60 protein-coding genes, 1 other RNA gene, 1 pseudogene and 1 riboswitch (2 of these 63 only partly in view) are annotated in these 55,573 nt (G+C 56.9%); of the genes and pseudogenes, 52 read left to right on the top strand and 10 right to left on the bottom strand.

The window, feature by feature from the left end; translation table 11 throughout:
• The 4 genes in view from dolP to ACTG2B_RS20675 are tightly spaced (at most 9 nt apart) and all read right to left on the bottom strand, a layout consistent with a single transcriptional unit that may run on beyond the window.
• A protein-coding gene (gene dolP / locus ACTG2B_RS20690) for a division/outer membrane stress-associated lipid-binding lipoprotein (RefSeq protein ID WP_005336277.1) crosses the window boundary here: on the bottom strand, positions 1-228 show its 5' portion. Its footprint begins 351 nt before the window's first position; the window shows 228 of its 579 coding nt (coding positions 1-228); the start codon lies at positions 226-228; the stop codon falls past the left edge of the window.
• 4 nt (positions 229-232) lie between these two features.
• Positions 233-823, bottom strand: coding sequence for a D-sedoheptulose-7-phosphate isomerase (locus ACTG2B_RS20685; RefSeq protein WP_005336275.1), 591 nt, complete (start codon positions 821-823; stop codon positions 233-235).
• Positions 824-832: 9 nt separating this feature from the next.
• Positions 833-1,225: a YraN family protein gene (locus tag ACTG2B_RS20680; RefSeq protein ID WP_058057529.1), complete on the bottom strand. Its 393-nt coding sequence runs from the start codon at positions 1,223-1,225 to the stop codon at positions 833-835.
• A complete protein-coding gene (locus ACTG2B_RS20675) occupies positions 1,146-2,972 on the bottom strand; it encodes a penicillin-binding protein activator (protein WP_439996761.1) in 1,827 nt (608 codons plus the stop codon). The genes ACTG2B_RS20680 and ACTG2B_RS20675 overlap by 80 nt, the downstream gene beginning before the upstream one ends.
• A 161-nt stretch (positions 2,973-3,133) precedes the next feature.
• Here ACTG2B_RS20675 and rsmI point away from each other — a divergent pair, with 161 nt between their 5' ends.
• The 16 genes and pseudogenes from rsmI to lfiJ all read left to right on the top strand — a co-directional run bounded on the left by rsmI (position 3,134) and on the right by lfiJ (position 18,348).
• On the top strand, positions 3,134-3,967 hold the full coding sequence (gene rsmI / locus ACTG2B_RS20670; RefSeq protein ID WP_439996760.1) for a 16S rRNA (cytidine(1402)-2'-O)-methyltransferase: 834 nt from the start codon (positions 3,134-3,136) through the stop codon (positions 3,965-3,967).
• A gap of 157 nt (positions 3,968-4,124) precedes the next feature.
• Positions 4,125-4,511: RNase P RNA component class A (gene rnpB / locus ACTG2B_RS20665), an RNA gene on the top strand.
• Between the two features lie 227 nt (positions 4,512-4,738).
• Positions 4,739-5,611, top strand: a complete 873-nt coding sequence (gene lfiM, locus ACTG2B_RS20660) for a lateral flagellar motor switch protein LfiM (RefSeq protein WP_181294941.1) — start codon at positions 4,739-4,741, stop codon at positions 5,609-5,611.
• A gap of 8 nt (positions 5,612-5,619) precedes the next feature.
• On the top strand, positions 5,620-5,997 hold the full coding sequence (gene lfiN / locus ACTG2B_RS20655; protein ID WP_019444828.1) for a lateral flagellar motor switch protein LfiN: 378 nt from the start codon (positions 5,620-5,622) through the stop codon (positions 5,995-5,997).
• Positions 5,997-6,731, top strand: coding sequence for a flagellar type III secretion system pore protein FliP (gene fliP, locus ACTG2B_RS20650; protein ID WP_005336248.1), 735 nt, complete (start codon positions 5,997-5,999; stop codon positions 6,729-6,731). Before lfiN ends, fliP begins: the two co-directional genes overlap by 1 nt.
• Before the next feature lies 1 nt (position 6,732).
• Positions 6,733-7,002, top strand: a complete 270-nt coding sequence (gene fliQ / locus ACTG2B_RS20645; RefSeq protein WP_005336246.1) for a flagellar biosynthesis protein FliQ — start codon at positions 6,733-6,735, stop codon at positions 7,000-7,002.
• Entirely contained in the window at positions 6,999-7,781 is a 783-nt protein-coding gene (lfiR, locus tag ACTG2B_RS20640) for a lateral flagellar biosynthetic protein LfiR (protein ID WP_005336245.1), read from the top strand. Before fliQ ends, lfiR begins: the two co-directional genes overlap by 4 nt.
• Positions 7,778-8,914: a flagellar biosynthesis protein FlhB gene (flhB, locus tag ACTG2B_RS20635; RefSeq protein WP_069527055.1), complete on the top strand. Its 1,137-nt coding sequence runs from the start codon at positions 7,778-7,780 to the stop codon at positions 8,912-8,914. Before lfiR ends, flhB begins: the two co-directional genes overlap by 4 nt.
• Positions 8,915-8,917: 3 nt before the next feature.
• Positions 8,918-10,993: a lateral flagellar biosynthesis protein LfhA gene (lfhA, locus tag ACTG2B_RS20630; RefSeq protein WP_021231850.1), complete on the top strand. Its 2,076-nt coding sequence runs from the start codon at positions 8,918-8,920 to the stop codon at positions 10,991-10,993.
• A gap of 191 nt (positions 10,994-11,184) precedes the next feature.
• Positions 11,185-11,272: riboswitch (cyclic di-GMP riboswitch) on the top strand.
• A 137-nt stretch (positions 11,273-11,409) separates the two neighbouring features.
• A complete protein-coding gene (gene lafK, locus ACTG2B_RS20625; protein WP_439996759.1) occupies positions 11,410-12,792 on the top strand; it encodes a lateral flagellar response regulator transcription factor LafK in 1,383 nt (460 codons plus the stop codon).
• 3 nt (positions 12,793-12,795) lie between these two features.
• Positions 12,796-13,122: a lateral flagellar hook-basal body complex protein LfiE gene (gene lfiE, locus ACTG2B_RS20620; RefSeq protein ID WP_005336241.1), complete on the top strand. Its 327-nt coding sequence runs from the start codon at positions 12,796-12,798 to the stop codon at positions 13,120-13,122.
• A gap of 17 nt (positions 13,123-13,139) precedes the next feature.
• A pseudogene (gene fliFL, locus ACTG2B_RS20615) lies at positions 13,140-14,881 on the top strand (lateral flagellar M-ring protein FliFL).
• Positions 14,868-15,896, top strand: coding sequence for a lateral flagellar motor switch protein FliGL (gene fliGL / locus ACTG2B_RS20610; RefSeq protein ID WP_439996758.1), 1,029 nt, complete (start codon positions 14,868-14,870; stop codon positions 15,894-15,896). Before fliFL ends, fliGL begins: the two are co-directional and overlap by 14 nt.
• Before the next feature lie 12 nt (positions 15,897-15,908).
• Positions 15,909-16,601 (top strand): lateral flagellar assembly protein FliH, encoded by a 693-nt coding sequence (gene lfiH / locus ACTG2B_RS20605; protein ID WP_274160633.1) that lies wholly within the window; start codon positions 15,909-15,911, stop codon positions 16,599-16,601.
• Positions 16,594-17,925 carry a lateral flagellar FliI-like assembly ATPase LfiI gene (gene lfiI, locus ACTG2B_RS20600; protein ID WP_421300682.1) on the top strand — a complete coding sequence of 444 codons (1,332 nt, stop codon included), beginning with the start codon at positions 16,594-16,596 and terminating at the stop codon, positions 17,923-17,925. Before lfiH ends, lfiI begins: the two co-directional genes overlap by 8 nt.
• 9 nt (positions 17,926-17,934) lie before the next feature.
• A complete protein-coding gene (gene lfiJ, locus ACTG2B_RS20595; protein ID WP_076493221.1) occupies positions 17,935-18,348 on the top strand; it encodes a lateral flagellar protein LfiJ in 414 nt (137 codons plus the stop codon).
• Positions 18,349-18,357: 9 nt separating this feature from the next.
• On the opposite strand, the gene ACTG2B_RS20590 is transcribed toward lfiJ, so the two are convergent.
• The 3 genes from ACTG2B_RS20590 to flgA all read right to left on the bottom strand — a co-directional run bounded on the left by ACTG2B_RS20590 (position 18,358) and on the right by flgA (position 19,863).
• Entirely contained in the window at positions 18,358-18,801 is a 444-nt protein-coding gene (locus ACTG2B_RS20590; protein ID WP_421300681.1) for a flagellar protein FlgN, read from the bottom strand.
• On the bottom strand, positions 18,798-19,073 hold the full coding sequence (flgM, locus tag ACTG2B_RS20585; RefSeq protein WP_005336222.1) for a flagellar biosynthesis anti-sigma factor FlgM: 276 nt from the start codon (positions 19,071-19,073) through the stop codon (positions 18,798-18,800). The genes ACTG2B_RS20590 and flgM overlap by 4 nt, the downstream gene beginning before the upstream one ends.
• 76 nt (positions 19,074-19,149) lie before the next feature.
• Positions 19,150-19,863 (bottom strand): flagellar basal body P-ring formation chaperone FlgA, encoded by a 714-nt coding sequence (gene flgA / locus ACTG2B_RS20580; RefSeq protein ID WP_439996757.1) that lies wholly within the window; start codon positions 19,861-19,863, stop codon positions 19,150-19,152.
• 137 nt (positions 19,864-20,000) lie between these two features.
• On the opposite strand from flgA, the gene lfgB reads away from it, so the two are divergent.
• The 12 genes from lfgB to ACTG2B_RS20520 all read left to right on the top strand — a co-directional run bounded on the left by lfgB (position 20,001) and on the right by ACTG2B_RS20520 (position 29,812).
• Positions 20,001-20,390 (top strand): lateral flagellar basal body rod protein LfgB, encoded by a 390-nt coding sequence (gene lfgB / locus ACTG2B_RS20575; protein WP_101529985.1) that lies wholly within the window; start codon positions 20,001-20,003, stop codon positions 20,388-20,390.
• A 2-nt stretch (positions 20,391-20,392) separates the two neighbouring features.
• Complete coding sequence (gene flgCL / locus ACTG2B_RS20570) at positions 20,393-20,818, top strand: lateral flagellar basal body rod protein FlgCL (RefSeq protein WP_019444815.1); 426 nt, start codon at positions 20,393-20,395, stop codon at positions 20,816-20,818.
• 3 nt (positions 20,819-20,821) lie between these two features.
• Complete coding sequence (locus tag ACTG2B_RS20565) at positions 20,822-21,529, top strand: flagellar hook assembly protein FlgD (RefSeq protein ID WP_158110354.1); 708 nt, start codon at positions 20,822-20,824, stop codon at positions 21,527-21,529.
• Between the two features lie 18 nt (positions 21,530-21,547).
• Positions 21,548-22,741 carry a lateral flagellar hook protein FlgEL gene (gene flgEL, locus ACTG2B_RS20560; protein WP_043821922.1) on the top strand — a complete coding sequence of 398 codons (1,194 nt, stop codon included), beginning with the start codon at positions 21,548-21,550 and terminating at the stop codon, positions 22,739-22,741.
• Positions 22,742-22,750: 9 nt separating this feature from the next.
• The gene (lfgF, locus tag ACTG2B_RS20555; RefSeq protein WP_005336213.1) at positions 22,751-23,485 is read left to right on the top strand and encodes a lateral flagellar basal-body rod protein LfgF; all 735 of its coding nucleotides are present in this window, start codon (positions 22,751-22,753) and stop codon (positions 23,483-23,485) included.
• Positions 23,486-23,563: 78 nt separating this feature from the next.
• Positions 23,564-24,349 carry a lateral flagellar basal-body rod protein LfgG gene (lfgG, locus tag ACTG2B_RS20550; protein ID WP_005336212.1) on the top strand — a complete coding sequence of 262 codons (786 nt, stop codon included), beginning with the start codon at positions 23,564-23,566 and terminating at the stop codon, positions 24,347-24,349.
• Entirely contained in the window at positions 24,349-25,020 is a 672-nt protein-coding gene (flgH, locus tag ACTG2B_RS20545; RefSeq protein ID WP_026034860.1) for a flagellar basal body L-ring protein FlgH, read from the top strand. The genes lfgG and flgH overlap by 1 nt, the downstream gene beginning before the upstream one ends.
• A gap of 8 nt (positions 25,021-25,028) precedes the next feature.
• Positions 25,029-26,135, top strand: a complete 1,107-nt coding sequence (gene fgIL, locus ACTG2B_RS20540) for a lateral flagellar basal body P-ring FlgIL (protein WP_019444810.1) — start codon at positions 25,029-25,031, stop codon at positions 26,133-26,135.
• 8 nt (positions 26,136-26,143) lie between these two features.
• Positions 26,144-26,542 (top strand): rod-binding protein, encoded by a 399-nt coding sequence (locus ACTG2B_RS20535; RefSeq protein WP_439996756.1) that lies wholly within the window; start codon positions 26,144-26,146, stop codon positions 26,540-26,542.
• On the top strand, positions 26,542-27,861 hold the full coding sequence (gene lfgK, locus ACTG2B_RS20530) for a lateral flagellar hook-associated protein LfgK (RefSeq protein ID WP_265773891.1): 1,320 nt from the start codon (positions 26,542-26,544) through the stop codon (positions 27,859-27,861). The genes ACTG2B_RS20535 and lfgK overlap by 1 nt, the downstream gene beginning before the upstream one ends.
• Positions 27,862-27,871: 10 nt before the next feature.
• Positions 27,872-28,789, top strand: coding sequence for a lateral flagellar hook-associated protein LfgL (lfgL, locus tag ACTG2B_RS20525; RefSeq protein WP_021231865.1), 918 nt, complete (start codon positions 27,872-27,874; stop codon positions 28,787-28,789).
• Between the two features lie 222 nt (positions 28,790-29,011).
• Positions 29,012-29,812: a hypothetical protein gene (locus ACTG2B_RS20520; protein ID WP_429121117.1), complete on the top strand. Its 801-nt coding sequence runs from the start codon at positions 29,012-29,014 to the stop codon at positions 29,810-29,812.
• A 69-nt stretch (positions 29,813-29,881) separates the two neighbouring features.
• On the opposite strand, the gene fliB is transcribed toward ACTG2B_RS20520, so the two are convergent.
• The gene (fliB, locus tag ACTG2B_RS20515) at positions 29,882-31,090 is read right to left on the bottom strand and encodes a flagellin lysine-N-methylase (RefSeq protein ID WP_439996755.1); all 1,209 of its coding nucleotides are present in this window, start codon (positions 31,088-31,090) and stop codon (positions 29,882-29,884) included.
• A 161-nt stretch (positions 31,091-31,251) separates the two neighbouring features.
• On the opposite strand from fliB, the gene lafA (ACTG2B_RS20510) reads away from it, so the two are divergent.
• The 11 genes from lafA (ACTG2B_RS20510) to ACTG2B_RS20460 all read left to right on the top strand — a co-directional run bounded on the left by lafA (ACTG2B_RS20510) (position 31,252) and on the right by ACTG2B_RS20460 (position 40,066).
• Entirely contained in the window at positions 31,252-32,115 is an 864-nt protein-coding gene (gene lafA / locus ACTG2B_RS20510; protein WP_019444804.1) for a lateral flagellin LafA, read from the top strand.
• Between the two features lie 197 nt (positions 32,116-32,312).
• Positions 32,313-33,176 carry a lateral flagellin LafA gene (gene lafA / locus ACTG2B_RS20505; protein ID WP_439996754.1) on the top strand — a complete coding sequence of 288 codons (864 nt, stop codon included), beginning with the start codon at positions 32,313-32,315 and terminating at the stop codon, positions 33,174-33,176.
• Between the two features lie 112 nt (positions 33,177-33,288).
• A complete protein-coding gene (lafB, locus tag ACTG2B_RS20500) occupies positions 33,289-34,572 on the top strand; it encodes a lateral flagellar capping protein LafB (protein ID WP_159159190.1) in 1,284 nt (427 codons plus the stop codon).
• Positions 34,573-34,618: 46 nt separating this feature from the next.
• Positions 34,619-35,011, top strand: a complete 393-nt coding sequence (lafC, locus tag ACTG2B_RS20495) for a lateral flagellar export chaperone LafC (RefSeq protein ID WP_019444801.1) — start codon at positions 34,619-34,621, stop codon at positions 35,009-35,011.
• A gap of 123 nt (positions 35,012-35,134) precedes the next feature.
• The gene (locus ACTG2B_RS20490; RefSeq protein WP_139478432.1) at positions 35,135-35,473 is read left to right on the top strand and encodes a LafX; all 339 of its coding nucleotides are present in this window, start codon (positions 35,135-35,137) and stop codon (positions 35,471-35,473) included.
• A gap of 47 nt (positions 35,474-35,520) precedes the next feature.
• Positions 35,521-36,546 carry a flagellar hook-length control protein FliK gene (locus ACTG2B_RS20485; RefSeq protein ID WP_236553463.1) on the top strand — a complete coding sequence of 342 codons (1,026 nt, stop codon included), beginning with the start codon at positions 35,521-35,523 and terminating at the stop codon, positions 36,544-36,546.
• A gap of 71 nt (positions 36,547-36,617) precedes the next feature.
• Complete coding sequence (locus ACTG2B_RS20480; RefSeq protein WP_439996753.1) at positions 36,618-37,016, top strand: flagellar basal body-associated FliL family protein; 399 nt, start codon at positions 36,618-36,620, stop codon at positions 37,014-37,016.
• A gap of 30 nt (positions 37,017-37,046) precedes the next feature.
• Entirely contained in the window at positions 37,047-37,763 is a 717-nt protein-coding gene (lafS, locus tag ACTG2B_RS20475) for a lateral flagellar system RNA polymerase sigma factor LafS (RefSeq protein WP_047438672.1), read from the top strand.
• 50 nt (positions 37,764-37,813) lie between these two features.
• The gene (gene lafT / locus ACTG2B_RS20470) at positions 37,814-38,671 is read left to right on the top strand and encodes a lateral flagellar motor stator protein LafT (protein ID WP_019444796.1); all 858 of its coding nucleotides are present in this window, start codon (positions 37,814-37,816) and stop codon (positions 38,669-38,671) included.
• On the top strand, positions 38,671-39,618 hold the full coding sequence (gene lafU, locus ACTG2B_RS20465; protein WP_100646877.1) for a lateral flagellar motor protein LafU: 948 nt from the start codon (positions 38,671-38,673) through the stop codon (positions 39,616-39,618). The genes lafT and lafU overlap by 1 nt, the downstream gene beginning before the upstream one ends.
• Entirely contained in the window at positions 39,605-40,066 is a 462-nt protein-coding gene (locus ACTG2B_RS20460; protein ID WP_439996752.1) for a hypothetical protein, read from the top strand. The genes lafU and ACTG2B_RS20460 overlap by 14 nt, the downstream gene beginning before the upstream one ends.
• On the opposite strand, the gene ACTG2B_RS20455 is transcribed toward ACTG2B_RS20460, so the two are convergent.
• Together ACTG2B_RS20455 and ACTG2B_RS20450 are read right to left on the bottom strand one after the other, a co-directional pair.
• Positions 39,999-41,006: a lytic transglycosylase domain-containing protein gene (locus tag ACTG2B_RS20455; RefSeq protein WP_439996751.1), complete on the bottom strand. Its 1,008-nt coding sequence runs from the start codon at positions 41,004-41,006 to the stop codon at positions 39,999-40,001. The two genes, ACTG2B_RS20460 and ACTG2B_RS20455, sit on opposite strands and share 68 nt — an antisense overlap.
• A gap of 80 nt (positions 41,007-41,086) precedes the next feature.
• Positions 41,087-41,536 (bottom strand): hypothetical protein, encoded by a 450-nt coding sequence (locus ACTG2B_RS20450; RefSeq protein ID WP_368227001.1) that lies wholly within the window; start codon positions 41,534-41,536, stop codon positions 41,087-41,089.
• Between the two features lie 115 nt (positions 41,537-41,651).
• Between ACTG2B_RS20450 and mraZ the strand changes: the two genes are divergently transcribed.
• The 13 genes from mraZ to ftsA all read left to right on the top strand — a co-directional run.
• The gene (gene mraZ, locus ACTG2B_RS20445) at positions 41,652-42,110 is read left to right on the top strand and encodes a division/cell wall cluster transcriptional repressor MraZ (protein WP_013723406.1); all 459 of its coding nucleotides are present in this window, start codon (positions 41,652-41,654) and stop codon (positions 42,108-42,110) included.
• Positions 42,111-43,049, top strand: a complete 939-nt coding sequence (gene rsmH, locus ACTG2B_RS20440) for a 16S rRNA (cytosine(1402)-N(4))-methyltransferase RsmH (protein WP_005336168.1) — start codon at positions 42,111-42,113, stop codon at positions 43,047-43,049.
• 3 nt (positions 43,050-43,052) lie between these two features.
• Positions 43,053-43,367: a cell division protein FtsL gene (ftsL, locus tag ACTG2B_RS20435; RefSeq protein WP_005336166.1), complete on the top strand. Its 315-nt coding sequence runs from the start codon at positions 43,053-43,055 to the stop codon at positions 43,365-43,367.
• Positions 43,364-45,118: a peptidoglycan glycosyltransferase FtsI gene (locus tag ACTG2B_RS20430; RefSeq protein ID WP_005336163.1), complete on the top strand. Its 1,755-nt coding sequence runs from the start codon at positions 43,364-43,366 to the stop codon at positions 45,116-45,118. The genes ftsL and ACTG2B_RS20430 overlap by 4 nt, the downstream gene beginning before the upstream one ends.
• Positions 45,051-46,583 (top strand): UDP-N-acetylmuramoyl-L-alanyl-D-glutamate--2,6-diaminopimelate ligase, encoded by a 1,533-nt coding sequence (gene murE / locus ACTG2B_RS20425; protein WP_439996750.1) that lies wholly within the window; start codon positions 45,051-45,053, stop codon positions 46,581-46,583. The genes ACTG2B_RS20430 and murE overlap by 68 nt, the downstream gene beginning before the upstream one ends.
• Positions 46,580-47,935 carry a UDP-N-acetylmuramoyl-tripeptide--D-alanyl-D-alanine ligase gene (locus tag ACTG2B_RS20420; protein WP_213387585.1) on the top strand — a complete coding sequence of 452 codons (1,356 nt, stop codon included), beginning with the start codon at positions 46,580-46,582 and terminating at the stop codon, positions 47,933-47,935. The genes murE and ACTG2B_RS20420 overlap by 4 nt, the downstream gene beginning before the upstream one ends.
• The gene (gene mraY, locus ACTG2B_RS20415; RefSeq protein ID WP_040068911.1) at positions 47,929-49,011 is read left to right on the top strand and encodes a phospho-N-acetylmuramoyl-pentapeptide-transferase; all 1,083 of its coding nucleotides are present in this window, start codon (positions 47,929-47,931) and stop codon (positions 49,009-49,011) included. The genes ACTG2B_RS20420 and mraY overlap by 7 nt, the downstream gene beginning before the upstream one ends.
• A 4-nt stretch (positions 49,012-49,015) precedes the next feature.
• Positions 49,016-50,299, top strand: a complete 1,284-nt coding sequence (gene murD, locus ACTG2B_RS20410) for a UDP-N-acetylmuramoyl-L-alanine--D-glutamate ligase (RefSeq protein ID WP_439996749.1) — start codon at positions 49,016-49,018, stop codon at positions 50,297-50,299.
• A complete protein-coding gene (gene ftsW, locus ACTG2B_RS20405) occupies positions 50,296-51,477 on the top strand; it encodes a cell division protein FtsW (protein WP_005336154.1) in 1,182 nt (393 codons plus the stop codon). The genes murD and ftsW overlap by 4 nt, the downstream gene beginning before the upstream one ends.
• Positions 51,477-52,559 carry an undecaprenyldiphospho-muramoylpentapeptide beta-N-acetylglucosaminyltransferase gene (gene murG, locus ACTG2B_RS20400; protein WP_005355117.1) on the top strand — a complete coding sequence of 361 codons (1,083 nt, stop codon included), beginning with the start codon at positions 51,477-51,479 and terminating at the stop codon, positions 52,557-52,559. Before ftsW ends, murG begins: the two co-directional genes overlap by 1 nt.
• Positions 52,560-52,670: 111 nt before the next feature.
• Positions 52,671-54,125, top strand: coding sequence for a UDP-N-acetylmuramate--L-alanine ligase (gene murC / locus ACTG2B_RS20395; RefSeq protein WP_100646871.1), 1,455 nt, complete (start codon positions 52,671-52,673; stop codon positions 54,123-54,125).
• Positions 54,126-54,222: 97 nt separating this feature from the next.
• Positions 54,223-54,975, top strand: a complete 753-nt coding sequence (locus tag ACTG2B_RS20390) for a cell division protein FtsQ/DivIB (RefSeq protein WP_005336149.1) — start codon at positions 54,223-54,225, stop codon at positions 54,973-54,975.
• On the top strand, positions 54,956-55,573 hold the 5' portion of the coding sequence (ftsA, locus tag ACTG2B_RS20385; protein WP_005336148.1) for a cell division protein FtsA. The gene runs 642 nt beyond the window's last position; 618 of the gene's 1,260 nt are visible here — the first part of the coding sequence; it begins with the start codon at positions 54,956-54,958; its stop codon lies beyond the right edge, outside the window. Before ACTG2B_RS20390 ends, ftsA begins: the two co-directional genes overlap by 20 nt.

The raw sequence follows: 55,573 nt of genomic DNA, 5'->3' as shown, positions 1-55,573 counted from the left end.
ATTGTTGCTGTAGACGCTGATCTTGCTGGCTGCGCTGAGGGGTTTGTTGTCGGCCAGCAGATTGGCCGCTTTCAACTCGATGGTCTGGTCATCCCATTGCGCGCCCAGCGTTCGGCGATCGCCAGAGGCCTTGGCAGTCCCTGCGGCGCCGCCAACAACCAAGGCTGCGCAGCCTTGCAGCAGCAGGGTGCTAACCAGCAGACCGAGCAGGATAGTGTGCTTTTTCATGGTTTCAATCTTCCTGTTGCGGGAAAAGTGTCTGGTCGATGAGATCACACAGGCAGTGCAGGGTCAACAGGTTCACTTCCAGAATGCGAGGGCGACGGGCGGAGGGAACACGGATCTCCACATCGTTCGGGCCGAGCAGACCTGCCATTTCGCCACCGTCACCCCCGCTCAGCACCACTATGGTCATGTCGCGGGAGAGGGCGGCTTCAGCGGCCTTGATCAGGCTGCGGCTGTGGCCAGAGGTGGTGATGACCACCAGAATGTCGCCAGGCTGGCCCAGCGCGCGGATCTGCTTGGCGTAGACCTCTTCAAAACCGTGATCGGTGGCGATGGCGCTGATGGTTGCCATGTCCGGGGTCAGGGCCATGCCGGGCAGGGAGGGGCGCTGGGTCTCGTAGCAGTTGACCAGCTCGGAGATGAACAGTTGCGCCAGTGCGGCAGAAGGACCGTTACCGCATGCCAGCACCTTGTGGCCATTGAGCAGGCAGATGGTGATCATCTGGGCTGCAGTATGGATGGCATCCGGCAGCGCCTCGGCGGCGGCTATCTTGGTCTGGATGCTTTCGGTGTAGTTCTCTTTGATGCGGTCAGTCATAGGGTCCTCTTAAAATGCGTTCTGGATCCAGGCTGGCTGGTCGCCCTCGAACGCAATCACATCGAATCGGCAGGCCTGATTGGCCTCGTTGATGGCATGTTGCTTCAAATAGTGGCGCGCTGCCAGCATGATCTTGTGCTGTTTGCTGCGGGTGACCGAGCTGGCGGCCCCGCCATGGCTGCCGGTAGCCCGGTAGCGCACCTCAACAAACACCAGGGTCTGGCCCTGGTGCATGATGAGATCTATTTCACCGCCACGACAGCGGTAGTTGCGAGCTACCGGTTGCAGGCCCCGAGCCTGCAACCAGCGTTCAGCGACTTGTTCAAAGTGCTGTCCCTTGCTCGTTGGTGAGGGGAACAGGCTCGGCAACTGCTGGCGTATCCGTTTCCATAGTTCCTTCATTGGAGGGCTCCTCCAGTTGCTGAACGGCGTTCTCGTCGACCAGTTTTCCGTTCTGGTAAGTACCCCAGCTCAGCATCCGCACGATATTGCCCTGGGCATCCACGCTCAGCTGACCGCTCATGCCGGCCTGCTGCATGCCACCCACCTTGCGCATCTGCTGCAGGTTCTCAGCCAGGCTGACGGCATCGTAGCCCATGGCAAACAGACGCAGCAGGTCGCCCTGGGTCTGCGGCCAGAGCAGGGCGATTTGCTCGCGCTGTTTCTCGTAGCCACCCAGCAGCAGCGGCATATCGGCGATATGCATGCCGTTGAGCTCGGAGGCGACCTCGGTGGCGGCGCTGTCGTAGCCACGGGAGCTGGTGTAGATGGGCAGGCTGCCCATCGGATTGACCGAGACATCCACGTATGGCTTGATCATCCGGGTTTCCAGGCTGTTCGCCACCACATAAACGGCATCGATGCTGCGCGGTGCGGCATCAGAGAGTTGCACTACCTCGCCAGCACGGGCGGTAGAGCGGCCGCTCAGGGCATTTTTGACCATCCCCTGCACTTCGTTGCGGGCACCGAAGGTGGCAACGACCGGCTTATCCTGGCTCAGGGTAGCCCAGCTCTGCTCGAACGCCTTGATACTGCTGTAACCGATCCGCCCCTGGGCGGCGATCAGCAGCGGTTTACGGTAGCCCTGGGTGTAAAGGTACTGGGCTGCCTGCGCGGCATCTGCTGCGGCAGAGAGGGAGAAGTAGTAGGTGGTGTCGTTGACGACCGGCTTATCCAGCTCGTTGAGCGCCAGTACCGGCACGGTCGGATTGGCCTTGAGCAGCTCCTCGACCCGGTCTTTCAGCAGCGGGCCGATGATCATGTCCGCTCCTTCCTGAATCGCCTGCTTGTAAAGATCGCCGGTTGACTTGCTCTGGGTGTCGTAGAAGTTCAGGGTGAATTGCCCCTGATTTTCCTTATAAGACATCAGCATACCGTTACGGATGGCGGCGCCCTGCGGCTCCAGATTGCCGGAGAGGGGCAGCAGCACAGCGATCTGTTGCACCGAGGTGCTGGCAGTGGCCGCCAGATCGCCCAATCCTGCCGGCATATCCTTCTGGGCCGGATGGTTGGGGAAGTCACGCTTCCAGCCTGCCAGCTGGCGGGCCAGCAGGTTCGGCTGGGCGCCAAACTCGTTGACCAGTGCCGCCAGTCGCAACCAGCCGGTGGTCACATCAGGGGCCGGAGCCTCTTCCAGCGCTTGCAGGGTGGAGGGGGTCATGCTTTTGAGCAACGACCAGATCTGCTGATGGTTGGTCGCCTGCTCGCTCTGATTGAGGTAGGACTCCAGTGCAATCAACGACTTGGCAGCGCCAAACTTGTTGTTGATGTCGAGCTGCAGCACCACGCGCTGGCGATACCAATCCTTCTGGGTATCGGCATCCAGCACCACCTCGGGTTTGCCTTCCAGCAGGATCAGCGCCTGATTGGCGTGGCCTTGCGCCAGCAACAGATGGGCTTGCAGTAGTTGCAACTGCGCCTTCTGAACGGGATCCTTGGCCTGCTTCTGCAATTGCTGGAACAGTGCCGAGGCCGGTTTGGCTTGGCCCAGCGCCAGATAGCTGCGTGCCGCCAGCATCTGCCAGGTAAAGGCCTCGGCCGGCTTGGCCGGGTCCACCTGCTCAAGATACCACTGGGCATTCTTGGTCAGATTGGAGAACGCAGAGGGGCATGCCTGACTGCCCTGACGGTTGATTGGGCTCCGACGCACAGGCGGCGAGCAGTACTGCCGCGAGTATGATGCCGAAGAGTCGTGATACACTTAGCTGCTTTGTAACCCGGTTCAAGTTCATTCCCCGACCAGTGTTGAAGTTCCCCATAGTGTAAACGGGCCAATATGGCGACACAATTGTCGGGGCACTCGGAGATCCCATGAGTGACATCCCAACCCTGTATATAGTCCCCACTCCGATCGGCAATCTGGCGGACATCACCCAGCGTGCATTGGACATTTTACGCAGTGTCGATCTGGTGGCAGCCGAAGATACCCGTCATACCGGTATCCTGCTCAGCCACTACCAAATCTCGGTGCCGACCTTCGCCCTGCACGATCACAACGAGCAGCAGAAAGCCGATGTGCTGATCGGCCGGATCAAAGAGGGCAAGAGTGTTGCGCTGGTCTCCGATGCCGGCACCCCGCTCATCAGCGACCCCGGTTATCACTTGGTCACCCGCTGTCGTGAAGCCGGGTTCAAGGTGGTGCCGCTGCCCGGCCCCTGTGCCGCCATCACCGCCCTGAGCGCGGCCGGTCTGCCCACCGATCGCTTTGCCTTTGAGGGCTTCCTGCCCGCCAAGAGCAAGGGACGTGACGATCGCCTGCAAGCCATTATTGAAGACACCCGCTCGCTGGTGTTTTACGAATCTCCGCGCCGTGTGCAGGATACAGTGGAAGCGATTGCTCGCATTCTCGGCGAGCGTCAGGTGGTGGTGTGCCGCGAGCTGACCAAGACCTTTGAGTCGATCCACGGTTTGCCAGCCTCTGAAATGCTGACCTGGCTTGGCGAGGATGACAACCGCTGCCGCGGCGAGATCGTGCTGGTCGTGGCTGGCGCCGCCAAAGATGAAGAGGATCTGCCTGCCGAGGCGATCCGCACTTTGGAACTGCTGGTGGCAGAGCTGCCACTGAAAAAAGCGGCCGCCCTGACCGCCGAGATCCACGGCGTGAAAAAGAATGCTCTCTATAAATATGGTCTCGAGCACTATTGAGTCGGTGGAATGGGCCGCCAGATTATTTTATGACCAGCACGCTCCTCTATATCTGTGAGCATTCACCCTGTAAACGGGGACCAAAGCGCGATAAATGGCTGTAAACGGGAATTGCCGGTTTACCCCGTGCGTATCGCAAGGCTATAATCCGCGCCTCGGAGTTGGCTGGGCAATCGCTGCTTCGTCGTTGTGTCCCTCGGGACAGACGGGCGGAGGGGAGGAAAGTCCGGGCTTCACAGGGCAGGGTGCCAGGTAACGCCTGGGGGGCGTGAGCCTACGACCAGTGCAACAGAGAGCAGACCGCCGATGGCCCGCAAGGGATCAGGTAAGGGTGAAAGGGTGCGGTAAGAGCGCACCGCGCGACTGGCAACAGTTCGTGGCACGGTAAACTCCACCCGAAGCAAGACCAAATAGGCCCCTATTGGCGCGGCCCGCGTTGGGGGCGGGTAGGTTGCTTGAGCCAGCGAGCGATTGCTGGCCTAGAGGAATGATTGCTACCCGGGGCAACCCGGTACAGAACCCGGCTTACAGGCCGACTCCGACCTCATTCCGCGTGAACCGTCACGCTAAAATCCCGGTGCCTAACGGCACCGGGATTTTTATTATTCACACCGAGATGCACTGCATGGCGGCTTTCTGGAATTTGTAATAAAGTTCTCACCCTTTTTGGTCGATATACGTCGGCTGGACTGTCTGTATCTATCACACTGCTGGCCTGATGAGCGACCCTGTGGCAATAAGGCGAGATGAAATGGTTAAGGTGGATTATTAATGTCATCAAGCAGCGCAATGCTCACACCTTCCCGGCTGCTTAGCGCAGAACGTGGCAGAACCCTGCCTCATTATGATCTGTTGGGTGTCGAGCGGCTTAATCATGCCCGCTTGAAGCAGGTCAATGGCCAGTTGAGCACATTTTCCCTGCAAGCTGCGAGTTGTATGGCCCAGCTGTTCAATAGTGCAGAGTGCGAACTGAATTATGGTGAGTTCGCCTTTTCCGGTCCGGCAGAGATAGATGACGCTCATATCTGGGTCGAAGCGAGAAGTCCGCTTGAACCTCAGCGCGCCGTCTATTTCTCGATCGCACCTCTGGTCATCTATCGTCTGGCGGTCCTCTTTTTCGGCGGCACCTTGCAGCAAAAAGAGGAGCATGTTCAGTCTGGCAAAGGGTTGACCGATACCGAACAGCGGCTGCTATTGCGGCTTTGCCAGTATCAGGTTGATATCTGGTGTGCTTGTCTGGGGTTGGGGGATCTGAAGTGGCAGTTGCATGTCGTGCCACGGGATTCCATCGCCCACCGTCAGCTCTGGACCACGCAGGCAACCCTGCAGGCAGGTAATTGCACTCATTACTGGCAGATGTGGTTGCTTCCCCCTGAGGAGTCCATTTCTCCGGTGAGTCATTCATTGCCGGCAGGTCAGCTGGAACAGGCTCTGACTCATGTCCCGGTTCGTCTGCGGGTGGTGATGGGCCAATTGTCCATGACGCTGGCGGATCTCGAGTGTCTCAAGGTGGGTGATGTGCTGTCACTGGACTTGCCTGAGGTGGTGCCAGCACTGATTGGCAGCCGTCCCTGCTTCAGTGGACGAATCGCAGAACACAAAGGTAGCCTGGTCTATCAGGTTGCGACGGTTGTAGAGGAGTAAATTGAATCATGAGTGAGCACAATATGAATGATCCGCTGGATCTGGATGGACTGGATCAACTGTTTGGTGACGACATCAGCATGCCCAGCGCCGCAGACTACTTGGCCCCCACCAGTAGCAGCAAACAGCGGGATCTCTCCTTCTTTCGCCAGATCCCGGTCAAGGTGACGCTGGAAGTGGCCAGTACCGAAGTGCCGCTCGGCGATTTGATGCGCGTCGAGGAGGGGGCTGTCATTGAGCTGGACAAGCTGGCAGGTGAACCGCTGGATGTGCGGGTGAATGGCCGTCTGCTTGCCAAGGGCGAAGTCGTCGTCGTGAATGGCAAATATGGTCTGCGCTTGGTTGATGTCATCGATACCAACCTGCTGGGCGGCATGGACGACTGATGCGCTATTTGCTGCTGACGCTGCTGTTATTTTCGCTGCCCGGCTGGGGGGCGGACATGACCCTGTTCTCGGTATCGCCAGGCGCTTCAGGGGGCGAGGACTACAACATCAAGTTGCAGATCCTCTTCTTCATGACCCTGCTGGGTCTGCTCCCGACCTTGTTGCTGATGATGACCAGTTTTACCCGGATCATCATCGTACTGGCCATATTGAGACAGGCACTTGGCCTGCAGCAGAGCCCTCCCAACCGGGTGCTGATCGGCATCAGCCTCATCCTGACTGTGGTGATTATGCGTCCGGTCTGGACGGACATGTATCAGAATGCATTTGTCCCTTATGACCAGAATGAAATAACCCTGTCAGAGGGGATCGCCAAGGCAGAAAAACCCCTGCGTAAATTCATGCTGGCCCAGACCCGTGAACCGGATCTGGAGCAGATGCTGCGCATCTCTGGCGAACCAACAACGGTCGCCAAAGAGGATGTGCCTTTCGGGGTGCTGTTGCCCGCGTTTGTATTGAGTGAGTTGAATACCGCATTTCAGATTGGCTTTATGCTGTTCATTCCCTTTCTGGTGATCGATTTGGTGGTCGCCAGCGTCTTGATGGCGATGGGGATGATGATGCTCTCCCCGCTGATCATCTCGTTACCCTTCAAACTGATGGTGTTTGTGCTGGTCGATGGCTGGTCGATGACCGTCGGCACCTTGGCCGCCAGCTTTGGTGGGGGAGGCTGATATGACCCCTGAGCAGAGCGTTGCCCTGGTTGGTGGCGCGGTCAATCTGGTGGTGACCATGGTCTCGGTGCTGATTGTACCGGGCCTGATCGTAGGTTTGGTGGTCAGTATTTTTCAGGCGGCCACCCAGATCCAGGAGCAGACGCTCAGTTTTCTTCCCCGTTTTATCGTGACTCTGATGACCCTTATCTTTACGGGTAACTGGCTGTTGTCGCAGATAACCACCTTGTTCCAGGATCTTTTTCTTAAAATCCCCGGGTTTATCGGATGAATTCGCTGCTGTCCCTCAGTGCTGCTGACCTGACCGCATGGTTGGGACAGTGGTGGTGGCCGTTTATCCGGATCGGTATGGCATTCTGGGTGATGCCGGTCTTTGGGGATACCCGGGTGCCTGCGCAAGTTCGCCTGATGCTGGCGTTCATCATCAGCCTGCTGCTCGCCCCCATGATGAAGGATATGCCGGTTGTCGATCCTTTCAGTGCCGGTGCGCTGGTCCTGGCGGTGGAGCAGCTGCTATTTGGTTTGCTGTTTGGTCTGTGTGTCCAGTTGCTCTATATGGTGATGACCACTGCGGGGCAGATCCTCTCCATGCAGATGGGGCTCGCGATGGCGGTGATGAATGATCCGGTCAATGGGGATTCTGCACCCATCATCAGTCAGGTCATGATGGTGTTTTGCGCCTTGCTCTTTCTGGGGCTGAATGGCCATCTGGTGGTACTGGATATTCTGGTGCAGAGCCTGCGTAGCTGGCCGCCGGGTTCATCTCTGGATCTGATCGATATGAAAGGTGTGATCGGCTTGTTTGGTTGGTCTATCGGTGCCGCCCTGTTGCTGACGTTGCCTGCCGTTGTCGCCATGTTGATGGTTAACCTGACCTTCGGGGTGATGAACCGGACCGCCCCTTCGCTCAATATCTTCTCTCTCGGTTTTCCCATGACCCTGTTGCTCGGGTTGCTCACCATGGCGCTCTCCATCAGTGGTGTGCCCTCCCGTTATCTGGATTTGGTTACCCATGTGCTTGAACAGCTGCGAGGCTTGACCCCGGCATGAGTCAGAACAGCGCACAGGACAAAACCGAAGAGGCCTCCAGCCAGAAACGCCAGAAAGCGAGAGATGAGGGGCAGATCGCCCGCTCAAAAGAGCTCAGTTCTGCCGGTTTACTGCTGCTTGGCGGATTGGTGATGCAGTGGATGGTGCCGGGGTTTGGCCAGTTCTTTGCCGAGTTGATGAAGCGCCCGCAGCGTTTTGACTGGCAAGGTGCCCGTGACCCGCAGATGATGATCCATTGGTTGGGTGAAGCGCTGATAAACATGCTGTGGGTGCTGCTGCCCCTGTTTGGTTTTCTGGCCCTTATGCTGGTGTTGCTCAGCATAGTGCCGGGCGGTATGGCGCTGACCTGGAAAAAGCTGCTACCCAGTGGCGAGAAGATGAACCCTTTGAAGGGGCTGGGGCGGATGTTTTCCAAGAACAGCCTGATGGAGTTGCTGAAGTCACTGCTCAAGGTGACGCTGATCGGCGGCACGCTGGCGTTGATGTTAAATCATCAATGGCCTTCTTTGTTGATGATGAACCGGATGCCCCCTCAGGCGGCCCTCGAACAGGCGCTACGGATCCTCTCCCAGGCATTTATTCTGCTGGGGAGTGTACAGATGCTGATTGCCGTGCTGGATGTGCCCTATCAGCGCTGGTCGCTTAACAAGCAGCTCAGGATGACCAAACAAGAGGTCAAGGATGAGCACAAGAACAGCGAAGGGCGTCCCGAAATCAAAGCCAAGATCCGCCAGGTGCAGGGAATGCTTGCCCGCGCGCGCATCGAGCAGCGGGTACCGCAGGCAGATGTGATTATCGTTAACCCGACCCATTATGCGGTGGCAATAAAATATGATGCGACTCGTGCCAATGCCCCTTTCGTGATTGCCAAAGGGGTCGACAGCATGGCCGAGCGGATCCGTCAGGTCGCCAAACAGCATGACAAGATGGTGATGAGCTTGCCCGAGTTGACGCGAGCCATCTATCACTCGACCAAAGTGGATCAAGAAGTCCCCGCAGGGCTGTACACGGCAGTTGCCTATGTATTGAACCATGTATTGCAGTTAAGGGCGTATGAGGCAGGCAAGGGGAGGAAACCGACCCCTCTTGCCCCGTTATATGTACCGCCCGAGTTACGTCAACCTGAGAGGTAAGTTGTGAACTGGCGTGTATTCACCCAATCCTATACCGCAATTCCGCTGATGTTATTGGCCATTCTGGCCATGATGATCCTGCCTCTGCCCGGTTGGCTGCTGGATGCGCTCTTTACCTTCAACATCGTGTTGGCGGTTCTGGTGTTGCTGGTATCCGTCTCGGCCCGCAGACCACTCGATTTCTCGGTATTCCCAACCGTGTTGCTGGTGGCCACCTTGATGCGACTGTCGCTGAACGTGGCCTCTACCCGGGTGGTGTTGCTGCACGGTCACGAAGGGCATGAAGCAGCCGGTAAGGTCATCCAGGCATTCGGTGAAGTGGTGATCGGTGGCAACTATGTCGTCGGTCTGGTGGTCTTCGTGATCCTGATGATCATCAACTTTGTGGTGATCACCAAGGGTGGCGAGCGGATTTCGGAAGTATCCGCCCGCTTCACTCTGGATGCGATGCCCGGCAAGCAGATGGCCATCGATGCCGACTTGAATGCCGGCACCATGGATCAGCATCAGGCCAGGGCTCGCCGTGAGGAGATCGCGCGCGAAGCGGACTTCTATGGTGCGATGGATGGTGCTTCCAAGTTCGTTCGTGGTGACGCGATAGCTGGCATGTTGGTGCTGATCATCAACCTGGTGGGTGGGTTGGCCATCGGTATCTTCCAGCATGCCTTGCCCGTTGCCGAAGCCTTCCAGCGTTATGCGCTGCTGACCATTGGTGATGGTCTGGTTGCCCAGATCCCGTCCCTGCTGATGTCGACTGCTGCGGCCATTATCGTGACCCGGGTCAGCGATGAAGGGGAGATGGCTGATCAGGTCGGTCAGCAGATCCTGGCATCACCTCGCGTTATCTATACCTCTGCAACTATCATGCTGATCCTGGGTCTGGTGCCCGGGATGCCGATGCTCGCATTCCTCAGTTTCGCAGCTGTACTGGCCTGGACTGGCTGGAGTGTCAGCAAGCGAGCCGTCAATGTGCCGGATCTGGATGCAGCGCAAGAGCTGACTCGTCAAATGATTCAGCCTGAACAGCAGGCACTGGAGTGGCAGGATTTGCCGCCAGTCGATACGGTCGCCATCGAGCTTGGTTATCGTCTGGTGCCATTGGCTGAAACGGATAAAGGGGCTGAACTGCTTGCACGAGTGCGCGGGATCCGTAAAACCCTCTCCGAGCAGTACGGTTTTCTGCTCCCCGAGATCCGGGTGCGCGACAATCTGCAACTGCAGCCGGATCAGTACCGGATCAAGCTGTCCGGCGTCGCGTTAGCGATGGGGAATGTGGATTGTCAGCGCTTGATGGCCATCAGCAGTGGTGAGACCTATGGCGCGCTAGATGGCGAGTTGACTCAGGACCCGGCCTACGGCATGAGTGCGGTTTGGATCTCCCCGGAGCAAAAGGCCAAGGCACTTAATCTTGGTTACTCGGTGGTGGATTCGGCCACCGTGATTGCCACTCACGCCAGCAAGTTGTTGCGTGAACAGCTTGATGCACTGTTTGGTCACGATGAAGTTGGCAAACTGGGCCAATATCTCGCCAGTCAGTCCCCCCGGTTGGCTGAGGAGCTGAATCTGGCGCTTACCCAGATGCAGCAATTGAGAGTGTTTCGGCAACTGCTAAAGGAGCAGGTCAGTCTTACCGATATACGAACCGTTGCCACGACGCTGCTGGATGCGAGCGAGTTGACCAAAGACCCTGTCTTGCTGGCATCCGATGTGCGCTGCGCCTTGAAGCGCCAGATTGTGCGGCAGGCTATTGGTAATCGCGATGTGTTGGCCACCTTTACGCTGGATGATCGCCTTGAGCAGACCTTGCTGGCTGCAATGAATCAGTCACAACAGCAGGGCAAAATCCAGCTGGACAGCTTTCCGGTTGATCCACAACTGCTGGCTCAATTGCAGCAAAATATGCCGTTGGTGAAGGAGCAGTTGCAGCAGTTGGGACATGCCCCCGTATTGGTTGTTATGCCGCAACTGAGACCATTAATAGCCCGTTATGCCCGATCATTTTCAAAGGGACTCAAAGTGCTTTCTTATAACGAAATACCGGAAGAGTTACGTGTAGAAGTAATTGGTACACTGGGTTGATATGTGCTTAATTAATATCCTGAAGGGAAGTGTTTTTTCCGCATTTGGCTTGAATTGCCGTATGAATACTATATTATGTGGCGAAATTTGACGCAGCAATGTGTGCAATATAAATAATAAAAAAGACAATACAATGTGTTACTTCACGGTCAATTGAACATTCTGGCCGTGTCGTCCGGTTCCGGACTATCACATGATAAGGGCAAACTGAACTGAAAAGTCAGGACGCAAAGCCTCCGGTCTAACAGCAGAAAAGCTAATGACAGCGGGGTTACCAAGGTGTATCTGGACATATCCTTGATACCATCTCTAAACAAGATTACGCCGTTTTCTGGTGTGATTTTGTACAGCGCCTTTGTGTCTGACTCTCCATTTTTATTGATTGTTCTATCCACTGTAACAGGTGTCAGACTTCTATGTTTTCGGGATTATCCATAAATACAACCGTCGGGGTGTGTAGTCGCAGTTCTACACCACATATATTATTGATACAGCCAGTATTAACGGCTGAAAATGATATCAAACAGGCCTTGTACACAGAGGGATTCAGGGTATCAAGTGTAAATTCTGTTAAACAATCAAAGGGCATTATCGCTGATGATAATGTCAATTTGATCCTGCTCGATATGGATGCCATGACCGAGCTAGGGCCGCGTATTCTGCGTGAATTCAATGGTCTCGATTGTGTCATAATTGTCAATGAGCATCAGGCAACCATTGCTGCTGAGGCCATGTGTGCCGGGGCTATCGACTATATAGTCAAACCCTTCTGCCCCCAGCAATTGCTCGATGCTGTCCGTGGTGCTTTACGCCTTCGTCAGGCGATCCCCAATCTTATCGCCGTTTCTCCCATGAGCCTGCAGGTATTGCAACTGGCCCGACGAGCAGCCAAAACCTCTGCCACCATTCTGATCGGTGGTGAGTCAGGAACTGGTAAAGAGCGGTTGGCTCGTTATATTCACGAGATGTCTGCCAGAGCGGAAAAACCATTTCTGGCGATTAATTGTGCAGCCATTCCTGAGGCAATGCTTGAGTCAATTCTTTTTGGCCACAATAAAGGTGCATTTACCGGTGCTGTTTCTGCCCAACCCGGCAAATTTGAGTTGGCTCAGGGGGGGACCCTGTTGCTAGATGAAATATCAGAGCTTCCTTTGAACCTGCAGGCAAAATTATTACGGGTGCTGCAAGAAAAAGAAGTTGAGCGACTTGGCAGCAATCAAACGATTGCTCTTGATGTTCGAATCATTGCCGCCAGCAATAAAGATCTGCGCAAACTGGTTGCAGATGGACTGTTTCGTGAAGACCTTTTCTATCGTCTGGATGTATTGCCGATGAATTGGCCCGCATTGCGTGAGCGCCCTGACGATATTATTCCGCTGGCCAACTACTTTATTGAGCGTTATGCATCCCAGCAGGGCTATCGCCTGAGTGAACGAGCCTGTCAGCTATTGCTGTCATATGAATGGCCAGGAAATGTACGAGAACTGGATAATGTCATTCAACGGTCATTAATTATGGCGCGTGGTTTGCATATTCAAGCGGTCGATCTGATGCTGCCACACTGTGCGGCAGAGCCAGAAATGGTTGAATCAGGGGGGTGGCATGTTCCGGAGGGGTTGAGTGAAACCCGGCGGCATGCCGAGTTCCAATTTGTATTAGAGACCTTGCGCCGCTTTCGTGGCCATCGTACCCGCACAGCCGATGCACTGGGCATGACAACCCGGGCATTGCGCTACAAGCTTGCGGCGATGCGTGAGCAAGGCATTGATATTGAACAGCAGATTCAAGCAGAGGGATAAAGAGTGAAGATTCAGATGATGTCATCACAAGTGACACTACTGCAGCAGATGCAGGAGATGCAGCGTGTCGCAAGCCAGACCCCTTCTATCGAATCCAACGATCTGTCGGGAGCATCATTTACCGATGCCATGCGGGATGTGGTCGGACGCGTCAATGAACAGCAGAATGTCGCGTCAAAATTAATGGCATCCGTAGATGCCGGGCAGAGCGATGATCTGGTGGGCGCCATGGTGGCGAGTCAAAAAGCCGGCTTGAGTTTTTCAGCCTTGATGCAGGTTCGCAACAAGCTGATGACCGGTTTTGATGACATTATGCGCATGCCGCTCTGAGGTAACAGATGACTGAACTGGTAACGTCTCCTCAGGGGGCAGCCCCTGATTCGCTCAAAATCAGGCTACAAGAGGGATTACGCAACTGGCGTACCCTCTCCCGTGACAACAAATCGATCCTGACCATTGCTCTGCTGGCTGCCATTGTGGCAGGCACCATAGTCATTATCCTGTGGACCTCCAGCAAAAACTATGTGCCCCTGTATGGCAAACAGGAGCTATACGATACCGCCAACATCATGGAGATGCTGGAGAAAGAGCAGGTGCCTTTCCGTCTGGAAAAGAGCACCGGTCAGGTACTGGTTCCTGAAAACCAGCTGGCTCATGTCCGGATGGCGCTTGCTGCACGAGGGGTGCGTGCAGCCATGCCGTCTGGTCTGGAAGGGCTGGACAACGTAACCGGACTGGGTACCAGCGAATTTATGGAAGGGGCGCGTTATCGTCATGCCCTGGAAGGGGAGCTGGCCCGCACCATCATAGCGCTCGATGCCGTGCGCAGTGCCCGTGTTCATCTTGCTATTCCGAAGCGCACGCTGTTCGTGGGGCGCGATGAGGAGAAACCCAGCGCATCGGTAATGCTCGATATGCAACCGGGCCAATCCATCGAAGCGGGTCAGGTCGAGGCGATTGCCAATCTGGTGGCGGGCAGTATTTCCGGAATGAAACCTGGTGCCGTGACCGTGGTGGACCAATCTGGCCAGTTGCTCAGCGCAGAGCTGGGGGACAAGGTCGGTTTTGGCAAGCAGAGCGTTCAACAGATGGAGTATGTCCGCAAGCTGGAACAATATATCCGTCAGCGTGCCAACGACATGCTCTATCCCATGCTGGGCAGCACCAATTTCAAGGTGCAGATTGCGGCAGACGTTAACTTCAACGCTGTCGAAGAGACCCAGCAGCAGCTTGATCCGCAAGGGGTGGTGACTCGCGAGTCCAACAAGTCAGACAAGACCATCGATGCGTTGGCGATGGGGATCCCGGGGGCGCTATCCAACCGCCCGCCTGAAACGGCGGCAAAAAATGAAAAGGCAGATGCTGACAAAGGCAATGTAAATACCGCAACACAACAGAACGACACTCGCACCGAGCGTCAGGAAGTCAGCAAGCAGTACGAAAACAGTCGCACCATAGTGCACACCCGTTACCAGCAGGGACGTCTGGAGCGAATTAACGTCTCCATTCTGCTCAATCAGCAGATTGCTCCGAAGGGGGGTTGGAGTGCCGAGCAACTGGAACAGATCCGTCAGATGGTAGAGCGTGCTGTCGGTTTCGATGAGACGCGTGGCGATCAGATTAGTCTGCAGGCCTTCGATTCAATGGTGCGGTACCAGTAGCTGCTCCCGAATCCAGCTGGTGGGAAACCCCTTATTGGCAAGACTCCCTGCGTTATCTGGTCGGTGGTTTGCTTGGCCTGACACTGGTCTTCTTCGGTATTCGGCCGTTGGTGAAACATCTGGTTCGCACCCAACAGCAGCCGGATATGGAAATGGGTGAGACGGAAGAAGAGCTGGAGCCCACGGTCGGATTGTCCATGCGCAGGGATGACGATGATCCCCAGCTGACGTCTGCTCTTTCAAATAGTCTGATCCGTACTGACAACAAGATGGAGCCCCAGTTCTCGTCACTCGATATGGAGTCGTTGCCGGAACCGGGATCCGAGCTGGAGGTTCAGCTCAAGCATTTGCAGTTGCTGGTTGAAAAAGATACCGCCCGGGTGGCGGAGGTTGTCAGAGCATGGGTGAGTGGCAATGAACAGCGTTAACTTGAATCAGAGTGCCGTTGATATCGATATCGACAACCTTGAGAAGGCCGCCATCTTGTTGCTGAGCATGGGGACCGAGTCTGCTGCCAAGGTAATGCAAAAGCTCTCCCGTGACGAAGTGCAGCGTTTGATTTCCAAGATGGCCTCCCTCTCTGGCGTCAGCTCGATGGAAGCCAAGTGGACGTTGCAGCAGTTCTTCAATCACTACCGTGAGCAGAGCGGAATTGGCAGTGCCTCACGGGAGTATCTGGAACAGACGCTCGATCTTGCTCTGGGGCAACGACTCTCCCGTAGTTTGCTCGACAGTCTGTACGGCGATGTGATGAGTCAGGATATCCAGCGCCTGCAGTGGGTGCCTGCCGATGTGCTGGCCCGCTTCTTCCGTAACGAACATCCCCAAATGCAGGCTGTGCTGCTGGCCTTCTTGCCACCCCAGACTGCGTCCGCCGTGCTCGATGCCTTGCCCGGATCGGTACACGATGATTTGTTGGTGCGTGTCGCCAGTCTCAGCAGTGTTAGTGAACATGTGCTGGGCGAGCTCAGACTGACACTGGATCGTTGCCTCACCTACGTGGCGGATCAATCTGGTGCCAAGGTAAACGGGGTACGGCAGGTAGCCGATATTCTCAACCGTTATCAGGGGGACAAGGAGCAGATGCTCTCCCTGTTGCGCGAACACGACGGTGACATGGCGCTGGAGATCGAGAAGAACATGTTCGATTTCATGGCGTTGCGCCGTCAGAGCGACGACACCTTGCAACGTTTGGTACAGGAGCTGCCCAGCGAATTGCTGGCATTGGCTCTCAAGAACACCGAAACCAGCTTCCGCAAAGTGGTGTTGGGTGCCATGCCGAAGCGGATGGCTCAGGCGCTGGACGATCAGATCCAGAACCAGGGCAGTGTCTCTTTGCGCAAGGTCGAGCAGGCAAGGGAAGAGGTCATGCAACTGGTCCGCGAGTTGGTGGAGCAGGGCGAGATCGAGTTCCAGCTGTTCGAAGAGCCCATCGTCAGTTAAAAGGAGGCATTCATGAGTCACAATGTGCGCAAATTGATGCCTGGGGCGACCCGTCTGTATCGTTTCCCTGCGCTCGGTCAGAGTGGGGAAGAGGCACGGAGTCAGCAAGAACAGTTTGAATTCGGCTATCAGCAGGGGCTGGAGCAAGGTCATGACGAAGGTTATCAGGCCGGCTATCAGCAAGGGCTGACCAGCGGCCTGCAGGAAGGCGAGAGCACCGGTTTGCAACAAGGGCAAACCCGCGGGTTTGCTCAGGGCCTTTCGGAGGGGCGAGCCGCCTTCGAACAGGCAATGGTGCCGTTTGCCAAGCTGCAAGAGCAGTGGGAGTCACTGAGCCGGGCTCGGATGGTCGAGCAGAAAGAGCTGATTGCCCAGCTGGTGGCGCAGGTGGCCAAGCGGGTCATTATGGCGGAGTTTACTCTCAATCCCCAGCAGGTTATGAATCAGGTCGAGCAGGCGTTGGCTACCTTGCCGAGTGAGTCGGAAGAGCTGGTGATCTACCTCAATGAGGGAGACCGACAGCGACTTGCCGAGCAGGGGGTGACTCGCTGCGAAGGGTGGCCATTGCAAGTCGATGCAGCGCTCGGGGTAGGCGATGCCCGTATCGAGACCCGCGCTGCCGTCGTCGAGGTAAGCACCAGCTCCCGCCTGGCAACCTGCATCGAACAGCTCAACAGCTCGCTGGACGTGCCGCAAGATGCATGAAGCCTTGCAGCAGGCACTGACCAGTGCGCTGGACAATCTGGATGAGCTGCCAGCGTTTCGTCGTTTTGGCCGGTTGGTGCGAGTCACTGGCCTGACTCTCGAGGTAGTCGGCTGTCAACTGGTGATGGGGCAGCGTTGTCGTGTCAGCACGGCAAGTGGCACCCCCTTGCTGGCCGAGGTGGTCGGTTTTAACCGGGATATCTCTTACCTGATGCCGCTGCAGCCGATGAGTGGCCTCTTCGCGGGGGCTCAGGTCGAACCGATCGATGGAGAAGAAACTGTTCGGCTTGGTAGTCATCTGCTGGGGCGGGTACTCGATGGACTGCTGCAGCCCCTCGACGGGCAGCCGTTACCCGATGTTGGTGACAGTGTCCCCCTGTTTGCTCTTCCCCCCAATCCGCTATTGCGAACCCCGGTACGTGAACCGCTGGATGTCGGTATCCGCGCCATCAATGGCCTGCTGACTGTTGGCAAGGGCCAGCGTTTGGGGCTGTTCGCCGGCTCGGGGGTCGGCAAGAGTATGTTGCTGGGCATGATGACCCGCAATACCGCTGCCCAGATTGTGGTGGTGGGGCTGATTGGTGAGCGGGGCCGTGAAGTACGCGAATTCATCGAACACAGTCTGGGGGCGGAAGGTCTGGCTCGCGCCGTGGTCATTGCGGCGCCAGCGGATCAATCTCCCCTGATGCGGCTGCGAGCGGCCCAGCTATGCCACCGAATTGCCGAGTTTTTCCGTGAGCAGGGGCAGGATGTGCTGCTGCTGATGGATTCACTGACCCGCTATGCCCAGGCGCAGCGGGAAATCGCGCTGGCCATCGGTGAACCTCCTGCCACCAGGGGTTATCCACCCTCGGTATTCAGCATGCTGACCCAGCTGGTGGAGCGAGCCGGTAACGGCACGCATCCGGATGGCAGTTTGAGTGCGTTCTACACAGTGCTGGCGGAAGGGGATGACCAGCAGGATCCGGTGGTCGATGCGGCGCGCGCCATTCTCGATGGTCATATCGTGCTGACCCGCCGTCTTGCGGAAGAGGGCCACTATCCCGCCATCGATATCGGTGCCTCGGTCAGTCGGGTTATGCCGCAAGTCGTACCTGCCGAATGGCAAACGCTGGCGGTCACCTTGCGCCAGCTGTGGGGACGCTATCAGCAGGTGCGTGAACTGCTGCCACTGGGTGGTTATCAACCCGGGGCCGATCCGCAGATGGATGAAGCTGTTCAGCGTTATCCGGGGATTGCGGCATTTCTGCAGCAAGGCTTGCATGAAGAGATGGCCTTTGAGCAGGTGATGGTTGGTCTCAAGCAGGTGCTGGGGCAGGGATAAGGATTCGTTATGCTGAAGTCTTATCTGGGGTTGCAACAGGAAGAGCTGGAAAATCTTGGCGCCGAGCGTCGACGCTTGCGGGAGCTGGCGTTGCGGGAAGAGCAGCGAGCACACAAATTGCAGGAAGTGATCTCTTCGCTGCGGCCCGGTTCCGACAAGTTTCACCCTTTGCTATGGCAAAACAAGCAACAGATGGATGGCCAGTTGCGCCGTTTGCTCTCCCATCAGGTGCAGCAATCTGCGCTGGCCAGACTGGATCTGGAGCGCCACGAAGGGGAACTTGTCCGGCAGTTCGGGCGGGTCAAGGGACTGGAGCTATTGCTGGCAAGACGTGATGATGTTGCTCGCCAGCAACAGGAGAGGCGGGATCAGCTACAGCTGGATGAGCTGGCGAGTTTGCGTCACCTGACCCGCCAAGAGTAAAGCGGAAGGTTAATCCGTAATGCTGTCCGGGTCGCGATAACCTGACTCTTGTCCCAACAGTGAATGAATCGTCTCCATCTGACCTGCCAGCAGGCGGCCATTGAGATCATTCTGGCGCAGACACTGATGCAGCAGCTGTTCAAGCTGTTGCCATTGATTGGCTACCGTGGTGCGCAGGGGAAGTGGCAGCTTGGCTATCAGGGTGGCCATCCCCTTCTCATTTGGTTTGAGGCCCAATGTCTGCAGCTGCTGGCAGCGTAACTTTGCCTGTTGTGTCACCTTGGCCATCAGCGTTGTCTGCTGTTCGTTATGGGCTTGCAGACCATCGACATCATGGCTTGCCAGCAGTGCATGCTGGCGCAGCAACAGGGCGGTGAGTTCGGTATAGTGGCCGTAATCCTGCTGGATCCCGAGGATCAATGCCTTGACGGTGGCCTTGGTATCCACGCTCATCGGCGATGCATATCCAGAATGGCCTGACCCAACGCATCCAGATCGATCTCCAGCTTGCCTTCACTGATGGCTTTGCGGATCTCGTTGACCTTGTCCATGTCGACGTCGGATGTGGTGGCCAGCTGGCTGCGGGCGTTGGCTACTGACTGCGCTGTGCTGCTGATCCGTGCTTCGGATGACTGTGCGGACCTGGTTTCCGGCTTGGTCGTTACATCCGGTTTGCGGCCAGGCTGATTTTGAATATAGAGCGAGTCAGTACGGGTAATTTTCATAACATAAATTCCTGATGGTCTGTTTATGACAAGCGACCCAAGGCTTGTCGAACTTGAATCAAATTGCGATCTTGGTTCAAAAACGGGTTTCAACTTCCCCTATATCAGTCACCCATGCCTGTATCTCTTTGCCAGAGCTAAGATTTTTCACTCTGATCCCGTCGCCTATTCCGCCATTATCGAGGGCCTCCCCTCTGGTTGTGGCGGAGAACTCACCTTTCCCTGCGCGGATCAGTACCCCTTCCCCCTGTTTGACCGCCCAACTTTTTTGTAAATCGAGCTCACCGATGAGCTGCCCGCTTCTCAGATGCCGGTTGCTTTTATGGCCCAGCAGGGTGTGATTACTCGGGGTGAACCCGCGCTGTATGCGGCTGACATCCAGCTCTTTCTCCACCAGATCGCTGGCGCTGATGCTCTGACCTTTTGCGATATCCCGTGCAGCAACCCAGACCGGCAACAGCAACGAGACCTCTACCCGCCCGCGCACTTGCCAGGCGGGATCTGTGCATTCGATGAGATAGGGGCGTCGTCCCCAGGGTTGCCGATACTGACCACCTGCTTGTAACGAGAGTGAGTGTGAGGGGCAGGGAGGAAGGTGCTCGGCGGAAGGGGCAAGCCAGACCCGAAACTCCCCTGAGGTTGCAGGCCATCCCTGCTGGGTGATGTAGTCATCAAGACTCTGGCGGGCATCTTGTTCAAGCAACTGTTCAAGCATGGCGCTTTGCGCCTGCGGGGCACCGTGAGCCAATGCGCTCAGCAGTAGCCAGAGGATGCCGCTCCATTTCCACACGGGAAGTCGCACTTCCTCATTTCTCATCTGCTTGCAGTGGATGGTGCATGGTAACCGCTTGAAACTAGGTATCTTCATGGTTGGCATGAGTCTTGATAAGGGTAACCCCGGTCTGAGTGAACGATAAAGGATGAAGCATGAGTATCTCATTTGACAGCGCCCTCGGCGTACACCCTTATGCCCTCGATGTCAGGGCGGAGCGGGCGCGTATTCTGGCGGGAAATCTGGCCAACGTGGATACACCGGGCTATCTGGCTCGGGATGTCGATTATAAGACGATTCTGGGCCGTGTCGCGCAGCAAGTTGCTGCGGGCGAGGAGAGTCAGGCCATCAGCCAGGGCGCCATGCGTGACGATATGCATCACCCCCTCTATCGCATTCCTTATCAGGTCTCCATGGATGGCAATACCGCCGAATTGGGGGTTGAGCAGGGCAAATTTGCCAACAACGCCACCGATTTTCAGACCAGTCTCACTTTCCTCAATATGAAGATTACCGGGATCGCCAAGGCGATCGAGGGCCGTTAACCATGTCGTTCAACAAGATTTATGACATCGCCGGCAGTGCCATGCGCGCCCAGACCGTGCGGCTGGATACCGTTGCCTCCAACCTGGCCAACGTGGATAGCGCGGCCGCCAGTGAAGACGCCGCGTTTCGTGCCATCAAGCCGGTTTTTTCCACTCTCTATCAGAAGATTCAGGATGCCGATGGCCTCGGAGCTGCGTCGGTGCAAGTGGCGGGTATCGTACAGTCCGACCGTCAGGTCGAGAAACGGCTGGAGCCGACTAACCCGATGGCCGATCAGGATGGCTTTGTTTACTACTCCAACGTCAACGTGGTGGAAGAGATGGCCGACATGATGAGCGCCTCTCGCGGTTTTGAAACCTCGGTGGAGGTGATCAACCGGATCAACAGTATGCAGCAAGGTTTGTTGCGTCTTGGTCAGGGAGCCTAAGCCATGAGTCTGCCACAGATAAGCAGTCTGGATACGGCGCGTGGTACGGGTCAGGCTGTTGCTGACCCCAAGATCGCCAGCAATGGCGCCGGTGCTGCTCAGGAAACGCAAGCCAACCAGAATAGCGGGATGCAACTGCGTAACGAATTCCTGCAGATGATGGTGGCACAGATCCAGAACCAAGATCCCACCAACCCGCTTGATGGGGCCCAATATGTCACCCAGCTGGCCCAGTTCAGCATGGTGGAAGGGGTCGAGAGCCTGAAGCTTCTGCAGCAGAAGTCCATCAACATGATGGATACACAGCAGGTACTGCAGAGCACGGATCTGATCGACAAAGAGGTGATGGTACCCAGTAAGACCCTCACCAAGAGTGATGACAAAGCTATTCGCGGGCAGGTCGAGCTGGCGGGGGCCGCCGATCAGGTCGAGCTTAAGGTGTATGACGAACACGGCACTTTGGTGGCGACCAAGAGCTGGGGTGAAAGCAAGGCTGGTGGTCTGGATTATGAACTGCCGGAGCTGCCTGCCGGGGAGTACAGCTTCGAGGTCAAGGCGTCACTCAACGGGGTTGCCACCACATCCAAAAATTATGTTGCCAGCAAGGTGGAACGCGTCACTTTGCCCGGTACGGGTGAAATCATGCTGCAGGTTGCCGGTGTGGGCGATGTCCCGCTGTTCAGTGCAATCCAGTTCGGTAAATCGGCGTAATCAGAGAGGAGCGACACTGTGTCTTTCAGTATCGGATTGAGCGGCCTGCGCGCCGTGAACCAGGAATTAAGTGTAATCAGTAACAACGTGGCCAATGCCAGTACCGCAGGCTTCAAATCCAGCCGTGCCGAGTTTGCCGCCATTTATGGCGGTGGTCAGGCCGGCGGTGTCGAGATGAACAACGTCTCTCAGAACTTTGATCGCAACGGCGATGTGATGCGGACCGGGCGTGGGCTCGATCTGGCGATTTCTGGCAGTGGCTTTTTTGTGCTGAAAGATGGCAGCGGACAGACCTCTTATACCAGAGCCGGTATGTTCCAGCGGGATCCGAATAATTATCTGACAACAGCCAATGGCAACCGACTGCAGGGTTATACCACCAATGATGCTGGTGAGCTGCAATCCGGCGTGATCGGTGACATTCAGGTAAAAGCTGGCAGCCTGCCTGCCAAGGCATCCGACAAGCTGGAGTTCGTTGCCAACCTGAAGGCGGATGCCAGCGTGATCGATCCCGCTCTTCATCCCTTCGATCCAGCCAAGTCAGACAGTTTCAGCTACTCCCAATCCAGCAAGGTCTATGACTCGCTCGGGGTTGAGCACACGGTCACCCAGTATTTTGTCAAAACCGGCGCCAATACCTGGCAGGTCAACTATGCCTTCAATGGCACCACGACCGGAGCTCCGGTGACTATGGAGTTCAACAGCAACGGGACGCTCAAGGCGCCGACTACCTCTCCGGTTCTGGCACTTGCCCCAGCGGGGGCAGACCCCATTTCGCTGCAGGTGGACATTGCACGTGTCAGCCAGTATGCCTCTGACTTCAACGCGACTCGTAACCAGTCCAACGGTTACACCGCTGGCGATTTGACCGGTATACGGGTTGATGCCGATGGTGGTGTCTATGCCACCTTTACCAACGGTCAGAGCCTGAAGCAGGGTCAGGTGGTCATGGCAAACTTCGCCAACCCCAATGGTCTGCTGCAGACCAACAACACCACCTGGCAGCAATCTTTCAGTTCTGGTCAGCCTGTACTGGGGGCGCCGGGAACCGGCACCATGGGTCAGTTGACTGCCGGGGCCTACGAGAGCTCCAACGTGGATCTGACCGGTGAACTGGTTAGCCTGATGACTTCCCAGCGTAACTATCAGGCAAACGCCAAGACCATCAGTTCCGCTGACAAAATGACTCAGGTTCTGTTCAACTCCTTCTAAGGGTAACCCGTGGAAAAGCTTATCTACACCGCCATGTCCGGGGCGCAGCATACCCTGATGGCCCAGCAAATCCGGGCCAATAACCTGGCCAACGTCAATACCGCCGGTTTTCGGGCTGACTTTGAGCGGGTTTCTGCTTATGCCCTGACGGGCGATGGTTATCAGAGCCGGGTGATGGCCAGAGAAGAGATGGCCGGGACCAACTTCAAAGCTGGCCCTCTGATGCAGACGGGGCGCAAGCTGGATGTGGCGATTCGTGGCGAGGGTTTTCTGGCGGTGCAGACGCCTGATGGCAAAGAGGCCTATACCCGTGCTGGTAACCTGGAGGCCGATGCCGACGGGCTGTTGACCCTCAATGGTCGGCCGGTGCTGGGGGAGGGGGGCGAGCTGGTGCTGCCCGCTTATCGTGACATCAGTTTCGGCAAGGATGGCACCCTGAGCATCACTCCTCCGGGTGGTGGTGCCCGGCTTGATGTAGGCCGCTTGAAGCTGGTCAATCCTGATCCGGCTGAGCTGGTAAAAGGCCACGATGGTCTTTTCCGGATGCGCCAGGGGGGGGATGCCGAAAGCAGCGAGCAGGTGGTGATGGCATCCGGCTTTTTGGAAGGGGCCAACGTCAATGCCGTGGATGAGCTGGTCAGCAGTATGTCATTGACCCGCAATTTCGAACTGCAGGTCAAGTTGATGAAAGCGGCGGATGATCAGGCTCGTCAAGGGGCCAAATTGATTTCCGGTCAGGGTTGATTTTGACGGCATCGGGCAGATACCCGATGCCTTGCCACATCCCAGTGGATGAGGCTTGATGAACAAGGTGGAATAACAATGCACGCAGCATTATGGGTCAGTAAAACAGGTCTGTCGGCACAAGATGCCAAGATGTCCAGTATCTCCAACAACCTGGCTAACGTGAACACGGTCGGCTTCAAGCGCGATCGAGTAGCGTTTGAAGATCTCTTTTATCAGGTGCAGCGCCAGCCGGGTGCCCAGCAGGATCAGCAGAATTTGGCGCCTATCGGTATTCAGATGGGTAATGGTGTGCGGGTGGTGGGTACCCAAAAGGTCTTCACCTCCGGCCAATTCCAGAATACCAATCAGGAGCTGGATATGGCGGTGGTCGGTGCCGGTTTCTTCGGGGTTGAGCGCCCAGATGGCGAGACGGCCTATACCCGTAATGGTCAATGGCATCGCAATGCCGAGGGGCAGCTGGTTAACGCGGATGGTTTGCCCATGGTGCCGCAGATCCAGATCCCTGATAACGCCACCAAGATCTCCATTGGTACCGACGGCACTGTCAGCGCCTCGTTGCCCGGTCAGCAAGAGAACGTCGAGCTGGGCCGCATCACCCTGACCAATTTCGCCAACCCGGCCGGTCTGGAAGCGCTCGGTGGCAACCTCTACCGTGCAACCGGCGCGTCCGGTGAGCCCATTGAAGGTGTACCGGGTGAAGAGGCGATGGGGGCCGTCAAGCAATTCACGCTGGAGAGTTCCAACGTGAACGTGGTCGAGGAGATGGTTGACATGATCACCACCCAGCGGGCTTACGAGATGAATGCCAAGGTGGTCTCTTCCGCCGACCAGATGCTCAAGTTTGTCACGCAGGCACTGTAATGATGAAGTCGATGCTGCGTTATATCTGGTTGGTATTGCTGTTGGGCGGCTGTGCCACCTATGAGCTGCAGGCGCCCGAGCCAGGTGACGAGAAATGGGCTCCATCCCGTCCCAAGGTGACCGCGGCTGCGCAGAGCGAAGATGGTGGCCTCTATCGTGGCAACTACATGATGACCCTGTTTCAGGATCGGCGAGCTTACCGTGTTGGTGACATTCTCACCGTGGTGCTGGAAGAGCGTACCCAGTCGAGCAAGAAAGCCAATACCAGCATGAGCAAAAACAGCAGCATGAATGTGCCGGCCCCCTCTATTGGCGGTAAACTGCGCCCCGACTGGGGGGCAACCCTCAGCGCTGATCGGGATTTTGATGGCGGTGCGACCTCCAGCCAGCAAAATACCCTGGCAGGTTCCATAACCGTGACTGTCGCGGAAGTGATGCCCAACGGTGTGTTGGGGATCCGCGGTGAAAAGTGGATCCGCCTCAATCAGGGGGATGAATATATCCGCTTGGGCGGCATGGTGCGGGTCGAGGATATTGACCAGAGCAACCGTATCTCGTCCCAGCGCATTGCTGATGCCCGCATCACCTATGCCGGTCGTGGTGCCCTCGCCGACAGTAACCAGATGGGGTGGCTGGGCCGCTTCTTTAGCTCGGCGTTTGCGCCATTTTGAGGAATCACATGAACAGATGGTTTATCGCCCTGCTGTGTCTCTGCTTGCCCTTGTTTAGTCAGGCTGCCGCACCGGCCAAACGAGCCTTGCTGGATATTGCCGATGTACAGGGGCTGAGAACCAACCAGCTGGTGGGTTATGGTCTGGTGGTCGGTCTCTCCGGGACCGGTGACAAAAGCCAGGTCAAATTTACCGGCCAATCCATGGCCAACATGCTCAAGCAGTTTGGCGTGCAGTTACCGGACGATATCGATCCCAAGCTCAAGAACGTGGCAGCCGTTTCGGTGCAGGCCACGCTACCCGCTTTGGCAGGCAAGGGGCAGTTGCTCGATGTGACCGTGACTTCCATTGGTGATGCCAAGAGTCTGCGTGGCGGTTCTCTGTTGCTGACCCCACTGCGCGGTATCGACGGTGAAGTCTATGCCGTGGCGCAGGGCAATCTGGTCGTCGCTGGGGTGAAAGCGGAAGGGCAATCAGGTTCATCGGTCACGATTAACGTGCCGACAGCCGGGATTATCCCCAATGGCGCCACCATCGAGCGAGAGGTGGTCAGCAATTTTGCCGAAAAGCCGGAAGTGACCCTCAATCTGCATCAACCCAACTTCAAGACAGCCCGCAATGTGGAGCGTGCCATCAACCATCAGCTGGGGCCGGTTGCCCGAGCGGTGAGTGCCGGGCGGGTTCAGGTTGCAGCCCCCAGGGACGAGAGCCAGCGCATCGCGTTTATGGCCCTGCTGGAGGATATCAAGGTGGATCCGGGTCAGGAGCGGCCGAAGGTGGTCTTCAACAGTCGAACCGGTACTGTGGTGATGGGGCAGGGGGTCAAGGTTCACAAGGCTGCCGTCAGTCATGGCAGTCTGACGGTGACGATTGGCGAGAGTCAGACGGTCAGTCAGCCCAACGCCTTCTCCAACGGGCAGACCACGACGACCCCCAACTCCAAGATCCAGGTCGATCGGGAACGTAACAACATGTTTGTCTGGCCGGATGGCACGTCCTTGGAAGTGATCGTCAAGGCTGTCAACTCACTCGGGGCAACCCCCGATGATGTTATGGCCATCTTGCAAGCGCTTGATGAGGCTGGCGCCCTCGAAGGTGAGTTGGTGGTTATCTAAGGATTATCATGACCAGAATTAGCTCGGATCCCAGTTTTTATCAGGATCTCAATGAATTGCAGCAAATCAAAAGCAACCCGGATCAGCGTGCCGCGCTGGATGCTGCAGCCGGTCAGTTTGAAGTCAGTTTTTTGCAAACCGTGCTCAAACATATGCGCTCGGCGACGGATGCCCTGCAGGATGAGGACGACAAGATTATCAAGGGGCAATCCCTCTATCGCGATATGTATGACAGCCAGTTGGCGATGAGCATGGTCAAGCGAGGTGGCATCGGTCTGCGGGAGCAGATGGTCAACCAGCTGGCTCCGTCATTAAAGAATCCGGACGGGGTGGTCGCTTCAGAGCAGCAGACCCTGGCTGCGTTCAGCCAGCCTCTCAACTCGGTAAAAATGAAGAAGGTTGATTGATGTCGCTGCTCAATATCGGTTTTAGCGGACTTAACGCGGCCCAAATCGCGTTGAATGTCACCGCCCAGAATATCGCCAACGTCAACACCATCGGCTACAGTCGCCAGGAGGCCATGATGGGCAGCCTGTCCGGTTTTGGTCGGCTGGATAATGGCCAGGGGGTAGAGGTAACCGGTGTTCGCAGGATCACGGATGATTATCTGGTTTCCCAGCATTGGCGTAGCCGCTCGGCGACAGGCTCCTCCTACTCGTTTTACCAGTACATCAACACTACAGAGCAGCTGCTGGGTAGTGAATCGATGAATATCACCAAGGGGCTCGACAGCTTCTTTGCCTCCCTCAGCGCTGCGCTCGACAGCCCGGAAACCCCGGCACAACGCAGCCAGATCGTCAGCTCGGCCGGTGCGCTAGCGAACCGTTTTGGTCAGCTCAACGAGAGTATGTTGACCCAGGAGAAACAGATCGACGATCAGCTGAACAGCACGGTTTCTCAGGTCAACAGTTATCTGAAGCAGGTTGCCGAACTGAATACCCAGATCAGCGAACAGGCTTCCAAAGGGGTCAATACATCCACACTGGAAGACAGCCGTGAACAGGTCGTGCGCGAGCTTTCAACCTATATGGAGGTGAGGGTTAACCGGCAGAGCGATGGTTCGTTCTCGATCAGTCTGCCTCAGGGGCAGCCGTTGGTACTATCCGGCAGCAGCAGTACCCTTTCGCTGGCCGGTGACAAACTTAGCCTGAGTTTCGGTCCGCAAACCTTTGAGGTTCCAGCGCTGCATGGCGGGTCTCTGGCCGGGGTGATGGATTATCGCGCCAATGTGCTGCGTCCGCTTCGCGACGAGCTCAATCAGATGGCGAAGAAGCTGGCTGATGACTTCAATGCCAAACAGGCCGGTGGTGTCGATTTGAATGGTGCTCCGGGTAAACCCCTGTTTAGCTACGATCCGCTCAACCCTTCCGGAACCTTGAAGGTTGCCGATGGTTTTACCGGCGATCATCTTGCCTTTGCAAAGGCCGGCGGTGGTAAAGGTGACAATCGCAATTTGCAGGAGATCATCACGATCAAGGAAGGCCAGTACGACGCGTACAGTGCTCTGCTTGGCCGGATTGCGGTACAGAGTGGACAGGCCAAGGCGACCATGCAGGCTGATGCCAATATGGAGAAGCAGATGGCCACCAAGCTGAGCAGCGTGAGTGGGGTCAACACCGATGAAGAGGGGGTCAAAATCATGGCATACACCAAGGTTTATCAGGCCAATGCCAAGGTGATCAGCACCTCGGATCAGCTCTTCAATTCCATCCTGAACATGTTCTGACGGAGTGACCATGCGCATCAGTACCAACCAGATCCAGCTCAGCATGCTTGATAATCTGCAGCACGGTTTCGGCGAGTATGCCCGCCTCGATCGCCAGATCTCCTCAAACAAACGGATCCTTCAGCCTTCCGATGATCCTGTGGGAAGTGTGCGGCTGCTCGGCCTCAAGAAGGAGCAGGTGGCGATGGAGCAGTATCAGAAGAATATTGCCAATGCCAAAAGCCAGCTTTCTCAGGGCGAAATCCAGCTGGAGTCGATGACCAACATGCTGATGCGGTTGCGTGAGTTGACCCAGACTGCTGCAAACGGCTCGCTTTCCGAAGATGATCGCCGTGCCGTGGCAACCGAGGCGGCGATTATCAAAGATGGCTTGTTCGATCTTGCCAATGCGCGCAATGAGAGTGGTTCCAGCCTGTTTACCGGTAGCAAGGTCGATCAGCCTGCCTTGGTCAAGGTCACAGATCCGGCAGATCCTGACTTCGGCAGTTACAAGTACCAGGGCGATAGTCTGGTTCGCGAAGTCAGCATTGCCAATGGTGTGACGGTGGGGCTCAACCAGACTGCGGACAAGCTGTTTATCGACAATGGCGACTTCTTCAAACAGCTGGATTCCATGGTCGCCGCGATGGAGAGCGGAGCCCCCGATGCTGCCGATCAGGCTCGCGGCATGCTGGATCGCAGCAAGGTGTTGCAGGACGATATCAGCCAGATGGTGAGCACCATCGGTGCACGTATGAACCTGCTTGATCAGGTCGATGAGGGGCATGCCGAGAAAGGGGTCTATAGCAAGGAAGTGAGCAATCAGATAGAGTCCCTCGACTATGCCAGTGCTGTTACCCAGCAGGCCCATGTGTTGATGGCTTTGCAAGTTCAGCAGCAGGCATTTGCCAAGGTGAACGGACTCAGCCTCTTCAACTACATGCCATAAATTCAGGTTCAGGGAGCCATGATGCAGATTCAGCAAACCCGTTTGGGTGGAGTGGTCGAAACACCTGCCCAGCCCAGATTGCACGGGCGCCTAACTGCTCAGAGTGCGTCCCGGCCAACCGGCGAAACTGAGCGTCACCCCAATATCGTCCGGCTGGATCGGTGGGCTTTGATCGGGACTGCGCAGCAGCGGATCGCTCAGGCTCAAGGGGGAGAGCAGGCTTTGAGCCAGATTTGGGGTGAATTGAAGCGCCTAGAACAGCAACTCGGCCAGAATCGGGCGGCGAGCGGCGATCTGGTGTCACGTCTGAAAGTGTTGGAAGAGAAGTTGACCCAACCCCAAGCTCCCCTTAATACCGAATTAAAGCCACGTTTGCTGGCATCTGCAGGGGACAGTCGGGTGAGTTATGAGTCAGAGCGACTTGACCTGCTCACCCCCAAGTCGGGCGCCGAGCGCCTGGTGTTCTCTTTCCCACAGAGCAGCAGTGCAGTGGAAGTGATGCTGCCTGCTGGAGCCAATGAATCGGAAGTGGTCACCCGGCTGGATCGTGCACTACGCAAAGAGCATATTCAGGCGCGCCTCAACGAGTTGGGCAAGCTGGAGTTAAGTGTGCCGGAGTTGCATCGGCGCAAACTGGACGAACCTGTTCTGCTTAGTGGCGAAGGCATCCGTATCCCCGCCGGCAATCCTGTCCCCGTGCAATTCAAAGCCAAACCGGGGCAGTTGACTCAGTTGGGTGAAGGTATCGACAAAGGTGAGCTGCGACAGGAGCAACAGCGCCTGAGAAGATTGCTTGGGGAGATTGAGCAGTCGGTGCGGGAGCTGAAGCAGTTCCGCCAGCGGATGGTCAAGCAGCTCGATCGGGTCAAGGCGCGTAGCCAGAATATGAAACAGCAGGAGCTTGAGCAGCTTCAGGGCAAGCTGGGTGAGCAGCTCCGGGAGGGTGGTTTTATGGGAACCATGTCTGGTCTGCTGGCTCAGGCCAACGTATCGCGCCAGAATGTGGTGGCACTGCTCACATAAGGGATGACGTGCTACATCACCGCCAAGATGGAAAAAGAGACCGCCAGCAACATGCTGGCGGTCTTTTTTTCAGGGTTTCAGCAAGGCGTATAGAGTGAGGTCGGATGAAAAGCCTGAGGTACTTAGTCCCTCTTCTATGGTCTTGAGAAAGTTCCGGTTGTGCTGGCGTATAGTGTGATAACTGTAGAAAAGATCGATGACATCCTGTTCTTCCAGCTCCTTGTCCATGGCTAGAAGACATAGGTAGTTGCGCAGCAGGAAGTAATCGATCACCAGGAGCTGATAGGCCTGGAATGGTGTCGTCTGCTGCAGTGGAAAGTTGTTGTTGTAGACGTAGTAGAGCAGGTAGTTGTTGAGAATGTGAGGCCTTGTGGCCAGAAAGGGAGTTACCTTGTTGAGCCAGGCTTGTTGCAGCAATGCAAGCTTGCTTTCGTCATAAACGCCCTCTAGTACCTGATTTATTTTGTCGAGGCAGAACTGCATGGTCTGCCGGCCACGCCTTCCCTGCGAATATGCAACCAGCTGATGGGTAATTGTTCTCAGCCCCCACCACTGCAATGTGGGTATGGAGGGCAACTGTTCAAACATGACGTGGAGTTCCCCCTGCTCAGCCATTACCGCTACCTGCCCGAGAAATGCTTCGTGCGACAAGGAGGTTGCATCCCGATGAAGCAGCAGTCCGATGAGCCATAGGCGTAGTTCGACCGGGAGATCGGTGGCTGTCAGCACGTGGATGCTCAGACTATGCAGGGTTGCCATTGCCGTGGAGGGCGGCGTGGTAAAGGGGAGAGGCTGTCTGAGCGGGGTCTCCTCAGTCTGCATTGCCATTGGGTCTAGCAACAGGTGCCGGCAGACCTCGGGACAGGAGAGAACCAGAGATTTCTTGAGCTGGTTGGCTAGCCGGGTTTGGGTTCTGGGGTAGGTCTTGCAAGTCTGGCTCAGTGCATCTGGCCCTGCTTTGCCGTGGATCTGACACAATCGCTTCTCGTCAAGAAAAGGGCAGGCTCCCTGCTCGTCAAGGGTTATGACACCCCACTGTTCATTGCTTCTCTTTACTTTGCGGATGTGTTGTTTGCTCAGCGATTGTATTACGGGATCCGGGTGTTTTTCATAACTGCGGAGCGTCGCTTTATCGATACTGATGCTCCAGCTATGGCAGCAGTTGTCTCTGCAGCCATCTCCAATGCATTGAAATTGTGTGACAAACCGAGGGGTATATAGAAATGCTGCCATGTCGCTTTCCGATAGTGAAGGATTGCGATTCAAAGCAATAAACATGCCTATAAATTAATCCGGCGAGTTTATCACGGCCATTCCTGTCCATTGACTGACCTGAAAAAATATAAGAACAGAGGCCTAAATTTCCTGCGAAAAGTTGTCGTCTATATCTGATGTCAACCTAACATGCTGCGCCGCAGCGTCATATCGAGGATTACATCATGGGCTTGTCCATTCATACCAACTTTGCTTCCCTGACTACTCAAAGTCAGCTCAATACCACCAACAAGATGCTGGGTACCGCCATGCAGCGTCTGGGCACCGGTCTGCGTATCAACTCCGCTGCCGACGATGCAGCCGGCCTGCAAATGGCTACTCGCTTGCAGTCCCAGTCCAGCGGTCAGAAGGTTGGTATGCGCAACTCTCAGGATGCTATCTCCATGATGCAGACTGCTGAAGGTGCTATGGACGAGATGAGCAATATCGTTCAGCGTATGAAGGATCTGGCTACCCAGTCTGCTAACGGCACCAGTACCGCAGAAGACCGTAAAGCCATGGATGCCGAGTTTACCGAATTGCGCTCCGAGCTTGACAACATCACCAACAACACCACTTTCGGCGGGCAAGAATTGCTCAAGACTGGCAAGGGCTTCCAGGAAGATGTGACATTCCAGATAGGCGGTACTTCCGCTGAGAAGCTGGAGTTGAAAAAAACAGGAACCCTAGCCAAGGCTCTGGCGGAGGTCGTTGGCACTGGTAAGGGTACCTTGGACACTGATATTGCTGCAGGGATCGGGGATCAAAAGAAAGCTACCGATGCTATGGCTAAGCTGGATACTTTCTCCCAGAAAATCGGTGAGTCTCGTTCTGCATTTGGTGCCAACATCAACCGTCTGGAGCACACCGTCAACAACCTCTCCAACATGAAGGAGAACACTGACATGGCGAATGGCCGCATTATGGATGCTGATTTCGCTCAGGAGAGCACCAACATGACCAAGAACCAGATGCTGATGCAGGCTGGTATGTCCGTGCTGTCCAACTCCAACCAGATGACCGGCATGGTAACTTCCCTGCTGCGTTAATGCTGTGCGGCACTCATCCTGATTTTTGGGGTGGGTGCCTTTTTTTATTTTCTCTCTTCAGCCCGCTCTTATTTTCTTCTGTTTTGCCTCTATTCCTCTAATTTCTATTTCCTGATTCAAGTCTCTGCTCACAGCTGTCGCTTCTTACTTTTGTACGGTTATTTGCTGCGAACACAGCTTTAAATGAGGATCATGTTATGGGTTTGTCTATTCACACTAATTTCGCTTCTCTGACTACTCAGAATCAGCTGAACTCGACCAACAAGATGTTGGGTACCGCCATGCAGCGTCTGGGCACCGGTCTGCGTATCAACTCCGCTGCCGATGATGCCGCAGGTCTGCAGATGGCTACTCGTCTGCAAGCGCAGTCCAGCGGTCAGAAAGTTGGTATGCGTAACTCTCAGGATGCCATCTCCATGATGCAGACTGCTGAAGGTGCTATGGACGAGATGAGCAATATCGTTCAGCGTATGAAGGATCTGGCTACCCAGTCTGCGAACGGAACAGGCACCGCTGAAGATCGCAATGCAATGAACGCGGAGTTTACCGAGCTGCGTGCCGAGCTGAACAACATCACCAACAACACCACGTTTGGTGGTCAGAAGCTGCTGGCTAAAGATGAAGGCTTCCAGAAAGCCGTCACCTTCCAGATCGGTGGTACTGGTGACGAGAAGCTGGAGCTGAAAGCTGACGGCGTGCTGGCGAAAGCGCTGCAAGGTGTGATCGCCGATGACAAGGGCGCCAATGGGGCTGCTGTCAAAGCCGGTATAGATGACCAAGGTAAAGCCACTGCAGCCATGACCGAGCTGGATACCTTCTCCAAGGGGATCGGCGAAGCTCGCTCTGCTTTCGGTGCCAACATCAACCGTCTGGAGCACACCGTCAACAACCTCTCCAATATGAAAGAGAACACCGATATGGCAAACGGTCGCATCATGGATGCCGACTTCGCCCAGGAGAGCACCAACATGACCAAGAACCAGATGCTGATGCAGGCTGGCATGTCCGTGCTGTCCAACTCCAACCAGATGACCGGCATGGTCACTTCCCTGCTGCGTTAACTGAATGCGGGCCGCTCTCGAGAGAGCGGCCTTCCTCTTGCTATAACGTGTCGGTTGGAAAGCACTGAGTGGGTATTTTCCAACGGGCATGCCACAGAATAAGGGTGTAATGATGCAAGTAGATCCGGCCAGCATGGCAATGCAACTGGTAGCTATCGAGCGCCAGAATATGGACAAGCTGCTGAAAAAGCAGATGGACAGTATCAAGGGGCAGCAGAGTGCAATCAGCACACTCACGACCAAGCTGTCGACCTTCCAGACCATGCTCAAGGATCTGAACAAGGCATCCAACCTGCAAGCCCAGAAGGCCACCATGTCCCAAGAAGGGCTCATGACGGTGACGAGCAATGGAAAGGCCAGCTCGGGGCAATACAACTTCTTTGTGGAGCAGTTAGCCCAGTCTCATCAGGTTGGTCTTAGCCTGAATAGCGAAACCACTCCTCTGCCAACAGATGGCGTCTTCTCTCTGACGGTCAAAGGCAAGAGTGTAGATATCGATCTGGCCAGTTTGCCAGCCGGCGCAACCGTGAAAGATCTGGTTTCCCATATCAACAACGCCAAGGATAACCCGGGTGTTAAAGCCACACTGGTTCGGACCGACGGCAAGGTCAATATGGTGTTGACCAGCAAGGATAGTGGTGAAGAGAATGCCATCACGATGAATTACAGCGGTGATGCAAGCTCTTCCTTGGGCGTTGCGGTTGCCAACAAGACCGAGATCACCAAAGCCCAGGATGCCAGGTTGCAGATGGGCGGAAACAACCCGTTAACCATTACTTCTGCCAGCAACAAGATTGAAAATGTGGTCGATGGCCTGACCCTCCAGCTCACCAAAGCACAGAAGAGCGGCGATGCACCTCTGCAGGTGACGGTCGAACAGGATAAAGAGGCGGTTACCGGCTCGCTCAAGAAGTTTGTAGATAGCTATAACGAGCTGATAGACGAACTGGCCAAGATGACTTCAAGCGATCCCAAGGCTCCCGGGGCACTCTCTTCCGATAGCGGTGTACGCAGCCTCAAGAGCGCGCTTGCCAACAGCGTGCGCGATCTGCCCAACGGTCTTAGTCTGAGTAGTCTTGGCATCAAAACAGACAAGACCGGCAAGCTCTCCTTCAGCGAGACTGACTTCAACAAGGCACTGGAGAAAGATCCCGAGCTGCTGGGCAAGGCATTGATGGGGGATGATGGTCTGCTCAAGCGGATGAGCAATTCACTCGATCCCTACACCAAGCGCGATGGCGCACTCAAAGGGCGCAAGAGTGGCTTGGAAGCCAGTGAAAAGCGGGTGAATGAGCGAATGGAAGCGCTGGATCGCCGTATGAATTCCGCGTATAAGCGCTACCTCAACCAATTTACCACCATGAATCAGATGATGCAGACCATGGGCGCCCTGTAAGGGGTCTTGCTATTTGGCTGCCTCATCCGGAGCAAGCGAGTTTTACATGTTTGAACATCAAGATGGTTACGATGCTTATCAGTTTGCCGCTACTCAGGCCAAGGCTGCTAGCGCTGATCCGCATCAGTTGGTACTGATGCTGATGGAGGGGCTGCTCGACGAGATGGCCAGAGCCGAAGGACATATTCTTGCCCGCCAGTTTGAACGAAAGGGTCAGGCAATCAGCAAGTGTTTGCAGATTCTTGGCGGGTTGGACAGCGCACTTGATATGGATAAAGGTGGCGAGCTGGCAGCCAATCTGCATCGTCTTTATGACTACTGCGGTCAGAAATTGTTCGAAATCAGCGTTTCCAACAATGTTGAGGGATTTGCCGAAGTGCGCAAAATCCTGCAAGAGCTGAAAGAGGGTTGGGAAGCAATGGCGCGTCATCCTCGTTAATACGGAAGTAGTACTTCCTTCCTCTCTGTTCTTCCTCACGCCCAACATATTGAAATTTCTTGGTTCTCGGTCTGGCCCACTCCTTGCTTGTGGGCTGGTTCATCTTCTTTCTTGGGGCTCGTCATGTCAGGTATTGCTCCCGTGTTGCGTGAGACCGAACTGCAGACTCGCCAGCGTCAGTTATTGGGGTTGGGTACGCTATTGCTGCAACAAGCGCAAGCTGGCCAGTGGGATGCAGTCAGGCTAACCGATGGACGTTTCGCACAATTTGTCTCTCAAGTTAGCCGGAATCCCCAACTCTGGGCTGCATTGCAACCAGCAAGAGATAAAGCCCGAATTTTGTATCAACAGGCATTGCAACTCTGCGAGCAGGAGACCCAGGTTCGTAAACAGGAGTGGCAGCAGCTTTCTTCGATTCGTGAAGGTTTGACTGCCTACGGTGAGGCACAGCAATGGGATTGATTCAATTTAGTGGTTTTGACGCTGTGCATTCACCGGATGTCACGGCCTTGAATCGTTTATCCGGCCAAGCCGGCAGTGAAGGAGAGCTGTATCAACCGCTGGATGAGGTGGCGGATCCTCTGGTTACATTGCCCTTGCCCGAGCTGGCAGCCAGCGATGTTGCGGAAGCAGAAAAAGAGATCGAACAGCCGGGGGCGGAAGGCGATCCGGCTGAACAGCTGCAAGCGTTTACCAATATGCCTCCTCTCTTTGTCAGAGTAAGTGATGCCGATCTTGATGGTGTTCGTGTAAGCCGTACTTTTTCCCGAGCTGAAGGTAGCACCGATGGCCAGCAGGTGGTGGTGGATAACAAATTGCCGCCCTCTCTTCGTGCCTTGATGGGGAGTGTGACCACGCTGCCCGAACAAGAGGTGATGCCGCGTCGTGAAACGGTCTCTGCTGCTGCAGAACAGGCGCTCTCTACGTTGCTTGTCAAATCGAATGGGCAAACCGGTGTATTGCCCGGCCGCTTCACCTTGCCGATTATGGCCGCCGGTCTCGATGCTGGAAATGTGCCTGATACCGCTGCGGTAGAAAACAGGTTGCCAGATGCTCGCCAGCTGGCAGTTGGACAACTCGCCGCTGCACCGCTGCGTCCGGTCGACTATCAATGGGCACCTGTCCGGTTGTCAGACAACCAGAGCCAGTGGGGACAGCAGCTGGTTAGCCTGCTTCAGGACAAGGTTGAACTGCAGGTCAATCAACAGGTGAAACAGGCTCACATCCGGCTGGACCCGCCAGAGCTTGGGCGACTGGAGTTGACCGTCAAGCTCGATGGTGACCGGCTCAATGTCCAGTTGAACGTGACCAATCCGGCGGTGCGCGATGCGATGATCCAGTCGATGGAGCGCTTGCGCATGAGCCTGGCTCCCCATCATGCCGGCGGGGTCGAGGTCAATGTGGGGCAGGGTGGCGAACAGGGACAGCAGGAGCGGTGGCAACAGGAGAAGATCCTGGCTGGCCGCCGCCAGTGGCAGGATGATCCGGATTCCCAATGGGATACGGTGCACGACTGGCTCAATACACTGGTCTGATTTTTAACCCGTAACAGCGAGAGTGGTTTTACATTATGCGGCGTGTCATGAAGTGGTTGATGATATTCGTCATGGCTCTGTGTCTGTTGGCCATGCTGGCCTATGGCGCATGGCTTAAACGCGATGTGGTCGAAGTCTGGCTCGGATTGGCAGAGCCAAAGCCAGAGCTGAGCAGCACTCCGCTGTTCAAGCCGATGGAGCGCTTTGTCATCAGCCTGGAAGGGGGTGAACAGTCTCATTATCTGGTGCTGGAGCTGGCACTGGTGACCTACAACCCGGCGCAGGTTGCCAAGCTGGATGAACTGACGCCACTGATCCGCAATGCCATGGTGCAGTATTTCAGTCACCGCTCCCATGACGACGTAAAAGTCGAACTACAGAATATTTCAAGTTGCAGGTCTCTCTGCGCGACAAGCTGGTCACTACGGTACAGGGATATGGCTACAAGCCCTATCTTGATGAAGTGCTGATCACCAAGGTGCTGGTACAGTAGCCACAATATGACTGATTCCGTTTGGGATGCTCAACAAGAGTTTGCCGATACTCCGCAACTTCCTCGCACGGGAGAACCCGCAATTCTTGCTCGCTATCTACCCTTGGTGAAGCGAGCCGCCAGTCATCTGCGCAGCCAGGTCAGCGCCTGCTTTGATCAGGAGGACATGGAGCAGGTGGGAATGATGGGATTGCTGGAGGCGTGGCGCCGTTATGGCAGCGAGCCCGATGCCCAGTTTGAAAGTTATGCCTTCAAACGGATTCGTGGCGCCATGCTCGATGAGTTGCGCCGTCTGGACTGGCGACCCCGCCAACTGCGACAGCAGGTACACGGCCATAATCAGGCGCAGCGTGAACTGCACAATCGTTTGGGGCGCCCCCCCTCAGAGCAAGAACTTGCTGCTGCGCTCGACTGTTCGGTGGATGAGGTGCGTCAGTTGTCCTACGCCAGTCAGGCTGAAGCGCTGCAGAGTCTGGAAGAGTGGCTGGAGAATGGCGGCAAAGCTCCGACCACAGAGTCTGATGATGTCGATATGGCGATGACCATCAGCAAGGTGTTGGCCACACTGGATAAACGCGAGCAGTTATTGCTTTCCCTCTATTACCAGCAAGAGCTCAACATGAAAGAGATCGCGCTGGTGCTGGGATTAACCGAATCCCGGGTTTGTCAGTTGCACAAGCAATGTGTACTTCAGCTAAAGCAGCGATTGGTCGACTCCATATAGTAGTGCTTCACCTTTACTGGTGACCCTTCTTGTATCGTGCGGGAACATTCATGCAAAAACAGATTGGCATCGGCGTCATATTAGTGTGCGTGCTGGGTGGCTTCATGATGGCCGGGGGAAACCTCGCAGCCTTGTGGCAGCCAGCCGAGCTCATCATCATCATCGGCGCAGCGGTAGGCTCCATGTTTCTGGGCAACTCGAAAGAGGTGATGCATGAAATGTGGCGGCAGATAAAGATGTGCTTCAAAGCGAATAAAGAAGAGAAAGAGGTCTATCGTGAGCTGTTGACTCTGATGCATCAACTGCTTGAAGAGACACGCAACAAGGGGATGAAGGCGCTCGACGAGCATATTGAAAATCCCCAGCAGAGCTCGGTTTTCTTGATGTATCCCCAGATTTCGGAAGATCCCCAACTGCTTGGTTTCATTATCGATAACCTGCGTCTGCTCGGAATGGGCAAGATCACACCCCATGAACTGGATACCGTGCTGGAGCAGGAGATCATGGCCATTGAAGAGGACATGCTCAAGCCTGCTCATGCCTTGCACAAAACCGGCGAGGCCTGCCCGGGCTTCGGTATTCTTGCTGCGGTGATGGGGATCATCATCACCATGCAGCAACTGGACGGCCCCCTGAGCAATATCGGTGTCCATGTGGCGGCGGCGCTGGTGGGCACCTTTATCGGTATTTTCCTCTGCTACTGCTTGCTGGAGCCAATCAGCAATGCCATGGAAGAGATGGTCAAGCGTCGTATCGGCCTGTTGATGTGCATCAAGTCGATCCTGATTGCCCAGTTGCGTGGCAAAACTCCTTTGCTTGCCGTCGATTCGGGTCGCAAGATCCTGGAGCCTGAAGTCAAACCAAGCTTCCTTGAGCTGGAAGATTGGGTGACCAACAGGGCGATGTAATGCGCAATCACGAACAGATTATCGTCAAGCGCCAGCAGCGTCGTAACAGCGGTCCCAAAGGGGGAGGCGCCTGGAAGGTGGCATTTGCCGACTTCACGTTGGCCATGATGGCGTTCTTCATGGTGCTGTGGATCCTCGCTGTGTCCAATCAGGAGGAGCGGGAAGTCGTTGCCAGCCGCCTGCGGGACTACAGCATCATGGACAGTGAGGCCAACCCGTTTGATATTCGCAACAGCCCCTATCCTGTCGATCTCGGTGGCAATCCCTCCGTGATCGATGAGTTGAACCCCAAGTTCGATCAGCAGGGTCAGCTGATGCCAAAGCATATGGACCGTAATCAGAGCATTTTTTCTGACGGTCCGGGCGGTGGATATGAAAAGCTGTTGATAGGCAAGCTTGAGGGTGAAGCCCAGATGAAGCAGCTGGCCAGCTTTATCGACCATCTTGCTGAGCAGATGCAGGCGAAGAATAACCTCGAGATTCAAATTGTTCCCCAAGGATTGCGGATCCTGATCCGTGATGACGCAGATCGGGAAATGTATAGCCGCGGCAGTGCCCGTATCAGCCCTTTCTTTCGCCATATGTTGATGGCGCTGGCACCCATATTCCAGCGTATCGAGAATCGGGTCATGATTTCTGGCCATACCGACAGCACACCGTTTGCCGGTGACAACTACAGCAACTGGGAGCTATCGTCAGACCGCGCAATGATGGCAAGACGGGTGTTGCTGGCGGGAGGCATGCCACCTGAACGGGTCGGGCAGGTTGTCGCGATGGCCGATACCATGCTGGAAGATACCCGGAATCCACAAAGCAGCCGTAATCGGCGCATTGAATTGCTGGTCATGACAACCCAGGCAGAAACCAATCTGGAGCAACTTTTCAGCTCCCAAACGCAAGCGGCAACCACCCATGCCAAGGAGATGATTTCCCATGGACGACCCTGAGATCGAGTTTCCGCTGCATACCTCGCACAATGATCCACGTAGAAAAGTACCGCGCTGGTATCTGCACGATGGAACAACGCCTTTCGAGTCACAGAGTTGTGGTATTGCGGCCAGATTGCTGATTTCCGGATTGCTGTTTGACAAGAGCATTGGCCGCGCAGTGATCAAAGACATTGGTCCGGGCGGGGTCGGTTTCCTTGCTCCGGCTCGATTTGAATTACCCGAAACGGTGACGCTCTCCCTGTTGCCGCGAATTGCGCTGGATTGCAACATCACTCATCGTCGCGCCATTGGCCGGCAGCTCTGCTTTTATGGTGCTCGCTGGTCATGTCCGGAAGAGGTTGATTTGGCTCCGGTACTGAGCCATTGGCGCCACTGTTTCATGGTGCCGCAATCAGCGGCCGCTTCTGCTGAATCCCAAGAGGATCAGGCAAGCGTTCCAGCCTGATCTCGCCTCGACTCATATCAAGCCCCCTGGCAGCTTTCAGCAACAGGGGGTCATGCAGACTGTCCAGTGAGACCGCTTTGACAATGACGGTCGCCCCTTTCTTCCGGTTGGCGGTGGGGGCCTTGCCCTTGCTATAGACGATCGGACAGTTGGTTATCCCTTGTGCGACAGGGAGTTGCCAGGCCGGATTCCAGCGGCTGGCTTCATTCATTGATACGCCTTTTGCCTGAGCCCACGCGGGCAGTGAGCAGCCGTTCGGATGACGGAATATTTGCAAGTCATTGCCGCTGTGCCATGGCGGAAGTTGAAACTGATAGCTGTCAGCCATATCAAGCAGTCTTGCCAGCGCAACAAAGCGCGCGACATAAAAGCGTGTTTCAGTCGGAAGCTCCAGTTCCCATATATTACGTGTCCCCGCTTTTAAAACCGCATTGAGTACCCGCCCTTCTCCTGCGTTGTAGGCGGCCAAAGCAAGCAGCCAGTCATTGCCAAAGAAGCGATACAGCCATGCCAGATAGGAAAGGGCAGCCTCTGTCGCCAATGGCAGTGAATAGCGCCCATCAAATTCGCTGGTGATGGGAATGGCAAATCGGGTGGCGGTATCTGGCATCAGCTGCCAGGGGCCTGCGGCGCCAGCAGAAGAGACCACATCCAATCGGTAACTGCTTTCCAGTAAAGGAACAAAGGCAAGCAAGGGCGGCAGTTTGCGTTCGTGAACCTGTTCCGCGACCCAGCGAATAACGGGCTGTGTCTCCGCAAGACGTTGTTGAAGATAAGGGCGCTGCTTCAGCAAGAATTGCTGCTGCTGACCGACCAAATCTGCCCCTTTACCCTGCATCGGGACAGGGAAACCAGCTTGCCACTGATAATTGTGATAAGCATGGCAAGATGTTGATATCATTAACATCCCGCACATTAGTAAAGAAATGAGCCTGGTCATGGGGCAATTGTTGAGCAAGGATCGCGCAATAATAAAAACATGATATATCTCAACAGTTTTTTGAATTTAAGGTCGTCTGATCATGTGTAATCCAGGACGTAGCAAGCATGATAACACGAGTAAAAAAGAGCCCAAATTCGGGTAAAGCGATTCAGAAGTTTTTGCTGTATCTGATACTCGCCAATTTCATTCTGATGGGCTTGTACATTGGTTACGCTCAAGAGCTGGCATTTGCCACCAATATTCTGCTGACATCCCTGCTGATTATTTACAATCTGTTGCTTTGTCAGCTGGTGTCTCTGCGTGCTCGCCGTTCGAAAGATGGTTACATCATCTATCCAGTGATATGTGTCAGTATTTTGCTCTGTGCCGTGGTATTGTTCCGTTTCATCATATCGCCCAGATAGTGACCGCTCACCGACTTGCTGCTTATTAATCACTTTCTGTTTTTTCAGCAATAACTCTTGGAAAATCAACCCACTCAATCTGCGGTATGCAACTGCTGCGTCAATATGTTCCCTCTGTCCCATCTCCTTGCTTGAAAAGCCCCCTGCACGTCCTTAAACTTCAAGGTGGGGAAAAGTGGATCAAAGTGGTTTTTAGAGGGGCAATCTGCCTGCTCACTCACCTTCAAGGGACTGCAATTTGTTGCGTGGCGCTCATGCCATCAGCCTGGACAGTAAAGGGCGGCTGGCAATTCCGACCAAATTCCGTGATTGGCTGCGCGATGAAAGCGACGGCCAGCTGGTTTGCACCATCGATATTGCACATCCCTGTCTGCTGCTTTATCCCCTGAATGAATGGGAAGAGGTCGAGCGCAAGCTCAAGACTCTCTCCAGCATGAATCCGCAAGAGCGCCGTTTGCAGCGACTGCTGCTGGGACATGCAACTGAATGCGAGCTGGATGGCAATGGCCGTCTGCTGCTCAGTCAGCCACTGCGCAACCATGCGGGGCTGGACAAGAAAATCATGCTGGTGGGCCAGCTCAACAAGTTTGAGCTGTGGGATGAAGCCCGCTGGCAACAACAGGTCAATGACGACATCTTGGGTCTGCCCGGGGACGATTGGGCAAGCTCACCACGACTACAGGATTTCTCTTTATAAATGACCCAAGCCGCTGAACACATCACAGTGCTGCTGCACGAAGCCGTTGAAGGTCTGGCCATCAAGCCGGATGGTGTCTACGTCGACGGTACTTTTGGCCGTGGTGGTCATTCTCGTCTGATCCTGCAGCACCTTGGCCCCAATGGCCGCCTGATCGCCATCGACCGCGATCCCCAGGCGATCGCCGAAGCGGCCAAGATCCAGGATCCCCGTTTCGAAATCGTGCACGGCCCCTTCTCTGGCATCGCCTCCTATCTGGATGAGCGCGGTTTGCTGGGCAAGGTGGATGGCTTCCTGCTGGATCTGGGGGTCTCTTCACCCCAGCTGGATGATGCCGAGCGCGGCTTCAGCTTTATGAAAGATGGTCCGCTCGATATGCGGATGGACCCCACCTCCGGCCAGAGCGCTGCCGAGTGGCTGGCCAAGGCCGATGTGGATGACATCGCCTGGGTGCTGAAGACCTTCGGCGAGGAACGTTTTGCCAAGAAGATCGCCCGTGCCATTGTGCACGACCGGGTGACCGAGCCTTATGTGCGCACTCGCCAACTGGCGGAGATGATTGCCCGGGTCAATCCGAGCAAGGAGAAGGGCAAGCATGCGGCAACCCGCAGTTTCCAGGCCATTCGCATCTATATCAACAGCGAGCTGGACGAGATCGAAACCGCGCTCAACGGTGCACTGGAAGTGCTGGCACCACACGGCCGCCTGTCAGTGATCAGCTTCCATTCGCTGGAAGACCGCTTGGTAAAGCATTTCATCCGCAAGCACGAGAAGGGACCGGAAGTGCCTTACGGCATTCCGTTGACCGAGGCCCAGCTGGCTGGCGGTCGCAAATTGAAGTCGGTCGGCAAGGCACTCAAGCCTTCTGATCATGAAGTATCTGAAAACAGCCGGTCACGCAGCTCGGTGCTGCGGGTTGCCGAACGGCTGGCGGAGTAAGCGATGAGCGAAGTGCGTGTTCATCTGGCCAAGGAGATCGTTGCCGATCTCTGGCGGCACAAGCTGCAGATTTTTCTGTCGGTCGCCGTGCTGGTGACTGCGTTTGCCGTGATCCTAGTGACCAACATGACCCGTGGTCTGACGGCCAAGCAGAACGATCTGATGGCGGAAGAAGATCGCCTCAATATCGAATGGCGCCACCTGTTGCTGGAACAGGGCACCCTGGCTGAACACTCCCGGGTGGCGAGTCTGGCGATGGACAAGTTGCAGATGGGTCGTCCGCTGGTGACCACCGAGAAGGTAATTACCCAACCATGAAACGCAAGGCTACAGCCAAAGCTGCCAAAGCGAATGTCAAAGCGCCATCGATCTATCCATGGCGCTTTCGCACGCTTGCGGTGTTTATCGGCATCGCGTTTGTGGGTCTGATCCTGCGTCTGGCCTGGATCCAAGTGATCAATCCGGATCGCCTGCGTCAGGAAGGGGACATGCGTTCCCTGCGTACCACCTCTACCCAGGCGGTGCGCGGCATGATCACAGATCGCAACGGCGAGCAGCTGGCGGTTTCGGTACCGGTCGAGGCGGTCTGGGCCGATCCCAAGACGGTGCATGAATCCGGGGCCATTAATAACGAGCGAGCCTGGCTGGCACTTTCTGCCGTGCTCAAGCTCGACATCAATACCCTCAAACACCGCATCGCTAACCCCAGCAAGCGCTTCGTCTATCTGCAGCGTCAGGTTACTCCTGCGGTGGCGGAATATATCAAGGGGCTCAAGCTGGGCGGCGTCTACCTGCGCCCCGAAGCGCGCCGTTTCTACCCGACTGGCGAGATCAGCGCTCATCTGGTGGGGGTGACCAACATCGATGGCAGCGGTATTGAAGGGATTGAGCGTAGCTACAACGAGTGGCTGACGGCGACACCCGGCGAAATGCGGGTGCGCAAGGATCGTCAGGGGCGCGTCATCGAGCGGCTTGGCATCGTCAAAGAGGGCAAGAATGCCAACGATCTGCAGCTCAGTATCGATCAGCGGGTGCAGGCATTGGCCTACCGTGCCCTCAAGCGGGCAACCGACGAGAACAAGGCGACCTCCGGCTCCATGGTGATGCTGGATATCAAGACCGGTGAAGTGCTCGCCATGGTCAACACCCCCTCCTATAACCCGAACAACCGCGGCCAGTATCAGAGCTTCCGGGTACGCAACCGGGTGGTGACCGATACTTATGAGCCGGGTTCGACCGTCAAGCCATTGATTTTGCTCAGTGCTTTGCAGGCAGGTGTTACCAGCTGGAAGGATTTCATTCCTGGTGGGCCGCTTTTTATCGGTGCCAAGCAGATCAAGGACGTCAGTATCCACAAGGCGACCAACCTCTACGACATCCTGCGTTACTCCTCCAACATCGGTATGTCGCGCATCGCGCTGCGGATGCCGGCGCAAGAGATGATCAACACCCTCAGCATGTTCGGTTTCGGTATGGATACCGGCAGCGGGCTGATGGGCGAGAGCAGCGGCATGCTGCCCCAGCGTCGTCGCTGGTCCGATATCGAGCGGGCGACCCTCTCGTTCGGTTATGGTCTGCGAGTCACCCCGCTGCAGCTGGCTTCCGCCTACGCCACCCTGGCCAACAAGGGCAAACGGGTGCCGCTCTCCATCGTCAAGGTGACTACGCCGCCCAAGGGTGAGCAAGTTATTGATCACAACAACGCCGCTGCCATGTTGCAGGCGCTGGAGTATGTGGTCGACAACGCTATTCCAAAAGCCAAGATCCCGGGCTATCGGGTCGGTGGCAAGAGTGGTACCGCCAAGGTCGCCGTCGCCGGTGGCTATGGCAAGGATTACATGGCCTGGTTTGCCGGTTTCGCACCCGCCAGTGATCCCCGTTTCGTCATGGTGGTGGTGATCAACGAGCCAAAAGGCAGCGCCTATTATGGCGGCGCCGTGGCGACCCCACCGTTTGCAGAGGCCATGGGCGGGGTGCTGCAGCTCTTCAATATTCGTCCCGATGCGGTGCCGCCAGCGGTGCCCACCAAACTTGCCCGTACGGAGGCTTCTCTTGTCCCGCGCACTTGATGTATTACTGCGCCCCTTCGGTATCCAGGCGCCGGCGCTCACCCTGACCGATATCCAGCTGGATAGTCGGCGGGTTGGCCCCGGCTCGCTCTTCGTGGCCATTCGCGGTCATCAGGTGGATGGCAGACGGTTTATCGAACAGGCGGTGGCTCAGGGAGCGACCGCTGTTGTGTTTGAGGAGGATGGTGAATTTATCCCACCATCGACTCCGGTTCCCTGTATCGGGATGCGGGATCTGCCCGCTCACCTCTCAGCACTCGCAGGTACCTTCTACGACCAGCCAGCGAAAAAACTGGCGCTGGTCGGGATCACCGGCACCAACGGCAAGAGCACTACGGCACTGCTGGTCGCCAACTGGCGCACCCTGCTGGGTGGCAAGGCGGGTGTGATGGGCACCATCGGCAACGGCCTGTTCGGCAATTTGATCGAAGCGGAAAACACCACCGGCAGCGCCGTGCAGGTGCAAGCCAATCTGGCTGCGCTGCAAGAACAGGGCGCGGATCTGGTGGCGATGGAGGTCTCCAGCCATGGTCTGGTGCAGCATCGTGTTGCCGCACTGCCCTTTGCCGCCGCGGTTTTCACCAATCTGAGCCGGGATCACCTCGATTATCACGGCACCATGGAAGCCTATGGTGCGGCCAAAGAGCAGTTGCTGCAGCTGGTCGATGAGTCGAATGCGGTGATCAACCGTGATGACGAGTTGGGTGCCAAGTGGCTCGAAAAATACCCGGCAGCGGTGGCGTTCAGCGTTAATGGCCCGATTGAACACCATTCTGGCCGTCAATTAACGGCGCAGCAGCTCGATTTTCACCAGCAAGGTTTTCGCGCGCAGATTAACTCAAGCTGGGGGAATGGTGTATTATCCGCCCCCTTGCTCGGGCGCTTCAACGTCAGCAATGTGCTTGCCGCGATGGGCGTGATGCTGGTGCTCGGTTACGACTTCCACGAGCTCCTGGCAACAGCGCCTCAGTTGCAGCCGGTAACCGGTCGCATGGAGTGCTTTGGCGGTGGCGATACGCCGCTGGCGGTGGTCGATTACGCCCACACCCCGGATGCGCTGGAGAAGGCATTGCAGGCCCTGCGGGTGCACTGCACAGGCCAGCTCTGGTGCCTGGTCGGTTGTGGTGGCGACCGCGATCGCGGCAAGCGCCCCATGATGGCCGCCATGGCCGAGCAGTATGCGGATCGCGTGATCCTGACCGACGACAATCCCCGTACCGAGGAGCCGGCCCGGATCATGGCCGACATGGTGGCGGGTCTTCGCGATCCTGCTGCGGTGCAGGTGGAGCACGACCGGGTCAAGGCGATTGTGCTGGCCATTGGTCAGGCGAGTAAACAGGACATCATCCTGGTGGCCGGTAAGGGTCACGAGGATTATCAGATCATTGGAACCGACAAGCGGCACTACAGCGACCGGGAAACCGTCGCGGCTGCCTTGCACATATTATTGGAGTCATTCAAATGATGACCCTCAGGCTTGCCGAGCTGGCGCAGGTACTCGATGCCCGTCTGATTGGTAACGATGGCGAGATCACCGTCGTCAGTACCGACACCCGCACTCTGGGCGCGGGTGCCCTGTTCGTTGCCCTGCGCGGCGAGCGCTTCGATGCCCACGATTTTTGCGAGCAGGCCGTTCAGGCAGGGGCCTCTGCCCTGCTGGTCGAGCGTGAGCTGCCGTTGGCCATCCCTCAGCTGGTGGTGACCGACAGTCTGAAAGGACTGGGCCGACTCGGCAAACTGGTGCGCGAGCGCATCAACCCGAAAGTGCTGGCCATTACCGGCAGCTGCGGCAAGACCACGGTGAAGGAGATGGCGACCGCCATCCTGCGCAACGAAGGGGAAGTGCTGGCCACCGCTGGCAACTTCAACAACGAGGTGGGCGTGCCGCTCACCCTGCTGCGCCTCGAGCCGCAGCACAAGTTTGCGGTGATGGAGCTGGGTGCCAACCATCCGGGCGAGATCGCCTGGACTACTTCACTGGCCAAACCCGATGCCGCCATCATCAACAACGTGGCTGCGGCCCATCTGGAGGGCTTCGGCTCGTTGGAAGGGGTATTCCACGCCAAGAGCGAAATCTTTGAGGGGCTGAGCGAGGGCGGCACGGCCATTGTCAACGCCGACAACGAATTCTGGCCGAAGTGGCGGGAACGCGGCATTCAGTGCGCCTTCTCCATCGAAGATCAGAGCCAGCCGTTCCATGCGCGCAACCTTGTACTCAATGAGCGAGGCTGCGCCGAGTTCGTGATGGTGACCCCGCAAGGGGAGCTGAGCCTGACTCTGGCGATCCCGGGTCGCCACAACGTGGCCAATGCGTTGGCCGCCGCCGCGGGCTGTCTGGCACTCGGCGCATCCCTCGCCTGTGTCAAGGCGGGGCTGGAACAGATGGCACCGGTCAAGGGGCGCTTCTGCGTCCAACGCTGGGGTGGTCTGACCCTGGTGGATGATACCTACAATGCCAGCGTGGAATCCGTGCTGGCGGGCATCGATGCCCTGACCGCCATGGGCGGCTTCAAAGTGCTGGTGTTCGGTGATATGCGGGAACTGGGTGAGGAGTCTGCCGAGCAACACGCCCGGGTTGGCCGTCATGCCCGCGAGCGCGGTCTGGATGCCGTGCTGACAGTGGGGGAAGAGAGTCGCCACACCGCAGATGCCGCGGTTGGCCGACATTTCGATAACAAGGCGTCGTTGTTTGAAGTGCTTGCGCAAATGATAAATACACATCAGGAAATTTCGATTCTGGTCAAGGGGGCACGTGGCTCCCGCATGGAAGATATCGTCGAGATGGTCAAAGGCCGTCAGGAGTCAGCCACATGCTAGTCTGGCTGGCCGAACTGCTCACCCCGCACTTCACCTTCTTCAACGTCTTCTCCTACCTGACGTTTCGCGCCATCCTGTCGATCATTACCGGACTGGGGGTTGCCCTCTGGATGGGGCCACGCCTGATCCGTCGCCTGCAGATCCTGAAATTCGGTCAGGTGATCCGCAACGATGGTCCCGAGTCCCACCTCAGCAAGCGCGGTACCCCGACCATGGGTGGCCTGATGATCATTGCTGCGATTTTCACGTCTGTGCTGCTCTGGTGCCGCCTCGACAACCCCTATGTCTGGCTGGTGCTGTTTGTGCTGGGGGCCTATGGTGCCATCGGCTTTGCCGACGACTACCTCAAGGTGGTGCGCAAGAATACCGACGGCCTGATCGCGCGCTGGAAGTATTTCTGGCAATCCGCGGTAGCGCTGGCGGTGGCGGTGTTCCTCTATGCGACCGCAACCCATGAGGGACAGACCCAGCTGGTGGTGCCTTTCCTCAAGGATGTGATGCCGCAGCTTGGCCTGATGTTTATCCTGCTGACCTACTTTGTCATCGTCGGCACTTCCAATGCGGTCAACCTGACCGACGGTCTCGACGGCCTGGCTATCATGCCGACCGTGATGGTGGCGGGGGGCTTTGCCCTGATCGCCTGGGCTACCGGTAACGTCAACTTTGCCAACTACCTGCACATTCCCTACGTGCCCTATACCTCCGAGCTGGTGATCGTCTGTACCGCCATTGTCGGGGCGGGTCTGGGTTTCCTCTGGTTCAACACCTATCCGGCGCAGGTCTTCATGGGGGATGTTGGTTCCCTGGCACTGGGCGGCGCGCTTGGCACCATCGCCGTGCTGGTCCGTCAGGAGTTCCTGCTGGTGATCATGGGCGGCGTCTTCGTGATGGAGACTGTCTCGGTGATCCTGCAGGTGGGGTCATACAAACTGCGCGGCGTGCGGATCTTCCGCATGGCGCCGATCCATCACCACTACGAGAAGAAGGGCTGGCCGGAGCCGCGCGTCATCGTGCGCTTCTGGATCATCACCCTCGTGCTGGTACTGCTGGGTCTTGCCACCCTGAAGGTGAGGTAAGGCCATGGTCATCATCATCGGATTGGGCAAAACCGGACTCTCCTGTGTCAATTACTTCCTCGGCCGTGGCGTGACGCCATTGGTGATGGATACCCGTGCCAACCCGCCCGGCAAGGATCAACTGCCGCCTGAGGTAGAGCTCATTCACGGCCTCGACGAGGCGCTGCTCAAGCAGGCGCACATGATCGTCGCGAGCCCGGGTATCGCGCTGGCGACCCCCGAACTGAAAGCAGCTGCCGAGTGTGGCGTGCAGATCGTCGGTGACATCGAGCTGTTTGTTCGCGAGACCCAGACCCCGGTCATCGCCATCACCGGCTCGAACGGCAAGAGCACCGTCACTACCCTGGTGGGCGAGATGATTGCCGAAGCCGGTCTCAATGTCGGTGTGGGCGGCAATATCGGCACGCCTGCGCTGGAGCTGCTCAAGCAGCCGATGGATCTCTGCGTGCTGGAGCTCTCAAGTTTCCAGTTGGAAACTACTCACAGTTTGCGTGCTGCCGCCTCCGTGGTGCTGAACCTCTCAGAAGATCACATGGATCGCTATCAGGGCATGGCCGACTATCGCGCCGCCAAGATGGAGATCCATCAGCACTCCAAACACATTCTGGTCAATCGTGATGATGCCCAGACCCTGCCCGATGTGGGCCAGGTGTGGCAGAGCTTTGGTCTCGACTGCAATGGCTATGGCCGTTGCCTGCTGGATGACCGCTACTGGTTGACGTTGCACGGTGAACCGCTGCTGGCGGCAGACGAGATGAAGATCGTCGGTGCCCACAATCAGGCCAACGCGCTGGCCGCCATGGCGCTGTGCGATGCGGTCGGCATTCCCCGTGCTGCGCAACTCACCGTGCTGCGTCGTTTCGAGGGCTTGCCCCATCGCGCCCGCTTCGTGCGCGAGGTAAACGGGGTGCGCTGGATCAACGACTCCAAGGCCACCAACGTGGGAGCTACGCTGGCTGCCGTTGCCGGTGTGCGCGAGTCGGTCAAGGGGCGCCTGCTGCTGTTGGCCGGTGGTCAGGGCAAGGGGCAGGATTTTGGCCCGATCCAGGCGCTGCTGGGCAACCAGATCGATCACATGTACTGCTTCGGTCAGGATGCCGAGGTGCTGCTGGCACTGGGCGAGCAGACCGAACGGGTGGCCGACCTGGCCGCTGCGGTTGCCAAAGCGGCGGCCGATGCCAAGCCTGGTGACTGGGTGCTGCTGGCGCCGGCCTGTGCCAGCCTCGATCAGTTCAAGTCGTTCGAGGTGCGCGGCGATCGCTTCACTGAGATGGTGCTGGCACTATGAACGCCCTTCGCGCAGCAGCAGGTTTGTTCCAGCGCTGGTTGTTACCAGCGCGTCCTGCCGGTCTCTACGATCGGCAGCTGGTACTGCTGGCGCTCTCCCTGATGGCGGTCGGGGTGGTCATCGTGGCCTCGGCGTCGATCCCCGAGGGGATTGCGCTGGGGGATGACCCCTTCATGTTTGTGAAGCGTCACGCCCTGTTTCTGGTGATGGCGCTCGGTATCTCCTGGTTTGTGTTGCAGGTGCCGATGGCGCGCTGGCAACAGCACAACGGCCCCATGTTACTGCTGGCGATCTTGATGCTGGTGCTGGTGCTGCTGGTGGGGCGGAACGTCAACGGTGCGGTGCGCTGGTTGCCGCTCGGCCCCTTCAACCTGCAGCCTGCCGAGTTTGGCAAGCTGGCGCTGTTTGTCTATCTGGCCGGCTATCTGGTGCGGCGCCAGAGCGAAGTGCGTGAAGCCTGGATCGGCTTCCTGAAACCGCTGGCGGTGTTCGGGGTGCTGGCGGTCTTGCTGCTGTTGCAGCCGGACCTGGGTTCCACCGTGGTGATGTTCGTTACCTCGTTCGGCATGCTGTTTCTGGCTGGTGCCCGATTGGGACAGTTTTTGACCCTGATCGGCGCGGGCCTCGGTTCGGTGGTGATGCTGATCATCGTCGAGCCCTACCGGATGCGGCGGGTGACCTCCTTTATGGACCCCTGGGCCGATCCGTTTGGTAGTGGCTACCAGTTGACCCAGTCGCTGATGGCGTTTGGTCGTGGCAGTTGGTTTGGCGAAGGACTTGGCAACTCTATCCAGAAGATGGAGTACCTGCCGGAAGCGCACACCGACTTCGTGTTTGCGATCCTCGGTGAAGAGCTGGGTTACGTCGGGGTGCTGGGCGCCCTGTTCCTGATTTTTGCGTTGGCGGTCAAGGCGCTCAAGCTGGGGCATCGCGCGCTGGTGGCAGAGCGGCTCTATGACGGTTATCTGGCGATCGGCATCGGCATCTGGTTCAGCTTCCAGACCTTCGTCAACGTCGGCGCGGCCAGCGGCATGATGCCGACCAAGGGCTTGACCCTGCCGCTGGTCAGTTACGGTGGTTCCAGTCTCATCATCATGTCGGTGGCGGTGAGCATGTTGATTCGAATCGATTTTGAGTTGCGTCAGGCGACTGCCCAGGCGCGCGTGCGGGAGGTTTAGTGAGCAAGACTCTGTTGGTGATGGCGGGTGGTACCGGTGGGCATGTGTTCCCCGGTCTGGCCGTGGCCGATCGCCTGAAGGCCCAAGGCTGGACTGTCCACTGGCTCGGCACTGCCGACCGGATGGAGGCGGAGCTGGTGCCCGCCCACGGTTATCCCATCTCCTTCATCGATATTCAGGGGGTGCGTGGCAACGGCATCAAGCGACTGCTGGTGGCACCCTATCGCATCGTCAAATCGATCCTGCAGGCGCGTCAGGTGCTCAAGACCGTTCGCCCTGATGTGGTGCTCGGCATGGGCGGTTTTGCTTCCGGCCCGGGTGGCGTGGCGGCCTGGTTCTCCGGCATCCCGCTGCTGCTCCATGAGCAGAATGCTGCTGCCGGCATGACCAACAAGTTGCTGGCCCGTATCGCCAGGCGGGTGCTGATGGCGTTTCCGGGCGCCTTCGCGCCGAGCCGTCGCACCGCCGTGGTGGGCAATCCGGTACGTCCCGAAGTGGTCGCCCTGCCGGATCCGCAACTGCGCAGCGGAGATGAGCCGCTGCATCTGCTGATCGTGGGTGGCAGTCTGGGCGCGCGGGTGCTCAACGAGCAGGTACCTGCTGCGGTGGCGGCATCCGGCGTGCCCATTGAAGTGCGTCACCAGTGTGGCAAGGGCAATGCCGAGGCTGTCTCTGCTGCCTATGCCCAGCACGGCATCAATGCCGAGGTGAGTGAATTTATCAAGGATATGGCCAGCGCTTACGCCTGGGCCGATCTGGTGGTTTGCCGTGCCGGTGCCCTGACTGTTTCCGAAGTGGCTGCCGCCGGTGTAGCTGCCATTTTCGTGCCGCTGCCCCATGCGGTGGATGATCACCAGACCCGTAACGCCCTGACACTGGTCGACGGCGGTGCGGCTGAGTTTCTGCCCCAGTCCGAGCTGAACACCGCCTCACTGGCGGCGCGCCTGACCTGGCTGGCTGGTCGCCGGGAGACCCTGTTTAACATGGCGAAAGCGGCTCGCCGCGTCGCCATCACGGATGCGGCCGAGCGGGTTGCCGATGAGTGCAAACAGCTCGCAACCGGGCAGCGTGGTAAAGATTGATGAGCAAGGTTGCAGCGGTGACAGCGTGCAGCCTTGTACCTGTATGTATTGATGCCGCCGTGCAGCCGCGCTTTGACGGCACACGGCCTGCGGCAGACTAAAGAGACGATTATGACCAAGGTTGAACTGGCAAAACTGCGTACTGTGATCCCCGAAATGCGCCGCGTGCGTCGCATCCACTTTATCGGCATCGGTGGTGCCGGTATGGGCGGGATCGCCGAAGTGCTTGCCAACGAAGGGTATCAGGTAACGGGTTCTGATCTGGCTCGCAACGCCGTGACCGAGCGGTTGGCCGGACTGGGCGCCCACATCTTCGTCGGCCACAGTGCCGAACACGTTGATGGTGCCAGCGTGGTGGTGGTCTCTACCGCCATCAAGCAGGACAACCCGGAGCTGCTGGCTGCCCGCGAACTGCGGATCCCGGTGGTGCGCCGTGCCGAGATGCTGGCCGAGCTGATGCGTTTCCGCCACGGTATCGCCATCGCCGGTACCCACGGCAAGACCACCACCACCAGTCTGGTGGCGAGCATCTATGCCGAAGCCGACCGCGATCCGACCTTCGTCATCGGTGGTCTGCTCAACAGTGCCGGCACCAATGCCCGCCTGGGCAGCAGCCGCTACCTGATTGCCGAAGCGGATGAGAGCGACGCCTCTTTCCTGCATCTGCAGCCGATGGTCTCTATCGTGACCAACATCGAAGCAGATCACATGGATACCTACGGCGGTGATTTCTCCAAGCTGAAGGCAACCTTCATCGAGTTTCTGCACAATCTGCCCTTCTACGGGCTGGCGGTGGTCTGCATCGATGATCCGGTGATCCGTGGCATGTTGCCCGAGATTGCTCGCCCGACCTTGACCTACGGTCTCTCTGACGATGCGGATGTGCAGGTGCTGGATTTTGTCCAGACCACCAACCACAGCTGCTTCCGTGTTCGCCGCAAAGAGGCCGGTGAGCTGCAGGTGACCCTCAATTTGCCGGGTATTCACAACGCATTGAACGCCGCAGCGGCGATAGCTGTCGCGACAGAGGACGGGGTTAGCGACGAGGCCATCATCTCTGCACTGGCCAAATTTGAAGGGGTCGGTCGTCGCTTCCAGCAGTATGGCGAGTTTGAAACCGGTCGCGGCAAGGCAATGCTGGTGGACGATTACGGACACCACCCGAGCGAAGTGAAGGTCACCATCAATGCCGCCCGTGCCGGTTGGCCCGAGAAGCGTCTGGTGATGGTGTTCCAGCCGCACCGTTATACCCGCACCCGCGACCTCTACGAGGACTTCGCCGATGTGCTCTCCAAGGTAGATGTGCTGGTGATGCTGGAGGTTTATGCTGCCGGTGAGGAGCCGATCCCGGGCGCTGATGGACGGGCACTGTGCCGCTCCATTCGCTCGCGTGGCAACCTGGAACCCATCTTCGTCGCCACGCCAGATGACGTGCCAGCCGTACTGGCCGACCTGATCGGCGAGGGGGATTTGGTGCTGACTCAAGGCGCCGGGAACGTCGGGGCACTGGCCCGTCGTCTCGGAGAGATGAAATTGAGCATAGATAGCATGAAATCTGGCGCCTGAGGGCCCAATGAGTATTTTGACCGCCAAGCCGGGGCCTATATAATGGCGAACCGGTCTGTCAAAGGCCGGTTTAGCGCGTTACACGGGGATCGATCGGGTGGAGGCAAGGGCACAGGGGCGCACCAAGGGTGGCTTCATCGCAGGGGTAGCGTTTTTCCTGCTGGTGATATGGGGCTGCTACCGGACGGCGCTGGATGTTAAAGGTTGGCTGACAGATGCCAACCGGTTGCCCATGAGCGAGCTGTTGCTGCAGGGGCAACACCAGTATTTGCAAACCGAAGAGCTGCGGATGGCCGTGCTGGATGGCGCCGAGCTGCGCAACTTCTTCGAATTGGATGTTAACGAATTGCAGGCAAGGCTCAATGCCTTGCCATGGGTGGCCTCGGTCTCGGTACGAAAGAAGTGGCCGAACAAGATCAAGATCTACCTCACGGAACAAGATGTGGCGGCGCGCTGGAATGGCAACCGCTTCGTCAACACCAAGGGCAAGGTATTCAGTGCCCCGGATCGGGTCAAGACGCCGCTGTTGCAGCTGTCAGGGCCGGATGACCAGGCCGCCCGGGTGTTGAAAGAGAGTCGGCAGTACGAGTCGCAACTGGCTGCCAAGGGATACAAGTTGCTGGGGGTGAATCTGACCCCCCGCCATGCCTGGGAACTGACCCTGGATGGCAATATCAAGCTGTTCCTGGGACGCAATGACATTGCGCTCCGGCTGCAGCGGTTTATCGATGCCTTCCCGGTTATCGAACCCCGTGCGCAAGTAGCCTACGTGGATCTTCGATATGACACCGGAATGGCAGTTGGCTGGAAGAAGAGCGAAGAGAAAGTGCATGACCAACACCGCAGATAGGAATTTGATTGTCGGACTGGATATCGGCACAACCAAGGTGGCGGTTCTGGTCGGGGAAGTATTGCCGGACGGTGAACTAAACGTCATCGGTATGGGCAGTCACGCTTCTCGCGGAATGGAGAAGGGCGGGGTCAATGACCTCGACTCCGTGGTCAAGTCACTGCGCCGCGCGGTGGAAGAGGCCGAGATGATGGCAGATTGCCAGATCAGCTCGGTCTATCTGGGGTTGTCCGGCAAGCATATCGACTGCCGCAACGAGACCGGTATGGTGCCCATCTCCGATGAAGAGGTGACCCAGGAGGATGTGGACAACGTGATCCACACCGCCAAGTCGGTTCGCCTCTCCGATGAGCTGCGAGTTCTGCATGTGCTGCCTCAGGAGTTTGCCATCGATTATCAGGAAGGGATCAAGAATCCGGTTGGCCTATCCGGTGTGCGGATGGCAGCCAAGGTTCACCTGATCACCTGCCACAACGACATGGCCCGCAACATTGAGAAATGTGTGGAGAAGGTCGGTTTGCGTGTGGATCAACTGATCTTCTCCGCGCTGGCCTCCAGCTATGCGGTGTTGACCGAAGACGAGAAAGAGCTGGGTGTC

It is taken from the genome of Aeromonas sp. 30P, from assembly GCF_051919805.1.
In the GTDB taxonomy this organism is placed as follows: domain Bacteria; phylum Pseudomonadota; class Gammaproteobacteria; order Enterobacterales; family Aeromonadaceae; genus Aeromonas; species Aeromonas veronii.
This window is presented reverse-complemented; position numbering and strand designations above follow the sequence as displayed.

Excerpts from the sequence above, each read along its gene's own strand:
- ACTG2B_RS20685 (WP_005336275.1), bottom strand. The coding sequence starts at position 823 with ATGACTGACCGCATCAAAGAGAACTACACCGAAAGCATCCAGACCAAG.
- ACTG2B_RS20680 (WP_058057529.1), bottom strand. The coding sequence starts at position 1,225 with ATGAAGGAACTATGGAAACGGATACGCCAGCAGTTGCCGAGCCTGTTC.
- rsmI (WP_439996760.1), top strand. The coding sequence starts at position 3,134 with ATGAGTGACATCCCAACCCTGTATATAGTCCCCACTCCGATCGGCAAT.
- lfiM (WP_181294941.1), top strand. The coding sequence starts at position 4,739 with ATGTCATCAAGCAGCGCAATGCTCACACCTTCCCGGCTGCTTAGCGCA.
- lfiN (WP_019444828.1), top strand. The coding sequence starts at position 5,620 with ATGAGTGAGCACAATATGAATGATCCGCTGGATCTGGATGGACTGGAT.
- fliP (WP_005336248.1), top strand. The coding sequence starts at position 5,997 with ATGCGCTATTTGCTGCTGACGCTGCTGTTATTTTCGCTGCCCGGCTGG.
- fliQ (WP_005336246.1), top strand. The coding sequence starts at position 6,733 with ATGACCCCTGAGCAGAGCGTTGCCCTGGTTGGTGGCGCGGTCAATCTG.
- lfiR (WP_005336245.1), top strand. The coding sequence starts at position 6,999 with ATGAATTCGCTGCTGTCCCTCAGTGCTGCTGACCTGACCGCATGGTTG.
- flhB (WP_069527055.1), top strand. The coding sequence starts at position 7,778 with ATGAGTCAGAACAGCGCACAGGACAAAACCGAAGAGGCCTCCAGCCAG.
- lafK (WP_439996759.1), top strand. The coding sequence starts at position 11,410 with ATGTTTTCGGGATTATCCATAAATACAACCGTCGGGGTGTGTAGTCGC.
- fliGL (WP_439996758.1), top strand. The coding sequence starts at position 14,868 with ATGAACAGCGTTAACTTGAATCAGAGTGCCGTTGATATCGATATCGAC.
- lfiH (WP_274160633.1), top strand. The coding sequence starts at position 15,909 with ATGAGTCACAATGTGCGCAAATTGATGCCTGGGGCGACCCGTCTGTAT.
- lfiI (WP_421300682.1), top strand. The coding sequence starts at position 16,594 with ATGCATGAAGCCTTGCAGCAGGCACTGACCAGTGCGCTGGACAATCTG.
- lfiJ (WP_076493221.1), top strand. The coding sequence starts at position 17,935 with ATGCTGAAGTCTTATCTGGGGTTGCAACAGGAAGAGCTGGAAAATCTT.
- ACTG2B_RS20590 (WP_421300681.1), bottom strand. The coding sequence starts at position 18,801 with ATGAGCGTGGATACCAAGGCCACCGTCAAGGCATTGATCCTCGGGATC.
- flgM (WP_005336222.1), bottom strand. The coding sequence starts at position 19,073 with ATGAAAATTACCCGTACTGACTCGCTCTATATTCAAAATCAGCCTGGC.
- lfgB (WP_101529985.1), top strand. The coding sequence starts at position 20,001 with ATGAGTATCTCATTTGACAGCGCCCTCGGCGTACACCCTTATGCCCTC.
- flgCL (WP_019444815.1), top strand. The coding sequence starts at position 20,393 with ATGTCGTTCAACAAGATTTATGACATCGCCGGCAGTGCCATGCGCGCC.
- ACTG2B_RS20565 (WP_158110354.1), top strand. The coding sequence starts at position 20,822 with ATGAGTCTGCCACAGATAAGCAGTCTGGATACGGCGCGTGGTACGGGT.
- lfgG (WP_005336212.1), top strand. The coding sequence starts at position 23,564 with ATGCACGCAGCATTATGGGTCAGTAAAACAGGTCTGTCGGCACAAGAT.
- flgH (WP_026034860.1), top strand. The coding sequence starts at position 24,349 with ATGATGAAGTCGATGCTGCGTTATATCTGGTTGGTATTGCTGTTGGGC.
- fgIL (WP_019444810.1), top strand. The coding sequence starts at position 25,029 with ATGAACAGATGGTTTATCGCCCTGCTGTGTCTCTGCTTGCCCTTGTTT.
- ACTG2B_RS20535 (WP_439996756.1), top strand. The coding sequence starts at position 26,144 with ATGACCAGAATTAGCTCGGATCCCAGTTTTTATCAGGATCTCAATGAA.
- lfgK (WP_265773891.1), top strand. The coding sequence starts at position 26,542 with ATGTCGCTGCTCAATATCGGTTTTAGCGGACTTAACGCGGCCCAAATC.
- lfgL (WP_021231865.1), top strand. The coding sequence starts at position 27,872 with ATGCGCATCAGTACCAACCAGATCCAGCTCAGCATGCTTGATAATCTG.
- fliB (WP_439996755.1), bottom strand. The coding sequence starts at position 31,090 with ATGTTTATTGCTTTGAATCGCAATCCTTCACTATCGGAAAGCGACATG.
- lafA (WP_019444804.1), top strand. The coding sequence starts at position 31,252 with ATGGGCTTGTCCATTCATACCAACTTTGCTTCCCTGACTACTCAAAGT.
- lafA (WP_439996754.1), top strand. The coding sequence starts at position 32,313 with ATGGGTTTGTCTATTCACACTAATTTCGCTTCTCTGACTACTCAGAAT.
- lafB (WP_159159190.1), top strand. The coding sequence starts at position 33,289 with ATGCAAGTAGATCCGGCCAGCATGGCAATGCAACTGGTAGCTATCGAG.
- lafC (WP_019444801.1), top strand. The coding sequence starts at position 34,619 with ATGTTTGAACATCAAGATGGTTACGATGCTTATCAGTTTGCCGCTACT.
- ACTG2B_RS20490 (WP_139478432.1), top strand. The coding sequence starts at position 35,135 with ATGTCAGGTATTGCTCCCGTGTTGCGTGAGACCGAACTGCAGACTCGC.
- ACTG2B_RS20480 (WP_439996753.1), top strand. The coding sequence starts at position 36,618 with ATGGCTCTGTGTCTGTTGGCCATGCTGGCCTATGGCGCATGGCTTAAA.
- lafS (WP_047438672.1), top strand. The coding sequence starts at position 37,047 with ATGACTGATTCCGTTTGGGATGCTCAACAAGAGTTTGCCGATACTCCG.
- lafT (WP_019444796.1), top strand. The coding sequence starts at position 37,814 with ATGCAAAAACAGATTGGCATCGGCGTCATATTAGTGTGCGTGCTGGGT.
- lafU (WP_100646877.1), top strand. The coding sequence starts at position 38,671 with ATGCGCAATCACGAACAGATTATCGTCAAGCGCCAGCAGCGTCGTAAC.
- ACTG2B_RS20460 (WP_439996752.1), top strand. The coding sequence starts at position 39,605 with ATGGACGACCCTGAGATCGAGTTTCCGCTGCATACCTCGCACAATGAT.
- ACTG2B_RS20455 (WP_439996751.1), bottom strand. The coding sequence starts at position 41,006 with ATGACCAGGCTCATTTCTTTACTAATGTGCGGGATGTTAATGATATCA.
- ACTG2B_RS20450 (WP_368227001.1), bottom strand. The coding sequence starts at position 41,536 with ATGGGACAGAGGGAACATATTGACGCAGCAGTTGCATACCGCAGATTG.
- rsmH (WP_005336168.1), top strand. The coding sequence starts at position 42,111 with ATGACCCAAGCCGCTGAACACATCACAGTGCTGCTGCACGAAGCCGTT.
- ftsL (WP_005336166.1), top strand. The coding sequence starts at position 43,053 with ATGAGCGAAGTGCGTGTTCATCTGGCCAAGGAGATCGTTGCCGATCTC.
- ACTG2B_RS20430 (WP_005336163.1), top strand. The coding sequence starts at position 43,364 with ATGAAACGCAAGGCTACAGCCAAAGCTGCCAAAGCGAATGTCAAAGCG.
- murE (WP_439996750.1), top strand. The coding sequence starts at position 45,051 with ATGCGGTGCCGCCAGCGGTGCCCACCAAACTTGCCCGTACGGAGGCTT.
- ACTG2B_RS20420 (WP_213387585.1), top strand. The coding sequence starts at position 46,580 with ATGATGACCCTCAGGCTTGCCGAGCTGGCGCAGGTACTCGATGCCCGT.
- mraY (WP_040068911.1), top strand. The coding sequence starts at position 47,929 with ATGCTAGTCTGGCTGGCCGAACTGCTCACCCCGCACTTCACCTTCTTC.
- murD (WP_439996749.1), top strand. The coding sequence starts at position 49,016 with ATGGTCATCATCATCGGATTGGGCAAAACCGGACTCTCCTGTGTCAAT.
- ftsW (WP_005336154.1), top strand. The coding sequence starts at position 50,296 with ATGAACGCCCTTCGCGCAGCAGCAGGTTTGTTCCAGCGCTGGTTGTTA.
- murC (WP_100646871.1), top strand. The coding sequence starts at position 52,671 with ATGACCAAGGTTGAACTGGCAAAACTGCGTACTGTGATCCCCGAAATG.